Source organism: Pseudomonas sp. S2_F03, from assembly GCF_054668335.1.
Genome location: NZ_CP162759.1, coordinates 3,148,836 through 3,206,506, shown reverse-complemented (window position 1 = coordinate 3,206,506; position 57,671 = coordinate 3,148,836). Strand labels below are relative to the sequence as shown.

At 58.2% G+C, this 57,671-nt stretch carries 49 protein-coding genes, 3 tRNA genes, 3 rRNA genes and 4 pseudogenes (2 of these 59 cut by a window edge); 11 read left to right on the top strand and 48 right to left on the bottom strand.

Translation table 11 applies throughout. From position 1 onward, the window contains the following. Positions 1-767: the 5' portion of an efflux RND transporter periplasmic adaptor subunit gene (locus AB4N76_RS15065; RefSeq protein ID WP_109785284.1), read on the bottom strand. 310 nt of this gene lie to the left of the window's left edge; 767 of the gene's 1,077 nt are visible here — the first part of the coding sequence; it begins with the start codon at positions 765-767; the stop codon falls past the left edge of the window. Then, complete coding sequence (locus AB4N76_RS15060; protein ID WP_077432237.1) at positions 764-1,867, bottom strand: efflux RND transporter periplasmic adaptor subunit; 1,104 nt, start codon at positions 1,865-1,867, stop codon at positions 764-766. Before AB4N76_RS15060 ends, AB4N76_RS15065 begins: the two co-directional genes overlap by 4 nt. Positions 1,868-2,044: 177 nt before the next feature. On the opposite strand from AB4N76_RS15060, the gene AB4N76_RS15055 reads away from it, so the two are divergent. Next, positions 2,045-3,241 (top strand): AAA family ATPase, encoded by a 1,197-nt coding sequence (locus AB4N76_RS15055; protein ID WP_460163201.1) that lies wholly within the window; start codon positions 2,045-2,047, stop codon positions 3,239-3,241. Positions 3,242-3,337: 96 nt separating this feature from the next. On the opposite strand, the gene AB4N76_RS15050 is transcribed toward AB4N76_RS15055, so the two are convergent. The 8 genes from AB4N76_RS15050 to AB4N76_RS15015 form a co-directional block, all read right to left on the bottom strand. Continuing rightward, positions 3,338-4,204: a transporter substrate-binding domain-containing protein gene (locus AB4N76_RS15050; RefSeq protein ID WP_046031341.1), complete on the bottom strand. Its 867-nt coding sequence runs from the start codon at positions 4,202-4,204 to the stop codon at positions 3,338-3,340. Next, positions 4,201-4,983: an amino acid ABC transporter ATP-binding protein gene (locus tag AB4N76_RS15045; RefSeq protein WP_077432235.1), complete on the bottom strand. Its 783-nt coding sequence runs from the start codon at positions 4,981-4,983 to the stop codon at positions 4,201-4,203. Before AB4N76_RS15045 ends, AB4N76_RS15050 begins: the two co-directional genes overlap by 4 nt. Next, positions 4,980-5,639, bottom strand: coding sequence for an amino acid ABC transporter permease (locus AB4N76_RS15040; protein ID WP_046031343.1), 660 nt, complete (start codon positions 5,637-5,639; stop codon positions 4,980-4,982). Before AB4N76_RS15040 ends, AB4N76_RS15045 begins: the two co-directional genes overlap by 4 nt. Then, on the bottom strand, positions 5,620-6,285 hold the full coding sequence (locus AB4N76_RS15035; RefSeq protein WP_046031344.1) for an amino acid ABC transporter permease: 666 nt from the start codon (positions 6,283-6,285) through the stop codon (positions 5,620-5,622). The genes AB4N76_RS15040 and AB4N76_RS15035 overlap by 20 nt, the downstream gene beginning before the upstream one ends. Positions 6,286-6,844: 559 nt before the next feature. Then, complete coding sequence (locus tag AB4N76_RS15030; protein WP_077432234.1) at positions 6,845-7,627, bottom strand: MetQ/NlpA family ABC transporter substrate-binding protein; 783 nt, start codon at positions 7,625-7,627, stop codon at positions 6,845-6,847. A 148-nt stretch (positions 7,628-7,775) separates the two neighbouring features. Continuing rightward, positions 7,776-8,720 carry a sigma 54-interacting transcriptional regulator gene (locus tag AB4N76_RS15025; protein ID WP_077432233.1) on the bottom strand — a complete coding sequence of 315 codons (945 nt, stop codon included), beginning with the start codon at positions 8,718-8,720 and terminating at the stop codon, positions 7,776-7,778. A 58-nt stretch (positions 8,721-8,778) separates the two neighbouring features. Then, on the bottom strand, positions 8,779-9,360 hold the full coding sequence (locus AB4N76_RS15020; protein ID WP_046031347.1) for an alpha/beta hydrolase: 582 nt from the start codon (positions 9,358-9,360) through the stop codon (positions 8,779-8,781). Between the two features lie 394 nt (positions 9,361-9,754). After that, complete coding sequence (locus tag AB4N76_RS15015) at positions 9,755-10,828, bottom strand: fatty acid desaturase (protein ID WP_077432232.1); 1,074 nt, start codon at positions 10,826-10,828, stop codon at positions 9,755-9,757. A gap of 100 nt (positions 10,829-10,928) precedes the next feature. Between AB4N76_RS15015 and AB4N76_RS15010 the strand changes: the two genes are divergently transcribed. After that, positions 10,929-11,933, top strand: a complete 1,005-nt coding sequence (locus tag AB4N76_RS15010; protein ID WP_046031349.1) for an AraC family transcriptional regulator — start codon at positions 10,929-10,931, stop codon at positions 11,931-11,933. Here the strand turns inward: AB4N76_RS15010 and AB4N76_RS15005 are convergent, their stop codons facing one another. The 4 genes from AB4N76_RS15005 to AB4N76_RS14990 all read right to left on the bottom strand — a co-directional run bounded on the left by AB4N76_RS15005 (position 11,934) and on the right by AB4N76_RS14990 (position 14,080). Next, complete coding sequence (locus tag AB4N76_RS15005; RefSeq protein WP_460163200.1) at positions 11,934-12,605, bottom strand: HipA N-terminal domain-containing protein; 672 nt, start codon at positions 12,603-12,605, stop codon at positions 11,934-11,936. Further along, the gene (locus AB4N76_RS15000; RefSeq protein ID WP_046031351.1) at positions 12,598-12,846 is read right to left on the bottom strand and encodes a helix-turn-helix domain-containing protein; all 249 of its coding nucleotides are present in this window, start codon (positions 12,844-12,846) and stop codon (positions 12,598-12,600) included. Before AB4N76_RS15000 ends, AB4N76_RS15005 begins: the two co-directional genes overlap by 8 nt. 111 nt (positions 12,847-12,957) lie before the next feature. Further along, positions 12,958-13,323, bottom strand: a complete 366-nt coding sequence (locus AB4N76_RS14995) for a response regulator (protein ID WP_460163199.1) — start codon at positions 13,321-13,323, stop codon at positions 12,958-12,960. Positions 13,324-13,393: 70 nt separating this feature from the next. Further along, positions 13,394-14,080: a Crp/Fnr family transcriptional regulator gene (locus AB4N76_RS14990; RefSeq protein WP_046031353.1), complete on the bottom strand. Its 687-nt coding sequence runs from the start codon at positions 14,078-14,080 to the stop codon at positions 13,394-13,396. A gap of 81 nt (positions 14,081-14,161) precedes the next feature. Here AB4N76_RS14990 and AB4N76_RS14985 point away from each other — a divergent pair, with 81 nt between their 5' ends. Beyond that, entirely contained in the window at positions 14,162-14,680 is a 519-nt protein-coding gene (locus tag AB4N76_RS14985; protein ID WP_046031354.1) for an Mpo1 family 2-hydroxy fatty acid dioxygenase, read from the top strand. Positions 14,681-14,784: 104 nt separating this feature from the next. Here AB4N76_RS14985 and AB4N76_RS14980 read toward each other — a convergent pair whose 3' ends face one another. The 6 genes from AB4N76_RS14980 to dibA form a co-directional block, all read right to left on the bottom strand. Further along, complete coding sequence (locus tag AB4N76_RS14980) at positions 14,785-15,774, bottom strand: sulfate/molybdate ABC transporter ATP-binding protein (RefSeq protein WP_046031355.1); 990 nt, start codon at positions 15,772-15,774, stop codon at positions 14,785-14,787. A gap of 3 nt (positions 15,775-15,777) precedes the next feature. After that, positions 15,778-16,650, bottom strand: coding sequence for a sulfate ABC transporter permease subunit CysW (gene cysW, locus AB4N76_RS14975; protein WP_046031356.1), 873 nt, complete (start codon positions 16,648-16,650; stop codon positions 15,778-15,780). Between the two features lie 13 nt (positions 16,651-16,663). Next, the gene (cysT, locus tag AB4N76_RS14970; protein ID WP_033058556.1) at positions 16,664-17,482 is read right to left on the bottom strand and encodes a sulfate ABC transporter permease subunit CysT; all 819 of its coding nucleotides are present in this window, start codon (positions 17,480-17,482) and stop codon (positions 16,664-16,666) included. Between the two features lie 69 nt (positions 17,483-17,551). Next, positions 17,552-18,565, bottom strand: coding sequence for a sulfate ABC transporter substrate-binding protein (locus tag AB4N76_RS14965; protein ID WP_077432231.1), 1,014 nt, complete (start codon positions 18,563-18,565; stop codon positions 17,552-17,554). Between the two features lie 69 nt (positions 18,566-18,634). Beyond that, positions 18,635-18,814: a sulfur starvation response protein OscA gene (gene oscA, locus AB4N76_RS14960; RefSeq protein WP_046031358.1), complete on the bottom strand. Its 180-nt coding sequence runs from the start codon at positions 18,812-18,814 to the stop codon at positions 18,635-18,637. Between the two features lie 276 nt (positions 18,815-19,090). After that, a complete protein-coding gene (gene dibA / locus AB4N76_RS14955) occupies positions 19,091-21,010 on the bottom strand; it encodes a phosphodiesterase DibA (protein ID WP_046031359.1) in 1,920 nt (639 codons plus the stop codon). A 147-nt stretch (positions 21,011-21,157) separates the two neighbouring features. On the opposite strand from dibA, the gene desA reads away from it, so the two are divergent. Both desA and AB4N76_RS14945 read left to right on the top strand, forming a co-directional pair. Beyond that, a complete protein-coding gene (gene desA / locus AB4N76_RS14950; protein WP_046031360.1) occupies positions 21,158-22,342 on the top strand; it encodes a delta-9 fatty acid desaturase DesA in 1,185 nt (394 codons plus the stop codon). A gap of 148 nt (positions 22,343-22,490) precedes the next feature. Then, positions 22,491-23,480, top strand: a complete 990-nt coding sequence (locus AB4N76_RS14945; protein ID WP_046031361.1) for a GGDEF domain-containing protein — start codon at positions 22,491-22,493, stop codon at positions 23,478-23,480. A 32-nt stretch (positions 23,481-23,512) separates the two neighbouring features. Here AB4N76_RS14945 and AB4N76_RS14940 read toward each other — a convergent pair whose 3' ends face one another. The 3 genes from AB4N76_RS14940 to gabD all read right to left on the bottom strand — a co-directional run bounded on the left by AB4N76_RS14940 (position 23,513) and on the right by gabD (position 27,769). Beyond that, entirely contained in the window at positions 23,513-24,727 is a 1,215-nt protein-coding gene (locus tag AB4N76_RS14940; protein ID WP_223523106.1) for a response regulator, read from the bottom strand. 138 nt (positions 24,728-24,865) lie between these two features. Beyond that, positions 24,866-26,143, bottom strand: a complete 1,278-nt coding sequence (gene gabT / locus AB4N76_RS14935; protein WP_046031363.1) for a 4-aminobutyrate--2-oxoglutarate transaminase — start codon at positions 26,141-26,143, stop codon at positions 24,866-24,868. A gap of 183 nt (positions 26,144-26,326) precedes the next feature. After that, positions 26,327-27,769, bottom strand: a complete 1,443-nt coding sequence (gabD, locus tag AB4N76_RS14930; RefSeq protein WP_046031364.1) for an NADP-dependent succinate-semialdehyde dehydrogenase — start codon at positions 27,767-27,769, stop codon at positions 26,327-26,329. A 347-nt stretch (positions 27,770-28,116) separates the two neighbouring features. Here gabD and AB4N76_RS14925 point away from each other — a divergent pair. After that, positions 28,117-28,193 (top strand) — tRNA-Arg (locus tag AB4N76_RS14925). Positions 28,194-28,599: 406 nt separating this feature from the next. Here AB4N76_RS14925 and rrf read toward each other — a convergent pair. From rrf to AB4N76_RS14875, 10 genes and pseudogenes are all read right to left on the bottom strand, one after another. Continuing rightward, positions 28,600-28,715 (bottom strand): 5S ribosomal RNA (gene rrf / locus AB4N76_RS14920). A 151-nt stretch (positions 28,716-28,866) separates the two neighbouring features. Next, positions 28,867-31,757, bottom strand: a 23S ribosomal RNA gene (locus tag AB4N76_RS14915). A gap of 249 nt (positions 31,758-32,006) precedes the next feature. Beyond that, positions 32,007-32,082, bottom strand: a tRNA-Ala gene (locus tag AB4N76_RS14910). A 30-nt stretch (positions 32,083-32,112) separates the two neighbouring features. Beyond that, positions 32,113-32,189, bottom strand: a tRNA-Ile gene (locus AB4N76_RS14905). 81 nt (positions 32,190-32,270) lie between these two features. Next, positions 32,271-33,807: ribosomal RNA gene (locus AB4N76_RS14900) — 16S ribosomal RNA — on the bottom strand. Together the 16S, 23S and 5S rRNA genes with 2 tRNA genes alongside form the textbook arrangement of a ribosomal RNA operon. Before the next feature lie 470 nt (positions 33,808-34,277). Continuing rightward, on the bottom strand, positions 34,278-34,526 hold the full coding sequence (locus tag AB4N76_RS14895; protein ID WP_046033231.1) for a hypothetical protein: 249 nt from the start codon (positions 34,524-34,526) through the stop codon (positions 34,278-34,280). Positions 34,527-34,546: 20 nt separating this feature from the next. Next, complete coding sequence (locus AB4N76_RS14890; RefSeq protein ID WP_046033230.1) at positions 34,547-35,134, bottom strand: hypothetical protein; 588 nt, start codon at positions 35,132-35,134, stop codon at positions 34,547-34,549. After that, positions 35,131-35,697 carry an RNA polymerase sigma factor gene (locus AB4N76_RS14885; RefSeq protein ID WP_046033229.1) on the bottom strand — a complete coding sequence of 189 codons (567 nt, stop codon included), beginning with the start codon at positions 35,695-35,697 and terminating at the stop codon, positions 35,131-35,133. Before AB4N76_RS14885 ends, AB4N76_RS14890 begins: the two co-directional genes overlap by 4 nt. Before the next feature lies 1 nt (position 35,698). Further along, a pseudogene (locus AB4N76_RS14880) lies at positions 35,699-37,398 on the bottom strand (vWA domain-containing protein). Between the two features lie 88 nt (positions 37,399-37,486). Then, positions 37,487-38,047 (bottom strand): YbhB/YbcL family Raf kinase inhibitor-like protein, encoded by a 561-nt coding sequence (locus AB4N76_RS14875; RefSeq protein ID WP_046033227.1) that lies wholly within the window; start codon positions 38,045-38,047, stop codon positions 37,487-37,489. A gap of 138 nt (positions 38,048-38,185) precedes the next feature. Between AB4N76_RS14875 and AB4N76_RS14870 the strand changes: the two are divergent. Next, a pseudogene (locus AB4N76_RS14870) lies at positions 38,186-39,714 on the top strand (FAD-dependent oxidoreductase). Between the two features lie 75 nt (positions 39,715-39,789). Here the strand turns inward: AB4N76_RS14870 and AB4N76_RS14865 are convergent. From AB4N76_RS14865 to AB4N76_RS14835, 7 genes and pseudogenes are all read right to left on the bottom strand, one after another. Continuing rightward, positions 39,790-41,298 (bottom strand): YdgA family protein, encoded by a 1,509-nt coding sequence (locus AB4N76_RS14865; RefSeq protein ID WP_046033225.1) that lies wholly within the window; start codon positions 41,296-41,298, stop codon positions 39,790-39,792. Positions 41,299-41,603: 305 nt separating this feature from the next. Further along, positions 41,604-42,238: pseudogene (locus AB4N76_RS14860) on the bottom strand (NADH:ubiquinone oxidoreductase subunit N). Between the two features lie 82 nt (positions 42,239-42,320). Further along, the gene (locus tag AB4N76_RS14855; RefSeq protein WP_046033223.1) at positions 42,321-43,769 is read right to left on the bottom strand and encodes an efflux transporter outer membrane subunit; all 1,449 of its coding nucleotides are present in this window, start codon (positions 43,767-43,769) and stop codon (positions 42,321-42,323) included. Beyond that, entirely contained in the window at positions 43,766-44,653 is an 888-nt protein-coding gene (locus AB4N76_RS14850) for an efflux RND transporter periplasmic adaptor subunit (protein WP_046033222.1), read from the bottom strand. Before AB4N76_RS14850 ends, AB4N76_RS14855 begins: the two co-directional genes overlap by 4 nt. Next, positions 44,650-44,859 (bottom strand): DUF1656 domain-containing protein, encoded by a 210-nt coding sequence (locus AB4N76_RS14845; protein WP_046033221.1) that lies wholly within the window; start codon positions 44,857-44,859, stop codon positions 44,650-44,652. Before AB4N76_RS14845 ends, AB4N76_RS14850 begins: the two co-directional genes overlap by 4 nt. Then, a pseudogene (locus AB4N76_RS14840) lies at positions 44,856-46,927 on the bottom strand (FUSC family protein). The gene AB4N76_RS14845 and the pseudogene AB4N76_RS14840 overlap by 4 nt, the downstream one beginning before the upstream one ends. Continuing rightward, positions 46,924-47,352, bottom strand: coding sequence for a MarR family winged helix-turn-helix transcriptional regulator (locus AB4N76_RS14835; RefSeq protein ID WP_046033219.1), 429 nt, complete (start codon positions 47,350-47,352; stop codon positions 46,924-46,926). Before AB4N76_RS14835 ends, AB4N76_RS14840 begins: the two are co-directional and overlap by 4 nt. A gap of 198 nt (positions 47,353-47,550) precedes the next feature. On the opposite strand from AB4N76_RS14835, the gene AB4N76_RS14830 reads away from it, so the two are divergent. Together AB4N76_RS14830 and AB4N76_RS14825 are read left to right on the top strand one after the other, a co-directional pair. Beyond that, complete coding sequence (locus tag AB4N76_RS14830; RefSeq protein WP_046033218.1) at positions 47,551-47,829, top strand: hypothetical protein; 279 nt, start codon at positions 47,551-47,553, stop codon at positions 47,827-47,829. 54 nt (positions 47,830-47,883) lie between these two features. Further along, positions 47,884-48,108: a type II toxin-antitoxin system RelE/ParE family toxin gene (locus AB4N76_RS14825; protein WP_460164595.1), complete on the top strand. Its 225-nt coding sequence runs from the start codon at positions 47,884-47,886 to the stop codon at positions 48,106-48,108. Between the two features lie 4 nt (positions 48,109-48,112). On the opposite strand, the gene AB4N76_RS14820 is transcribed toward AB4N76_RS14825, so the two are convergent. Further along, a complete protein-coding gene (locus AB4N76_RS14820) occupies positions 48,113-48,358 on the bottom strand; it encodes a DUF2789 domain-containing protein (protein WP_046033216.1) in 246 nt (81 codons plus the stop codon). Positions 48,359-48,460: 102 nt separating this feature from the next. Next, a complete protein-coding gene (locus AB4N76_RS14815) occupies positions 48,461-48,922 on the bottom strand; it encodes an aminoacyl-tRNA deacylase (protein ID WP_046033215.1) in 462 nt (153 codons plus the stop codon). A 198-nt stretch (positions 48,923-49,120) separates the two neighbouring features. Between AB4N76_RS14815 and AB4N76_RS14810 the strand changes: the two genes are divergently transcribed. Continuing rightward, complete coding sequence (locus AB4N76_RS14810; RefSeq protein ID WP_046033214.1) at positions 49,121-49,654, top strand: NfeD family protein; 534 nt, start codon at positions 49,121-49,123, stop codon at positions 49,652-49,654. Between the two features lie 2 nt (positions 49,655-49,656). Further along, a complete protein-coding gene (locus AB4N76_RS14805) occupies positions 49,657-50,415 on the top strand; it encodes a slipin family protein (RefSeq protein ID WP_046033213.1) in 759 nt (252 codons plus the stop codon). A gap of 15 nt (positions 50,416-50,430) precedes the next feature. On the opposite strand, the gene AB4N76_RS14800 is transcribed toward AB4N76_RS14805, so the two are convergent. From AB4N76_RS14800 to AB4N76_RS14775, 6 genes are all read right to left on the bottom strand, one after another. Beyond that, the gene (locus tag AB4N76_RS14800) at positions 50,431-52,002 is read right to left on the bottom strand and encodes a glycosyltransferase family 39 protein (RefSeq protein WP_046033212.1); all 1,572 of its coding nucleotides are present in this window, start codon (positions 52,000-52,002) and stop codon (positions 50,431-50,433) included. 551 nt (positions 52,003-52,553) lie between these two features. After that, on the bottom strand, positions 52,554-53,420 hold the full coding sequence (locus AB4N76_RS14795; protein WP_077430941.1) for an ABC transporter permease: 867 nt from the start codon (positions 53,418-53,420) through the stop codon (positions 52,554-52,556). A 20-nt stretch (positions 53,421-53,440) separates the two neighbouring features. Then, the gene (locus AB4N76_RS14790; protein ID WP_046033210.1) at positions 53,441-54,301 is read right to left on the bottom strand and encodes an ABC transporter ATP-binding protein; all 861 of its coding nucleotides are present in this window, start codon (positions 54,299-54,301) and stop codon (positions 53,441-53,443) included. 5 nt (positions 54,302-54,306) lie between these two features. Then, a complete protein-coding gene (locus tag AB4N76_RS14785; protein WP_460164594.1) occupies positions 54,307-55,332 on the bottom strand; it encodes an ABC transporter substrate-binding protein in 1,026 nt (341 codons plus the stop codon). Between the two features lie 18 nt (positions 55,333-55,350). Beyond that, on the bottom strand, positions 55,351-56,253 hold the full coding sequence (locus tag AB4N76_RS14780; protein WP_460164593.1) for a TauD/TfdA dioxygenase family protein: 903 nt from the start codon (positions 56,251-56,253) through the stop codon (positions 55,351-55,353). 335 nt (positions 56,254-56,588) lie between these two features. Then, positions 56,589-57,671, bottom strand: the 3' portion of a protein-coding gene (locus AB4N76_RS14775) for an HlyD family type I secretion periplasmic adaptor subunit (protein WP_046033207.1). It continues 285 nt past the right edge of the window; only the last 1,083 of its 1,368 coding nucleotides appear in the window; its start codon lies beyond the right edge, outside the window; the stop codon is at positions 56,589-56,591.

Here is a 57,671-nt window from a genome sequence, read left to right as displayed (position 1 = left end):
CGAGCACGACGGGTGCGCGTGGCACTCTGCGCCTGGGGTTCGATTTCGCGGATGATCGCGGTGGTGTTGGTGTTCGGGTCGAGTTGGGCGGCGACCTGAAACACCACATCCTCGGGCAGTTGATCGACCAATGTATCGGGCAGATCAATCACCGCTTCCTTGATGTCAGGTTGCGCCAGGGTCACCACTTGCTGGCCGGCGGAGACTACCTGGCCGGCCTCGGCGTTCCATGCGGTGACCACGGCTTTATGGTCGGAGCGCAACTCGGTGTAGCCGAGTTGATCCTGGCTCTGGCTGACCGTCGCCTGAGCTTGATCGAGGGAGGCCTGGGTGGTTTTCAGATCGGTCAGGGCGGCGTCCAGCTGCGCTTGCGCACCCACTCCGCGATCAAACAGGGCCTGCTGGCGCGACGCACTGGCTTTGGCATTGATCAATTGCGCGAAGATTTTCGCCAGGTCGCCCTGAGCCGAACGCAACTGGTTTTGCTGATCAGAAGGATCAAGGGTCGCGAGCAATGTGCCCTTCTCGACCTCGGCCCCGACATCGACGTTACGACTGGCGATGCGCCCGCCCACCCGAAAACCGGTATTGCTTTCGTAACGCGCCTGGATACTGCCGGCAAACCGGCCCAGATCTTCTTCGTTCAAGGCCTTGACCTTGACGGACAGCACGGGACGTACCGGCTGCGGTGGCGGTTCGTTTTTGGAACAGGCGCTCAGCACCAGCCCAAGGGACAATCCAAGGGGCAGTGCCCAAAAAGGCTTCATGGCTTGGCTCCCCAACTCAGATCCTTGTAGGTATTTTCGGCAATCTCGACTTCCATGCCCGGGTGCAACAACTGCCCTCCGGCGATGATGACTTTATCGCCCTCGTTGAGGCCTTTGCTGATAATGACCCTGCCGGTCAGGTAGCGTAAAACGGTGACCGAGTGCAATTGGGCCTGGCCTTTGTCGTCGACCAACCAGACAGCAGGCTCACTGATGTTTTTGGTCAGGGCCGACCATGGCAACTCAATCGCAGACTTGCCCGAACCTCTGGCCGTGGCGCTCACCACCGAACCCAATTGCATCCCGGCGGGCAGGCTGTCGAGGCCAACCTTGACCTGCACGGTGCCGGACTGGGCGGACACCGCCGGGGTCACTTCGCGCACGGTGCCGGTGGTTTTGATCTCGGGGTTATCGAGCAGACTGAGGACAATGGTTTGATCCGTCGGCTTCTCGGCCAGTAGCGATTCATAGACATTGAACACCGCATCCCGATCGCCATCGCGAGCCAGGCTGAAAACCGGCATTGTCGCCTGCACCACCTGGCCGACTTCAGCCTGACGTGCGGTGATGATGCCGGGCGCTTCGGCGATCAGTGCGGTGTAGCTCAGTTGATCGCGGGCATTGGCCAGCTGCGCCTGGGCCGCGCTCAATGCGCTCTGACTGCTGCGCAACGCTGCCTGCGCCGAGTCATATTCGCTCTGGCTGGTGTAGCCCTTGGGCAGGAGTTTTTGCTGGCGCACGAACGCCGCCGCATTCTGCTTGACCAGCGCCTGTTGGGCGGCCACTTGGGCCTGGGCCGAATCGACATTGGTCTGCAAGTCCTTGGGATCGAGGCGCGCCAGCACTTGCTTGGCGGTCACCCGATCACCGACATCCACCGTACGCTGGATGATTTTGCCGCCGACGCGGAAGGACAGCTCAGTCTGGACACGGGCCTGAATGTCACCCGTCAGCGTCACCGAGGCCGCGTAATCCGACGGTTTGACCACTTGTACGAATACCCTTGGCAGGTATTCCTGAATCGGTTTTTTCTCGTCGCATGCCGTCAGCAGCATTGTGACACTCAAGGCCATGATGACTTTCAATCCGGGAACCGCCATGCAAACTCCTTGGCCTTTTTTATGAACAACACGACAGAGAGCTTAGAACAATGTCGTGACCTTGCACGCCCGACTTATGAAGAAAAAGTTGTCATGATTGACCCTAAAACACTTGCCATAGACGCCTGCGCGCACCCGACAATGCCCGCCTATTGAACCCGCCCAAGGAACCGGCACATGCTCAACACCCTCGCGGTGGCCAATTACCGCTCGATCAATAAATTGGTCATCCCACTGGGCCGCTTGAACCTGATTACCGGTCCGAATGGCAGCGGTAAATCCAATCTATACCGCGCACTGCGCCTGCTGGCGGAAACCGCTCAGGGTGGCGTGGTCAATGCGCTGGCCCGTGAGGGTGGGCTGGACTCGACCTTCTGGGCCGGGCCGGAAAACATCACCCGACGCATGCGCAATGGTGAAGTCCCGGTCGAGGCAACGGTGAGACACGGCGTCAAACGACTGCGGCTGGGGTTTGCCGGTGAGGATTTCAGCTATTCGATCAGCCTCGGGCTGCCCGATTCCAACGGCCACTTCATGCTGCCCGAACACCCTCTGCCTATTCCGTCGCGATTCAGCCTGGACCCGCAAATCAAGCGTGAATGCGTCTGGGCCGGGCCAATCTATCGTCCGGCCAGCCTGCTGGTGGATCGCAACGGCCCGATGATCCGCGCCAGAGCCAATCGCAGCTGGGACGTGCTGGCCCAACACACGCCGAATTTCGACAGCCTGTTCGATCAGGTCGGCAGCTTGCGTGCTTCGCCGGAGGTCCTGGAGTTACGCGAGTTCATCCGTCGCTGGCGCTTCTACGATCACTTTCGCAGTGACGCCGACGCGCCCGTGCGCCAGCCGCAACTCGGCACCCGCACGCCCGTGTTGCACCACGACGGGCGCGACCTGGCGGCCGCCTTGCAGACCATCATTGAAATCGGCGACCCCGAGGCGTTGCGAACCGCGATCAGCGACGCCTTTCCCGGTGCGAGACTGCACATCGCGCCGTTGCAAGGCGGACGGTTTTCCATCGAGTTTTATCAGGAAGGGTTGTTGCGGCCGTTATCGGCCGCCGAATTGTCGGACGGGACGCTGCGTTATTTGCTGCTCGTCGCCGCGCTGCTGACGCCACGCCCACCCACGTTGATGGTGCTGAACGAGCCAGAAACCAGTCTGCATCCGGATCTGTTGCCGGCCTTGGCACGTTTGATTATCCGGGCCTCGGAGCAGTGCCAGGTGTGGGTGGTGTCTCATGCGCGGCGGTTGATTTCAGCGTTGCAGGAAGACCCGGAATGCAATTGCATCGTGCTGGAGAAAAACCTCGGCCAGACCGGCATTGTCGGCCAGCGAATGCTCGATGAGCCGGCGTGGAACTGGCCGGATTGAGGCTGCCCCCCGCCCTGCGGCGTGGGAGCTCGCTCCCGCTTGATCGTTCCCATGCTCTGCGTGGGAACGATCAGTGCTCCTGCGTAGAAACGATCATCAGCCCTGCCACTTCCCGCCCTCGACAATCACACTCTCAGGCTTGGTGTCATCGCTCAGTTCCTTGCGCACGTACTGGTCGTACAGCTTGAGCAAATACTTCTCCTCACCCAGTTTCGCCAACTCGGTATTCACCCAGTCTCGCAGCTCGATATTGCCCTTCTTCACCGCTGGCGCGATCGGTGCCTCAGCGCCCAGTGTCTGGGTCAATACGCGGTAGCCAGGGTTTTGCTTGGCCCAGCTGAACAGCACCAGATTGTCCTGCGCATAGGCATCACCGCGACCATTGGCCAGGGCTTGCAGGGATTCGGAGTTCTTCTCGAACTTCAGCAGTTTCCAGTCCGGGTGATTCTTGGTCAGCCAGATGTCCGCCGTCGTACCGGTGGTGACGATGGTGGTGCGCGTCGCCAGGTCATCGAGGTTTTTCACCGTGCTGGCTTGTGGCACCAAAGCCTGTACCGCGACTTTCAGGTTCGGGTTGGTGAATTCCACTGCTTCCTTGCGCTCCGGGGTGACGGTCATGTTGGCCAGGATCAGATCGACCTTGTCACTTTGCAGAAACGGAATCCGGCTGGCCGGCTCCACCGCGACGAACTCGACTTTGTTTTCATCGCCCAACAAATCCTTGGCGAATTGACGACCGATGTCCGTATCGAAACCCACGTAGCGCCCGGCCTCATTGACGAAACCGAACGGCGGCTTATCGGTGAAGACGCCAACGATCAGTTTGTCCCGGGCTTTGATTTTTTCCAGGTAACTGCCACTGGTGGCGACCGGTTTAGCGGGCTCCTCGGATTTGTTGCAACCGGCCAGTAAAGCGAGGCCGAGCAATGACAGTAGCAAGCGTGAAGTCTTGGCAGTTTTCATAGCAGTTCCAGTTCCTTTGTTTGAGTCGTTTTGGGTAGTGCGGCGACGTAGGAGAACTTCTCCAGGAACTGCTGCGCTCGTGCGGTTTGCGGGTTCGTAAAGAAAATCTCGGGAGGGTTTTGCTCAAGGATTCGCCCGGCATCCATGAACACGATGCGGTCCGCCACAGCGCGGGCGAAGGCCATTTCGTGGGTGACGATCAACAGCGTCATGCCTTCGCGGGCCAGGCCTTGAATGACGTCCAGAACCTCCTTGACCATTTCCGGGTCTAGGGCGGCGGTGACTTCGTCGAAGAGCATGACCTGAGGGTTCATGCACAGCGAACGGAGGATGGCGATGCGTTGCTGCTGGCCACCGGAGAGCTGACGCGGGAATGCGTCGCGCTTGTCCGCCAGGCCCACGCGCGCCAGCAAGGCTTCGGCTTGGTCACGGGCTTCACGGCGGTCGCGCTTCTGCACTTTCAGCGGGCCGAGCAACAGGTTGTCGAGCACGCTCATGTGCGGGAACAAGTGATAGCTCTGGAACACCATGCCGATCTGTTGGCGTACTTCGCGCCAGTCGGTGCCCTTGCCCAGCAGTTCGCGGCCGGCCAGTTGCAGGCTGCCACTGTGCGCGACCTCCAGTCCGTTGAGACAGCGCAGCAGGGTGCTTTTGCCACAACCGCTGGGGCCCAGGATGACGATGACTTCGCCCGGTTTCACCTGCAAGTCGATGCCATTGAGCACCTGCTGTGCGCCGAAGAACTTGTTGAAACCCTTGAACTCGATCAGTGCGTTCATGCTTGCGTCCAGCGCCGCTCCAGCACGCGCGAGGCGGCCGAGAGCGGGTAGCAGATGAAAAAGAAAAACAGGAAAAGTGCGCCGTAGATCAGCACCGATTCGTAAGTGCGTTCGATGATCTGCTGGCCGACCTTGATCACATCCACCACACCGATCAGCACCGCCAGGGAGCTGGTTTTGATGATGCGCGTGTAGACGTTGATGGTCGGCGGTGTCATGCGTTTCAACGCTTGCGGCAGCAGCACGTAGCCGTAGAGTTGCACGCCGTTCAAGCCAATCGACAACCCGGCTTCACGCTGCCCGCGTGGCAATGAATGCAACGCGCCGCGCACCACTTCGCCGACTTCACTGGCGCCCCACAACGACAACACCAGCACCGCGCACCAGAAGCTCGGAATGCTCAAGCCGAAGAAAATCGGCAAGCCAAAGAACAGCAAATACAGCCAGACCAGCACCGGGATCGCCCGGAACAATTCCAGGTACACCCGCAGGATCGCGTTCAGCCATGTCGAATTCAGCGTACGCAACACGCCATAGAGCACGCCGCCGACGGTGCTGATGGCGATGCTCAGGAAGGAAATCGACAAGGTTTGCGCCGCGCCCTTGCCCAGTTGCGGCAACGACACCCAGAGCAACTCAAGACCCGAACTGGCCATGCTGGAGCCTCCTTTCCAGACGGCTGAGCAACAGCGACAGCGGCAGAAACAGCAACACGCAAATCAGCGTCAGCACGGTGAGCATTTCGTAGGTTTTGTAATACAGCGCGATGTAGCTTTTGGTGGTGTAGAGAATCTCTGGCACGGCCACCGCCGAGACCACGGTGGTTTCCTTGAGCAGGAAAATGAAATTGGCGAACAGCGACGGCAGGCTGAGGATTCCGGCTTGCGGCAGGATCACATAGCGCAGCAGTTGCCCTTGGGACAGGCCGATGGATCGGCCGGATTCGAGTTGCGCCTGGGGCACGGCATCCACGCCGGCGCGCAGCACTTCGGTGAGGTACGCACCGCCAAGGAAGGTCATGGTGATGATCGCCGCGGCAAAGCCCGACACCTTGATGCCCAGCGCCGGCAAGGCAAAGTAGACGAAGAACAGTTGGATCAGCAGCGGCGTGTTGCGGGCAAGCTCGACATACAGGCCGACGAGGCGCTGCAAGTAAGGCGTGCGGAACACCAGAATGGTCGCGTTGACCAACGCCACCAACAGCGAAGTACCGATGGCAATAAAGCCGACCTGCAGCGTCACGCCCACGGCCTTGAGAAACGCCGGCAGGGTGCTGAGGATAAACGCGTAATCGAAAGTCATTGAACGTCCTGTACGCCGCTCGGTAAGCGACGGTGATGCACTCCATGGGCAGGGGATAACTGCCCGGCGGATATCGACTTTAAAGGTATAAAAACCATAATTTAAATACCGATAAAGCATATTGATATCACGCAAAAAACTATCTGCGGATTTGCTGTGGCAACGGAAGACGACTATTTTCCTTTGCACTGTAGGAGGGATCTTTTTTCACATTGCCCCTCCAAGGACGTACAGCTTTTGGCCAGACTCCCCCGGCCGAACCATCACAAGGAAGAGAAAATGGCTGACGTAAAAGTGCCGCAGCGACTGGATCCGCAGGACATCGTGAAGTTGTTGGTAGCGTTGCGCAGGGCGTTGAAGGCCGGGGTGGCCTGAACGATCGAGAGGTGGGCAGTTGTTGATCGTTCCCACGCTCTGCGTGGGAATGTAGCCCGTGACGCTCCGCGTCACTGGACGCAGAGCGTCCCTAGAGGCATTCCCACGCGGAGCGTGGGAACGATCACGCCGACGCTGCATCAGCCGTCGGCGTTTGAAACCTTGAAGGGGTTTACGTCGCGAATCAGAACGCTGGCAGAACGGCGCCGCTGTACTTCTTCTCGATGAAGGCTTTCACTTCAGGGCTGGTCAAGGCCTTGGCCAGCTTCTGGATGGCAACGCTGTCCTTGTTGTCCGGACGAGCCACCAGGAAGTTCACGTAAGGCGAATCCGAGCCTTCGATCACCAGCGCATCTTTAGCCGGATTCAGACCGGCTTCCAGCGCGTAGTTGGTATTGATCATGTCCAGGTCGACTTGATCCAGCACACGCGGGAGCATGGCCGATTCCAGTTCCTTGAACTTGAAGTTGTGCGGGTTCTTGGCGATATCTTTCGGAGTGGCCAAGGCGTTTTTCGGGTCTTTCAACTCGATCAGGCCAGCCTTCTGCAGCAGGATCAGCGCACGGCCGCTGTTGCTGCCTTCGTTCGGGATGGCAATGGTTGCGCCGTCTTTCAGTTCAGCCAGGGTTTTGACTTTCTTCGAGTAGCCGCCGAACGGTTCCACGTGAACACCGATCACGGTCACAAGGTTCGTGCCTTTGCCTTCGTTGAAGCTTTTCAGGTACGGCAGTGTCTGGAAGTAGTTGGCGTCCAGACGCTTCTGGTCAACCTGTACGTTCGGCTGAACGTAGTCGGTGAAGACTTTGATTTCCAGGTCCACGCCTTCTTTGGCGAGGGTTGGCTTGATCAGCTCCAGAATCTCGGCGTGTGGAACCGGGGTAGCCGCAACTACCAGTTTCTCGCCAGCCTGGGCCAGGCCCGCAGTCAGGGCAGCCGCCAGAGCGGTGAACAACAGAACCTTTTTCATGCAGTGTCCTTATCGAAAATCACGGTCGTCATCGACGACGGCTAAATACAAGTGCCAGTGAAGTGCTATCGCTGGCGTGACGCGGACAATACCGGGATTTTTTTATTCCCGAATAATATCTTTTATTCACTTTCATATTCCATTTTGCTCATACAGATCCGTGCAGCGTCTGCGTCAGGCTTTCCAGCAAACGCTTAAGCCCGGAACGCTCGGCTGCGCTGCCGTTTTCAATCAGTTGAGCCGCTTGCTGTTCGATCTGCGCCAGCGATTCTGGCGCTTCCGGCAAATTCAAATGCTCCGGCAAAATCTCGTCGCCGGTGCTCACCAACAATGCAAAGTGAATGATGTTTTCCAGCTCTCGGGTATTTCCCGGCCAACTGTGCCGCTCCAGCACACGCTGCGCGGTTTCACTGATCAACGGCACCGGCAGATCGAGGCGCTGGCTGTAGATGCCTAGGAAATACTCGGCCAGCGGCAGAATATCGCCCACGCGGTCACGCAATGCCGGTAGCTCCAGATGACCTTCGCTGAGGTAGTGATAAAGCCGCTCGTGGAATTTCCCGGCGGCTACGGCCTGGGCCAGATCTATGCTGGTCGCGGCGACCAGGCGCACGTCCACCGGGCTCGGTTGATGTGCGCCGACGCGGATGACTTCGTGGTTCTCAAGCGCGGACAACAATTTGATCTGAATCGGCAGCGGCAAATCGCCGATTTCATCCAGATAGAGCGTGCCGCCATTGGCCGAGCCGAACCACCCGGCGCGACTGCTGGCCGAACCGCTGAAGCTGCCGGCGGCATAGCCGAACAATTCGGCATCGGCGTAAGTCGGGCTGATCGCCCCGCAATTGACCGACACGAACAAGCCGCCGCGATCACTGGCGCGATGGATATGACGCGCCAGCAATTCCTTGCCGGTGCCGGTTTCACCGCGGATCAATACCGAGATCGAACGCGGGGCCAGCGCTTCCAGTTCCTGGCGCAATTGCCGCGAACGCGGATCAACGAACACCAGCGCTTTGGCGCGGATGCTCAGGGGACTTTTTTCTGCATCGGGGAAGGTCAGCAGCGGCTGACCGAAGGCTTCAATACTCATGGCAGACTCCCGCCCAAGACCGCCGGGAGACGGGTAGGCGTTTAAAGAAATAAAAGGTTCAAGCGCGGCGCAAGGCGTGGTGTTCCATTCGGTTTTGCAGGCGATAGAGGTACGCAAACCCCTGCTCCCAGCGCTGGTGACCCGACTTCACATTGATATGTCCGGCACCCGATAAAATCCCCGCCTCGGCACCCCAGTTGCGCGCCAGCTCAAGGGCTCGCGACGCACTGACGGCGTTGTCGTTGTCGGAGCTGACGACCTGGCTTGGAAACGGCAACAGGTCAGTGGGAATCGGCGCGAAGTTGCGCAAGGCCGGCGCGCACGCCGGGCGTTCGACATCGGCCGGCGCGACCAGCAAGGCCCCGCGCACCTGACGTAGAAATTGCACGGGTGCAGCCGCTGCCCAGTGGGCGACGGTGATGCAACCCAGGCTATGAGCGATCAGGATCACCGGCGTGCTGTCGGCGACTATCGCCTCGGCCAGCGCCGCGACCCAGTCTTCACGACGCGGCGTCAGCCAGTCGGCCTGCTCCACCCGCGCGCTGTTCGGCAGGCTGTTCTGCCAGTGGCTTTGCCAATGATCTTCCGGCGATCCTTGCCAGCCCGGCACAATCAGGTAGCGAATTGATTCGTTGCGCATGGGGAACTCTCCTGCAGCGTGTCTGTTCGTGGTCGAGTATAGGGAGGAGAGTTATATTCGTTAAGGAATAAGAAGCTATTTATTAATGCGTTTATAGAATATGCAGGTTACCAAGAATGGGTCGGCATTTTTCCTGGGCAAAAAAAAGGGCCGCACCCTGCCAAGGAGACGGCCCCGGAAACTCAAAAACCTGTGAAGCGATGATTGTTCGAAACGGTTATCTAACAAAGGAATATTTAATTACTTTATTAGACCCATAAAGAATATGCGCTCAGCGATTCGTGGAACACCCAGCCTCCCTGCTGGTGTCTTAACGTATCGCTCGTTTGGGTCAGATTGATGACGAACGCCAATGCCATCGCTTGTTGCGTGTTTGAATTTCCGATCACAGCCATCACACCTGAGCGGCACGCACCTCCTGCGGCTGTACAGCTTCTTTGCGTGTAAACCGGTTGGCCCGGGCGAATGTGCCGAAATCATTGAACCGCACGCCCATCTCGCGCATCACCTTATGCGCCACTGGCACGGTCATCTGGCGGATGTAAAACGGTTCTTTCACGACAAAGTGATGGATGCCGTGGCTGCTGCCGAAGTTGAAGCAGAACGCCTGCAAGGGCCACAGCCATGCAGCGTTCAGCACTTGAGTTTGCTGAATGACGTTCCCCGGTTCCACGTCACCGTAGTAGTGCATGTTCGAGCTGATGAAGTGCAGGCAGAACGTGCGCAACACGTTCGGACCGATGATCACCACGGCTGCGATGTCGATCACCTGCATCACCGACAACGTGGTCGCTGACCACTCGATAGGCGCGCCCATCAAAGACGCGATTCCGTTGGCCGCATGGAAGCCGAGAAACACGTACCACGCGCCCCAATGCAGCAGCGCCAGCGGTGCGTAGACCTTGAGAGTACGCTGGACGATGCTGAATTTTTGCGCCCAGGTCTTGGCCCGTAGCATGCGGATAAACGACGACATGATGTTGTCGCCGATCATCAACAGTCGCGCAACACCCCAAGGCTCGCCGTTGGTGATGGCACGTTCTTCCATGTCGGTTTCAGTGCCGGACACCTTGTGGTGATTGAGGTGCAGATGACGACGGATCCATGGATTGATGGTGCTCGGCCGCGCCAGCCACACGAGCCCCATCATCAGGTTGTGCGGCACCCGCTGTTTGCGAAAGTACATGCTGTGAATCAGGTCGTGTTCCAGCTCGTGGGTCAACGAAGCGAAAAAAGCGTTGAGCAACAGGCAGGCCCACCAGGCCATGTGCCCGGTCATGTAGAGGGCCGCCGACCCGATCATCCCGGCCAGGGCGAATGCCAGAATGCCTGCGCCGAGGGCGTCCTGGTGATTGAGTATCGGGTAGCGCTGGCGCAATTCGACGCCCTTGGTCAGCACCACTTCACGAATATGTGCTGATCGCTGCGCTGCATTCAGTCGTTGGGGACTTGCAGAAGTACCGTGCATGCTTCCATCCTCTGGTTATTGATGTTCGCATCCTGCCTTGTGACTGTTTACAAGGTGGTAGCCGTGAACGCCAACCTGTTGACCGGAAGCGCCAATCAGCATGACTGAACCGACCTCCCTTGCCAGCTGGACCCGCGCCCTGCGCAAGCAGCTCGATGCCCTGGGCCTCGACAGCACCGCCCTGTGCCACCAGGCGGGGCTCGACCCGCAATTGATGGACGACCCGAACGCTCGTTACCCGTTGTCCAGCACCACACGCCTGTGGGAAATCGCGGTGCAGGTCAGTGGCGATCCGGCGATTGGCCTGCGCGTGTCGCGCTTCGTCAGCCCCACCACGTTTCATGCGCTCGGTTATGCGCTGGTGGCCAGCGGCAGTTTGCGCGAGGTGTTCGAACGCATCGTGCGCTATCACCAAGTGGTCAGCGATGCCCTGGAACTGGAGCTGACCCGTGCCGAAGATTGCTACCGTTTTCGCCTGAAAATTCCGCCCGGCAACCCCGCACCCGCATTCGAAGCCATCGACGCTTTCGCGGCGATTTATGTGCGCACCTGCCGCAATCGTCTGGGCCGCGATTACGCCCCACTGGCGGTGTACCTGCGCCGCCCGGAACCGGCAGATTCACATCAATGGCACAAGGTGTTCCGTTCGCCGGTGTACTTCGGCGCCGATGAAGACCGACTGGAATTTGCCCTCGTCGACTTCGACAGTCACCTGGACGACGCCAACCCGGAGCTGGCCGAGCACAACGAAACCGTGCTCAAGCGAACGCTGGCGCAGCTAAAGCCGCTGACCTGGGAGCGCAAGGTGCGCGATGCCATTGAAGAACAACTACCGGAAGGCGAACCCAGCGCCGAACACATCGCCAAGGCCCTGCACCTGAGCTTGCGCAGCCTGCAACGGCACCTGGCGGACGAAGGTTGCCGGTTCGATACGCTGCTCAATGAAAGTCGCGAAAACCTGGCGCTGTTGCACCTGCGCGACCCGCAGTGTTCGTTGAGTGAAGTCAGTTACCTGTTGGGCTTTGCCGATACCAGCAGTTTCAGCCGCGCGTTCAAGCGTTGGACTGGAATGACGCCGGGGCAGTTTCGGGATGGGTTGCGCTGATCAGCCTTTGACCAGACTGCGCGCAACGCCTGCTTCCCACTGGTCCAACATCCCGGCGCCAACCTCGGCAAATGCGCTGTTTGCCTTGGTGTGGTTGCGCATCTCGATCATCGCCAAATCCATCCCATGGACGACTAGTTGCAGCAGTTCGTTGCAGCGCCCTTCGGTCAAGTTGCAGGCCGAGCGGCCAAAGCGCATCAGCATTTTGGGCTGCACGCCGGAAACACCGGAATATTGGCCATAGGTATCCATGAGGTCGTCGAACAAACCTTGCGTGCCATCGTGAATCAACAGGTCTGCAAGACTGGTTTCGGGAGGCCGGTCGGGCGCATTCTGCTCCGGTGTAATGCCTACTCGCCCAAGCGGGTGGGGACCGACAATTGACAGCAGAGAAAAATCGTCAAATCCTCGAACTGCCTTACTGAAACGACGAGTCAACTCGTCGCGCAAAGCGCCTTCAGGCAAATTCATTTCAAAAAGCGGCGGCACGCCTCGCTCCCACGAGTAACTTTCGAGGCGAACCGGCATCGTCAACGAGACGGCGTTTTCTTCCTGCGTCTCTATCGCATAAGCAAACACAGTGTCGCTGCGAACCTGGCCTCGGCCGAGGTTTCCGACTGCGGTATCGCTGACATTGATTTGCAGCCTGTCCCTTTCCTGCGGTTCATCCATGGAAGTTCACCTTCTTGAGACTGTCGAGCGTGGGGCGCTTCGACTGCAGCGGCACGGCGGTCAGTTCATAACCTAAGCCGTTGAGGATCGCTTCGACCTTGCGCAAACCAATTTCAGAGACGGTATTGTTCTCTATGCCCGAGATCGTAGAACGGCTCATGCCGTACTGCTCTGCCAGCGCCTGCTGGGAGAGCTTTCGCTCTTTGCGTAGCGAACGGATTAGATCACCAAGATTTTTCATACGCCAACCTGCATTCCATACAGTGCAAAAACTACTAACTTGTGTTTATGCATTGTATTTAGTGCAGTTCAGGCACAAAGCTCAGCTCAAATTTTAACCAACCGACAACCATCAGCGCCCGCGATCGCGCCGCAACAACTTGCGCACGCGCGCTACCAGCTCACTCATGGCGAACGGCTTGAGCAAGTAATCATCCTCATGCAACTCCAGGCCGCGCAGACGATCCTCGATGCCGTCCTTTGTGGTGAGGAGCAACACGGGCGTCTCGCCGAGCTTGCGGATCTGTTGCAGCAACTGCCAACCGTTGAGTCCCGGCAGCATCACGTCGAGGATGATCAGTTCGTACTCACCAGACTCGATAAAGCGCCGGCCGTCCATTCCTTTGAGCGCCACATCAACCGAATAACTCGCCTCACTCAGGCCTTTGGCCAGAAGTGCGGCGGTTTCGGGTTCGTCTTCCACTAACAGTACACGCATGGCACACCTCGATAATCGTCATCACAGGCTAGGCGCCTTCGCAGACAAAGCCCACCGATAACGTCGGGTTTCAAACAATCGCCAGCGCCCGCAGCCGCTCAGCGTCCAGAATCTCGATTTCGCCGTACCTCAGATCCAGAATCCCCTGCCCCTGCAACTCCTTGAGAATCTGATTGGTCGTTTGGCGCGACAGCGACAACATCGACGCCAATTGCTCCTGTGGCAGTTGCAGCACTCGGCGAGGCGGGGTGATTTCGCCGTAACCGGCAGCGATCATCAGCAAGCGATGCGCCAGCCGTGCCGGTGCCGGCATCAGGCTCAATTGTTCGAGGTTGATGAAGGTCATGCGCAGTTTTTGGCTCATCAGCAACGCCAGTTGCCGCCAATACTGCGGTTGCTCATCGAGCAACTTCAACAGTACCGCTTGCGGGATGTGCAGCAACACGCACTGGCCCACGCCGAACGCATCGTGAGTGCGCGGCTGGCCGTCGAACAGGCAAATTTCGCCGAACCAATGCGGTGGTTCCACCAGGCTCAGCAAGGCCTCCTTGCCCTGCTCGCTCACCGCGCCAATGCGCACCGATCCTTCGAGGACCGCGTACAGCCCGCACGGCGGATCGCCACGCTTGAACAGCAGTTGCCCCGCTCCCAGCCGTCGCGCCCGGGCAACCGCCAGCAGACTATGCTGGAAAGAAACGGGTAGATGACTGAACCACTGCCCCGTCATGAGGGTTGAACGCCAGTCCTGCATATCCATGAAAACTCCTAGACTGTCGCCTGGCTGACAGAGCGAAAAATGGCCCCGGGGCATGATCGATCACCTTACAGGAGAACAATAATGAAAAGCCTCGTCGACCACCTCAGTCAATACGCCGCCTACCACCGAGACCCGCGCAACATTGCCAGCCACTTTATCGGTATTCCGCTGATCGTGGTGGCAGTCGCAGTGCTGCTGTCGCGGCCGCAATGGGCCGGTGGCTGGCTTTCACCCGCGGTGCTGGTATCGCTGGCGTCGGCGTGGTTTTACCTGCGCCTGGAGTTGCGCCTCGGGGTGTTGATGACTGTGTTGCTGGCACTGTCCGTTTGGGCGGGGCAAACGCTGGCGCAGCAAAGCACGCTGGTCTGGCTGGTGAGCGGCATCGGCATGTTTGTGATCGGCTGGGCGATTCAGTTTGTCGGCCATCACTATGAAGGGCGTAAACCGGCGTTTGTCGACGACGTGACCGGGTTGATTGTCGGGCCGTTGTTTGTGGTGGCGGAACTGGCGTTTTTACTGGGGCTGCGGCATGACCTCAAAGAGCAGATCGAGGCGCGGGCCGGGGGTGTACGAATCAATCCGAATCGCGCTGCGGCCTAAGGCGCCATCGCGAGCAAGCTCGCTCCCACATTGGATCTATGGCGTACATAGAACTCCTGTGGGAGCGAGCTTGCTCCGGGCGGCGCTCCGACGATGCTTTTGCTTTAGAGGTTGGCGAGTTTTTGCCAGACCTTGGGCTTGAAGAACAGCGTCTCGCCCTTCGCCAACCCGGTCAGGCTGTCATGGTCTTTCACCACTTCAGCTTCAATCAGTTCGACCTGGCCTTCGACCTTCAACGTCACCCGAGTCGTCGCGCCCAACGGACGAATGTCGCGCACTTCAGCCGCGTGGTGATCTTCCAGCTCATGACGTGACAGCGACACCTCGTGAGGACGGAACAGCACGTGATGGTCCTCCCCCAGATGCAGCCGGTTCGAGTCGCCGAGGAAGTGATAGACGAAATCGCTGGCCGGGTTTTCGTAGACGTCGCCCGGTGAGCCGATCTGCTCGATCACCCCTTTGTTCATCACTACGATGCGGTCGGCCACTTCCATCGCTTCTTCCTGGTCGTGGGTCACGAAAACGGAGGTCAGGTTGATGTCTTCGTGCAGACGCGCGAGCCAGCGGCGCAGCTCTTTGCGGACCTTGGCGTCGAGAGCACCGAACGGTTCGTCGAGCAGCAGGACTTTCGGTTCCACCGCCAGGGCGCGGGCCAGGGCGATGCGTTGGCGCTGGCCACCGGAGAGCTGTTCCGGATAACGATCCGACAGCCAATCCAGTTGCACCATGTTCAGCAATTCGTGGACTTTCACCGCGATCTGGCTTTCGCTCGGGCGCTGGTTTTTCGGCTTCATGCGCAAGCCGAATGCGACGTTGTCGAACACCGTCATGTGGCGGAACAAGGCGTAGTGCTGGAACACAAAACCGACGTTGCGATCACGCACGTCATGGCCGGACACGTCTTCACCGTGGAACACGATGTTGCCCTGATCCGGGGTTTCCAGCCCGGCGATGATCCGCAGCAACGTGGTCTTGCCGCAGCCGGACGGGCCGAGCAGCGCTACGAGTTCGCCGCTCTGAATGTCCAGGCTGATGTTGTCCAGCGCCTTGAACGCGTTGAAATTCTTGCTGACGTTACGCACTTCGATCGACATGAATTATTCCTCCGCGGCGCTGGCGCGCAGGCGGTTAATACGGTTTTCGCTCCACTGCTTGAGCAGCAGGATGAAGAGCGCCAGGATCAGCAACAGGCTCGCCACGGCGAACGCGGCCACGTGGTTGTATTCGTTGTAGAGGATCTCGACGTGCAACGGCAAGGTGTTGGTCACCCCGCGAATGTGCCCGGAAACCACCGACACCGCACCGAACTCACCCATCGCCCGCGCGGTACACAGCACCACGCCGTAGATCAGGCCCCATTTGATATTGGGAACGGTGACGTGCCAGAACATCTGCCAGCCATTGGCGCCCAGCAGGCGCGCGGCCTCTTCCTCTTGCGTGCCCTGTTCCTGCATCAGCGGGATCAGCTCACGCGCCACGAACGGCACGGTGACGAAAATCGTCGCCAGCACGATGCCCGGCAAGGCGAAGACGATCTGGATATCGTGATCCTGCAGCCACGGCCCGAACAGGCCCTGGGCGCCGAACATCAGCACGTAGACCAGGCCGGCAATCACCGGCGATACCGAGAACGGCAGGTCGATAAGCGTCACCAGCATGCTCTTGCCGCGGAACGAGTACTTGCTCACGCACCATGCGGCGCTGACACCGAACACCAGGTTCAGCGGCACGGAAATCAACACGGCGATCACCGTGAGTTTCAGCGCCGACAGCGCGTCCGGTTCAAAAATCGCGGTGAAGAACGCACCGAGGCCAAGCTTCAGGCCCTGGGACACCACGATGAACAGCGGTAACAGCAGAAACAGCGCAAAAATCAGCCAGCCAAGACCGATCAGGATTCTTCGCGAGGTGGCACTGCCACGGCGCGCAGCGTTGGCCGAAGAGGCGGCAGCAATGGATGATTGGGACATGGTTCGCGCCTCCTTATGGGGTTTCGATGCGACGTTGCAGCAGGTTGATCAGCAGCAACAGGACGAAAGAAACCACCAGCATCAGTACACCAATGGACGTGGCGCCGGTGTAATCGTACTGGTCGAGTTTGACCATGATCAGCAGCGGCAGGATCTCGGTCTTCATCGGCATGTTGCCGGCGATGAAAATCACCGAGCCGTACTCGCCGACCCCGCGGGCAAAGGCCAAAGCGAAGCCGGTCAGCCACGCAGGCAACAACGCGGGCACCAGGATATGGCGGAAAACCTGCAACGGTTTTGCACCGAGACACGCCGCCGCTTCCTCCACTTCACGGGGAATATCGGCCAATACTGGCTGTACGGTACGTACTACGAATGGAAGTGTCACAAAAGTAAGGGCAAGGGTGATGCCGAGGGGGGTGTACGCGATCTTGAAACCCAGATCCGCCGCAAACTGACCCACCAAACCGGTGGGGGTGTACAACGCAGTCAGTGCGATACCGGCCACCGCAGTCGGCAAAGCGAAGGGCAAGTCGATCATTGCGTCGATGACTTTGCGACCGGGAAAGGTATAGCGCACCAGTACCCAGGCGAGCAGCGTGCCGATGATGCCGTTGATGATCGCCGCATAGAGCGCGGTGCCGAAGCTCAGCTTCAACGCCGCCAGCACCCGTGGTGCAGAGATAATTGCCCAGAACTGATCCCAGGTGAGTTGAGCGGCGTGGACGAACATCGCCGCCAGTGGAATGAGCACAATCAGGCTGAGGTACACCAAGGTGTAACCCAGCGTCAGCCCGAAGCCGGGTATGACGGGGGAGATACGACGCGACATAAAAGTCCTTGGTTGAGAACGCGCAAAGCCCCAACGGTTAAATCGGGGCTCGTTGATGGCTATTTAAGACTACTGCGCCTGGTAAATCTGGTCGAACACGCCACCATCGTTGAAGAACTTCGGTTGTGCGGTTTTCCAGCCGCCGAAGTCTTTGTCGATGGATACCAGCTCCAGGGTCGGGAACTGCTTGGCGTATTTGGCGGCCACGTCTTTGTCACGAGGACGATAGAAGTTTTTCGCCGCGATTTCCTGGCCTGCCGGGCTGTACAGATGCTTGAGGTACGCCTCGGCGATCTGCTCGTTACCCTTTTTCTCGGCGTTCTTGTCGACCACGGCCACTGGCGGCTCGGCGAGGATCGACAGCGAAGGCACGACGATCTCGAACTTGTCGGCACCACCGTCTTCCTTCAGGGCCAGGAACGCTTCATTTTCCCAGGCCAGCAACACGTCGCCCTGACCGTTGTTGACGAAGGTGATGGTCGAGCCACGAGCACCGGTATCCAGCACCGGAACGTGCTTGAACAGGGTCTGGATGTAATCTTTGGCTTTACCTTCGTCACCGCCATTGGCTTTCAGGCCATAAGCCCACGCCGCGAGGAAGTTCCAGCGTGCACCGCCGGAGGTTTTCGGGTTCGGGGTGATGACCGATACGTCATTCTTGACCAGGTCGCCCCAGTCCTTGATGCCCTTCGGGTTGCCCTTGCGCACCAGGAACACAATGGTCGAGGTGTACGGCGTGCTCGCTTCCGGCAGACGCTTCTGCCAGTCGGCCGGCAGGGTCTTGCCGAGTTTGGCAATTTCGTCGATGTCACCGGCCAGGGCCAGGGTCACGACGTCAGCGCGCAGACCGTCAATGACAGCGCGCCCCTGTTTGCCCGAACCACCGTGGGATTGCTGGATCTTCACATTGTCGCCGGCGTGATCCTGCTGCCAGAACTTGATGAACTCGGCGTTGTAGTCCTGGTACAGCTCACGCGTCGGGTCGTACGACACGTTCAGCAGTTCGTAATCCTTGGCGACCGCGGAACCCGCAAAAAGGGCACTGGCCAGGGCGGCCAAAGCAAAATGACGAATCGACGACATGGTGAAAGCTCCTGGAATTCTGATTGTGTTGGCTTTTTTATGGAGTGCTGGAAGCGGGTCGCCGATTTCTCAGCTCGGCTTGCTCGGGTTCTGCAAACGGAATTTCTCTTTGCGTTCGATCTGGACGACTTGGGCGTTGTGCACGGTGATCTCCACCGCCCCAAAGCGCAGATCGCGCAACGCGCTCTGGATCTCACGCAAAATGGTTGCTTCGTCTTGGCCATCAACACTACGTAGGGATGCGCTCATGGTGCTGCTCCTTCAACTGAGAGGTTGCCTGGCAGTGGCGGCACTGCTTGCGGCGTGAGACCAATAGTAGAGAGGCGCGGTTATTCTTAAAAAGACTATTTAAGAATGTTTATATAACCAGAAAATATTATTTGGCGGGACGGGGGGTTACGGCGTGTTGATCGTTTCCATGCTCTGCGCAGGAATGCATTCGATGACGCTCTGCGTCATGGTTTTGCGGCAACGCGGAGCGTCCCGGGCGGCATTCCCACGCAGAGCGTAGGAACGATCGCGGGCTTATCGAATAACCGGCGCACACATCCAATCCAGTTGCTCAGCCGGCACCGGGCGCCCAAACCAGTAGCCTTGCCCCAGATCGCAGTCATGCTCCAGCAGGAAACCGGCCTGCTCAAGCTGCTCGATCCCCTCGGCATGCACCTGCATTCCCATGCTCTGCGCCAAGGCAATGATCACCCGCACAATGGCCACGTCATCCTCATCCCAGGGCAAACCTGCAACAAATCCCTGGTCGATCTTGAGCTTCTGCACTGGCAATCGCTTGAGGCGCAGCAGCGACGAATAGCCAGTGCCGAAATCGTCGATGGCCAACCGCACACCCAACTCACGCAGGCGATGCATCTGCTCCAGCGCCTCCTCCGGATCATCCATCACTGCGCTTTCAGTGACTTCCAGTTCCAGATACTTCGGGTCAAGGCCCGTCGCATCAAGCACCCGAGCCACCTGCTGATACAGCTCACGCCGGGCAAACAGTCGCGATGAAACATTCACCGCGACAAACGACAACGCCACACCCGCCGCTTGCCACTGGCACATTTGCTCACAGGCTTGCCTCAAGACCCAGGCATCGATCTCGGCAATCAGCCCGATACGCTCGGCGACGGGGATAAATTCTGCCGGCGACACCAGCCCGCGCTGCGGATGTTCCCAACGCACCAACGCTTCCACCCCTATCAGACGGCTGGTCTTGAGGTCATGCACGGGTTGGTAATGGACGCGCAACTCCTGCTGCTGCAGGGCGCGCCGCAATTCAAACGCTATTTCCACGCGCTGCTGGGCATGGGCCGTCAATTCTTCGGTGTAAAGCGCGTAGCCATCGCGCCCGGCACTCTTGGCCTTGAACAACGCGGAGTCGGCGTTGCGCAACATTTGCTCGGCACCCAAGGCATCACTGGGAAATTGACTGATACCGACACTGGCGTTGATAAAAAGTCGATGCCCGTCGATATAGAAGGGCTCGCGCAGACCATCGATAACCCGCTGAGCCAGCGTCGCCGCCTGCGCCACTTGCGGACAGTTTTCGGCGAGCACCGCGAACTCGTCACCGCCCAGGCGCGCCAGCGTGATTCCCGGGCCGAACAGGGCTTTCAAGTGCTCGGCCACGGCTTTCAGCAACTGATCACCCACGGTGTGCCCGAGACTGTCGTTGATCATCTTGAAGTGATCGAGGTCGATCATCAGCAACGCGCAACTCCGTTTGTGGATTTGCGCCGACGCCAGTGCCTGTTCGACACGGTCGGTGAACAACAGCCGATTGGGCAAATCGGTCAGCGGATCGTGGTGAGCCAGGTGCTTGAGCTCATGCTCGGAGTTTTTGATCGCACTGATATCGGAAAACACCGCCACGTAATGGCTGTGCCGCCCCTGATCGTCATGAATGATGCGGATGGTTTGCCATTGCGGGTAGATTTCACCGCTTTTGCGGCGGTTCCAAATTTCCCCGCTCCACTCGCCAGTGCAGTGGAGGGCTGCAAACATCGACTGATAAAACGACGGTGGATGATGGCCGGATTTGAACAGACTGGGTTGTTGGCCCAGCACTTCATCCTGCTGATAACCGGTGATTGCCATGAAGGCCCGGTTCACATGGACAATCCGCCCGTTTCTATCGGTGACCAGAACACCCTCACGCGTGCAGTCGAACACGGCGGTCGCCTGGCGCAAGCGCTCCCGGTCGGCATGCCGCTCGCGCAGTTTGGCGCCGACCCCCAGACACTGGAACAGCCGGGCCCGGGCAACGAAGATCAAACCCGCGCTGAGCACCACCCAGACATAGCCGTTGATCAGTTGCCACCGCAATAACTCGGCAGAGCTATCGAAGAAACTGTTCAATAAATAGCCGCTGAACGCCATCCAGGCGACTGAAATCAACAGATAAAGCAGCGCTGTACGCAGGGCATCGCGATAGGTGGCAGACATTGGGCCGTCCATGTCCCTACAGTAGGGTTGGAATTATAGGTTGAAGACACATCCAGCCACTCTTATCTGAAAGGGCGACTGGTTTTATCCGTGGGCTTAGTGATAATGCAACGGCTGTTTTTTTCTTTATCGAGGGCCCTATAGCCTATGTGGTACGAAGGTTTTCTCGGCTTGTCGCCTTGGTCTCTGGTCGCAGTCACTCTGTTGATGACCCACGTCACGATTGTTGGCGTTACGGTCTATTTGCATCGTTATTCAGCCCATCGCTCGCTTGAGCTCAATGCCGGCCTGAAACATTTCTTCCGCTTCTGGTTGTGGCTGACCACTGCACAGAACACCCGCGAGTGGACGGCCATCCACCGCAAGCACCACGCCAAATGCGAAACCGTCGATGACCCGCACAGCCCGGTCATCAAGGGGCTTTCCACCGTTCTGCGCAAAGGTGCCGAGCTGTACCGCGCCGAAGCGGAAAACCCCGAGACCCTGCGCATCTACGGCAAGAACTGCCCCGAGGACTGGATCGAACGCAACCTCTACAGCCGTTATCCGCTGTTGGGTGTGGCGATCATGGGCGTCATCGACTTGCTGCTGTTCGGCACCATCGGCATCACCATCTGGGCCATCCAGATGATGTGGATCCCGGTGTGGGCCGCCGGTGTGGTCAACGGCCTTGGTCATGCCATCGGCTACCGCAACTTCGAATGCCGCGATGCGGCGACCAACCTGGTGCCTTGGGGCATCCTGATCGGCGGCGAAGAACTGCATAACAATCATCACACCTACCCTAACTCGGCAAAATTGTCAGTGAAGAAGTGGGAGTTCGACCTTGGTTGGGCCTGGATCCAGGTCTTCAGTTTCTTTCGTCTGGCCAAAGTCCAGCGTGTTGCACCGATCGCCCACCGGGTTGAAGGTAAAGGCAACCTGGACATGGACACCGCCATGGCGATCCTCAATAACCGCTTCCAGATCATGGCCCAGTACCGCAAATTGGTTATCGCGCCACTGGTCAAGCAAGAGCTGGAAAAGGTTGATCACTCGGTCCGCCATCAATTCCACCGCGCCAAGCGCCTGCTTTCGCGGGAAACCAGCTTGCTGGACGAAAAACACCACGTTCGCATCCAGACCATGCTCGAGCACAGCCAGGCGCTGAAGGTAATTTACGAGAAACGCCTGGCCTTGCAGCAGATCTGGGTCAAGACCAGCTCAAATGGTCATGACATGCTCGCTGCCATCAAGGACTGGGTGCATGAAGCCGAGGCCAGCGGCATTCAATCGCTGCGCGACTTTGCCGACCAGTTGAAAACCTATTCCCTGCGCCCTTCCGCTGCCTGATGCCGTTGATCGGTGCGCCCCCGCTCGCGGGCGCACCCTTCGGAACTTAGCTCTAAATCCCCTATCTCAAAGACACTTCGCCCCCCGGCGAGCTTCGCTGTAGCCGCTTTCGAACCTGGAGCGGCGCAGTACTTTGAGATTTGTCTCGATGGTCCATAAAAACCCGCACGACTCATCCTTTGCGCAATCGCCAGACACGGCTCAAACCCTGATGGCGCTGATGCATGCCCAAAGCGAAGTGGCGCGACTGAGCGAGCGCGAACAGCTGTTCAGCTCGCTGCTGGTGAGCGTCAATGCGGTGCTCTGGGCATTCAATTGGGAAACCCGTCAGGTGCTCTATGTCAGCCCGGCCTATGAGCGGATTTTCGGCCGCAGCGCCGGGAAATTGTTGTCCGACTGTAACGAATGGCGCGACAGCATTTACCCCGACGATCTGGATTATGCGCAGCAAAGCCTGGCCGAAGTACTGGTCAAAGGCGCCGTTGAAGATCGCGAATACCGCATCATCGATGCTGACGGACAGGTTCGCTGGCTCAGCGACAAATGCTTTATCAACCGCCAGGCCGAACCCGGGCAACCGGTCATCATCGTGGGCATTGCCGAAGACATCACCGAAAAAAAGCGGATGGACGCCGAGCTGCAACGTTTGGCCACCACCGACGTGCTGACGCAAAGCAGTAACCGCCGGCACTTCTTCGAATGCGCGCAACGAGAGTTTGCACTCGCACGCAAGCAAGGGACGCCGCTGGCGTTCCTGTTGCTGGACATCGATGATTTCAAAGTGGTCAACGACACATACGGTCATCCGAAAGGTGACACGGTGCTGCAACAGATCGCCGAAAGCGGGCGCGGGGCATTGCGCCGTGGGGATGTGTTCGGGCGAATTGGTGGCGAAGAATTCGCGGCGGTGTTCCCCGGCTGCGCGCCCGACACGGCCATGCAAGTGGCCGAACGTCTGCAACGGCAGATTCAACAATTGAGCTTCAGTCATGACGACCAGACGTTCGGCATCACCGTCAGCCAGGGCTTGACCAGCCTCACCGAAGCCGACGAAAGCCTCGACAGCCTGTTCTCACGGGCGGATGCGGCGATGTATGAGGCCAAGCGACAAGGCAAAAACCGGATTGTTTCCAGCTAGCAGGCCAATCACCAACCCCCTTAGTGTATGACTTACTTTTTGCGCAAACGCATCAGCTCCGGCAAGCCAATCTTGAGCAACCGCGCCGTGCGGCTCCTGGCTAGCGCCTCAATGCCCTCGTGCTCCGTCAGACGCGCCAATTGCGCCGCCATGTTCATCACTAGCGCTTCGCGAGAGTAAACCCCGCCACCGAGCTGATAGACCGCCGCAATCAGTTCTCGCAACTCCAGCGGCAGCCGCCAGCGAGTGCGCAGTGCCGAACCGTAGGCTGCACCGAACTCGGCGAGCGCATCACCCACCTCTTCCCACTCATCCAACTCACCCCCGGCCTGCTTCCATTCCTGCAAACACTTGAGCAATGCCAGGTCGCCAAGTCGATGCAACAAACCTGCGCAATAACAACGCTCTTGATCCAGATCCAGCAAGCGCGCCAGCGTCCGGGCGTATTCGGCGGTATGCAGCGACAGCTCCCAATAGCGCTCGGCATAATCCGCCAGGAACGGATCGCTCAGTCGGGCACTGCGCTTGAGGGTCAGCCCCAGAATGAGGTTCATGCTTTGCCCCGTCCCCAATCGGTGCAACGCTTGAGACAGGGTTTGAACCGCTGCCCCCAGATGATGGCCTGCGCTATTGGCGGCGGCGATCAATACCGCGGTGATCTGAGGGTCGGTACGGATTTCAGCTTCGAGTCGGGTCAGGTCCAGTCGCTGGGGGGTGAGGCTGCGCTTGACCGCCACTTGTACGTCAGTCATCAACGGTGCGCCATCCGCCAGCTCCCGACGACGCTCCAGGTACACCGACAACGTCATGCCTTGTGCCAGCACCGGTATCGCGCAGGACACTTCCTCACCGACATTCAGCAGCAACTCCTCCAGGCGGTGGGTCAGGTTTTCCATGTCCAGGGGTTTGGTCAAGTAAGCGGTGGGCGCCAGGGGCAAGGCTTCATGCACACTCGCGCTGTCATTGCGGCTGCTCATCAGAATGAAGGGCAGCAATGGATTGCGCTTGCGCTGGCGCACATTGCGCAACACATTCAGGCCATCGACGCCGGGTAACTCCCAGTCGACGATGACCAGGTCATACGGCACGTCCGCCAGCAGTTCCAACGCCTGCTGACCATCGGCGCACAGGTCCAGCCGCGCGTCGCAGCGCACATTCAGCAACACCTGTTTGAGCAAATCGCGAGACCAAGGGTCAGCCTCGGCAATCAACACTCTCGGTACGGCGGGCAAATCAACGGCACTCATGCAATACGCTCCCTCGCAATGCATGAACCTTAGTCAACACTGACGGCCCGATACATAACAAATGCACTCAATGTGTTTCAAGAGGCGTAAAAAAACCCGCCTAAGCGGGTTTTTTGTCGATCAGGTCACACAAGGTGATTACAGCTCGGAGAAGCACTCTTCGATGATCGCCAGACCTTTGTCCAGTTGCTCGTCCGGCGAAGTCAGCGGTACCAGGACGCGCAGAACGTTGCCGTAGGTGCCGCAGGACAGCAGGATCAGGCCCTTGTCGCGAGCCTTGGCCACAACCGACGCTACCGCAGCAGCATTTGGCTTGTGGCTGTCGCCGTTTTCAAACAGCTCAACAGCGATCATTGCACCCAGGGCGCGGACTTCACCGATAACCGGGTACTTGGCCTGGATGGCTTTCAAGCCAGTGACCAGACGCTCGCCGACAGCCTTGCAGCGGTCCAGCAGGTGTTCTTCTTCGAACACTTCCATCACGGCCAGGGCCGCAGCGCAAGCGATCGGGCTACCGGCGTAGGTGCCACCCAGGCCGCCTGGAGCGATGGCGTCCATGTATTCGGCCTTGCCGCATACACCCGCCAGCGGGAAGCCGCCTGCGATGGATTTGGCGAACGTGGTCAGGTCGGCAGCAACGCCCATCTGTTCCATGGCGAAGAAGGTGCCGGTACGGCCAGCGCCAGTCTGTACTTCGTCAGCGATCAGCAGGATGCCGTGCTGGTCGCACAGGGCACGCAGACGCTTCATGAATTCTTTAGGCGCAACGTAGAAACCACCTTCGCCCTGCACTGGCTCGATGATGATTGCAGCGATGTCACGCGGTTCAGCATCGTTCTTGAAAATGCGTTCGATGCTGGCGATCGAATCGTCGATGCTCACACCGTGCAGTTCGTTCGGGTACAGGGCGCGGAACACGCCGCCTGGCATCAGGCCCATGCCGGCGGAGTAAGGCACGACTTTACCGGTCAGGCCCAGGGTCATCATGGTGCGACCGTGGTAAGCGCCGGTGAAGGCGATCACGCCGGCACGGCCAGTGGCGGCACGGGCGATTTTCACGGCGTTTTCTACGGCTTCGGAACCCGTGGTCACCAGCAGGGTTTTCTTGTCGAAATCACCTGGAACCTTGGCGTTGATTTTTTCGCACACTTCTACGTACGGCTCGTAGGCCAGAACCTGGAAGCAAGTGTGGGTCAGCTTGTTCAGCTGCTCGGTTACGGCGGCGATGATTTTCGGGTGCACGTGACCGGTGTTCAACACAGCGATACCGCCGGCGAAGTCGATGAACTCACGACCTTCGACGTCGGTCACGGTAGCGTTCTTCGCGGACTCGGCGAAGATCGGGTGAATCTGGCCTACACCACGTGGAACAGCAGCGGTACGGCGGGCCATCAAAGAAGCGTTAGTCTTGCTCATACAGTCCTCATTCACCGCTCATCGGGCGGCGTGGTTCAAGGATTAAGTGGCGGGGAGCAACGGCAACAGCATGCGATGATCGACTGTCACTACGTTCCCGGCCACCGAGAATAATGCGATTTGAAACGCACAAAGGGTCAGCGCTCTCGTGCCCTTTGTGCTTGAAGCAATGCCTTGCCGGGCTTAGATGCCCAGGCAGAGGTATTTGATTTCCAGGTAATCTTCGATGCCGTACTTGGAGCCTTCACGGCCCAGGCCCGAGGCCTTGATGCCACCGAACGGCGCGACTTCGTTGGAGATCAACCCGGTGTTGACGCCGACCATGCCGTATTCCAGGGCTTCAGCCACACGGAACACACGGCCCAGGTCGCGAGCATAGAAGTACGAAGCCAGACCGAACTCGGTGTCGTTGGACATCGCGATCACTTCGGCTTCGTCTTTGAAGCGGAACAGCGGTGCCAATGGACCGAAGGTTTCTTCTTTGGCCACTGCAGCGTTTTTCGGCACGTTGGTCAGGATGGTCGGCTCGAAGAAGTTGCCTTCCATGACCTTGCCACCCGCCAAAACGGTTGCGCCTTTGCTGATTGCGTCAGCAATGTGCTCTTGTACCTTGGCCACGGCTTTTTCATCGATCAGCGGGCCAGTGGTGGTGCCGTCTTCCAGACCGTTGCCGATCTTGAGTTTGGCCACGGCCACTTTCAGCTTCTCGGCGAATGCGTCGTAGACCGAGTCCTGGATGTACAGACGGTTGGCGCAGACGCAGGTCTGGCCGTTGTTGCGGTATTTGGAAATGATCGCGCCTTCGACGGCCTTATCCAGGTCCGCGTCGTCAAACACGATGAACGGCGCGTTGCCGCCCAGTTCCAGGGACACTTTCTTGATGTCCTTGGCGCATTCAGCCATCAGCTGACGACCGATTTCGGTCGAGCCGGTGAAGGACAGTTTGCGTACGATCGGGTTGCTGGTCAGCTCGCTACCGATGTCGCCGGCGCTGCCGGAAACAACGCTGAACACACCGGCTGGAATGCCGGCACGCTGAGCCAGTTCAGCCAGAGCGAATGCGGAGAACGGGGTTTGCGAAGCAGGCTTGAGCACCATGGTGCAACCGGCAGCCAGTGCTGGGCCGGCTTTACGGGTGATCATCGCGGCCGGGAAGTTCCACGGGGTGATGGCAGCGGTCACGCCGATTGGCTGCTTGATCACGATCAGGCGCTTGTCTGGCTGGTGGCCAGGAATCACGTCACCGTAGATGCGCTTGGCTTCTTCAGCGAACCACTCGATAAAGGAAGCAGCGTAAACGATTTCGCCCTTGGCTTCGGCCAATGGCTTGCCCTGCTCGAGGGTCATCAGGCGAGCCAGGTCGTCCTGGTTTTCGATAATCAGCTCGAACCAGCGGCGCAGCTTGTTCGCGCGGTCCTTGGCGGTCAGAGCACGCCAGGCCGGCAGCGCTTTATCAGCGGCTTCGATTGCACGACGGGTCTCGGCAGCACCCATTTTCGGCACAGTGCCCAGAATTTCGCCCGTTGCCGGGTTGTTCACTTTGATCGTCTGACCACTGTCTGCGTCGACCCAAGCGCCATCGATAAAGGCTTGCTGGCGGAACAACTGGGTGTCTTTAAGCTGCATGTCGGCTTTCCTTAACAGCACCGCGGCAGGCGCGGAGCAAATTATGATTGTAGAAAGGCGCCCTTAGGCTGCCGTCAGGGAAATCATTCACTGGGCTGAAGCACATAAATAGCGCACCGATGGATATCGTGCGGTTCAGCACCCAGACAAGAGCGTTTGAAATCTCAAACGAATCCTAGGATCAAAGGGGGTAAAGGACAATAGCCTGTTCGAAAAAAAGAACGAAAACGCCGCATTTGCGTTATTTTTCGGATCAACGTAGCAAACGCACGTTACGCTTTCAAAAACCGCAAGCGATTCAGCAGCATGGACGCCCGCTACACATATGAGTATCATGGCGCCCGCTTGCACCAGTAGCTCAGCTGGATAGAGTACTGCCCTCCGAAGGCAGGGGTCGTGGGTTCGAATCCCGCCTGGTGCACCATACGTTGAAACGAGAAAGCCTCAGTCCTTAGGGTCTGGGGCTTTTTTGTGGGTGATGGTCTGCTATTCCTAATCCCTGGGCATCTTGGGCGGCGCATGCCTGAGGCATGTGATCATGCCCTGAAGCACAGGCAAATCAGCCTGCCAGGCCTACCGGGCGGCCTGTAAGCTCCCCAGAAGCGTTATGGCCAGGTCTTCGGCGAATCAGGCTCTTCGTTCGTCGCCCAATAACACGGCACGCTAAGGCGCGCTCAAGCGGCGTTTTGGACTAGCGCAAGCTATTCGTAAAGCCTTGATCGAGCATGAGGCCTGAGTCTTCATGCTTGAAGCAGATCACCTGGGTACGAACTTTTCTGCAGACAAAACAAAACCCCAACTGCTTTCGCAATTGGGGTTTCGGAATTTAATCTTGACGATGACCTACTCTCACATGGGGAAACCCCACACTACCATCGGCGATGCATCGTTTCACTGCTGAGTTCGGGATGGGATCAGGTGGTTCCAATGCTCTATGGTCGTCAAGAAATTCGGGTACCGAATCGTGGCCAGTCGGCCGCGCTTCAGCAAATTGGGTATGCGATAGTTTGGTGTTTTGTGAGTATCTCGAACTTTCGGTTCGTTGCGTCTTCACACACCGCAATCTGGCCTTTCGACGCAAATTGCTTGGGTGTTATATGGTCAAGCCTCACGGGCAATTAGTATTGGTTAGCTCAACGCCTCACAGCGCTTACACACCCAACCTATCAACGTCGTAGTCTTCGACGGCCCTTCAGGGGACTCAAGGTCCCAGTGAGATCTCATCTTGAGGCTAGTTTCCCGCTTAGATGCTTTCAGCGGTTATCTATTCCGAACATAGCTACCCGGCAATGCCACTGGCGTGACAACCGGAACACCAGAGGTTCGTCCACTCCGGTCCTCTCGTACTAGGAGCAGCCCCTCTCAAATCTCAAACGTCCACGGCAGATAGGGACCGAACTGTCTCACGACGTTCTAAACCCAGCTCGCGTACCACTTTAAATGGCGAACAGCCATACCCTTGGGACCGGCTTCAGCCCCAGGATGTGATGAGCCGACATCGAGGTGCCAAACACCGCCGTCGATATGAACTCTTGGGCGGTATCAGCCTGTTATCCCCGGAGTACCTTTTATCCGTTGAGCGATGGCCCTTCCATACAGAACCACCGGATCACTAAGACCTACTTTCGTACCTGCTCGACGTGTCTGTCTCGCAGTCAAGCGCGCTTTTGCCTTTATACTCTACGACCGATTTCCGACCGGTCTGAGCGCACCTTCGTACTCCTCCGTTACTCTTTAGGAGGAGACCGCCCCAGTCAAACTACCCACCATACACTGTCCTCGATCCGGATAACGGACCTGAGTTAGAACCTCAAAGTTGCCAGGGTGGTATTTCAAGGTTGGCTCCACGCGAACTGGCGTCCACGCTTCAAAGCCTCCCACCTATCCTACACAAGCAAATTCAAAGTCCAGTGCAAAGCTATAGTAAAGGTTCACGGGGTCTTTCCGTCTAGCCGCGGATACACTGCATCTTCACAGCGATTTCAATTTCACTGAGTCTCGGGTGGAGACAGCGCCGCCATCGTTACGCCATTCGTGCAGGTCGGAACTTACCCGACAAGGAATTTCGCTACCTTAGGACCGTTATAGTTACGGCCGCCGTTTACCGGGGCTTCGATCAAGAGCTTCGCGTTAGCTAACCCCATCAATTAACCTTCCGGCACCGGGCAGGCGTCACACCCTATACGTCCACTTTCGTGTTTGCAGAGTGCTGTGTTTTTAATAAACAGTCGCAGCGGCCTGGTATCTTCGACCGGCATGGGCTTACGCAGTAAATGCTTCACCCTCACCGGCGCACCTTCTCCCGAAGTTACGGTGCCATTTTGCCTAGTTCCTTCACCCGAGTTCTCTCAAGCGCCTTGGTATTCTCTACCCAACCACCTGTGTCGGTTTGGGGTACGGTTCCTGGTTACCTGAAGCTTAGAAGCTTTTCTTGGAAGCATGGCATCAACCACTTCGTGTACTAAAAGTACACTCGTCATCAGCTCTCGGCCTTAGAATCCCGGATTTACCTAAGATTCCAGCCTACCACCTTAAACTTGGACAACCAACGCCAAGCTGGCCTAGCCTTCTCCGTCCCTCCATCGCAATAACCAGAAGTACAGGAATATTAACCTGTTTTCCATCGACTACGCTTTTCAGCCTCGCCTTAGGGACCGACTAACCCTGCGTCGATTAACGTTGCGCAGGAAACCTTGGTCTTTCGGCGTGGGTGTTTTTCACACCCATTGTCGTTACTCATGTCAGCATTCGCACTTCTGATACCTCCAGCAAGCTTCTCAACTCACCTTCACAGGCTTACAGAACGCTCCTCTACCGCATCACCTAAGTGATACCCGTAGCTTCGGTGTATGGTTTGAGCCCCGTTACATCTTCCGCGCAGGCCGACTCGACTAGTGAGCTATTACGCTTTCTTTAAAGGGTGGCTGCTTCTAAGCCAACCTCCTAGCTGTCTAAGCCTTCCCACATCGTTTCCCACTTAACCATAACTTTGGGACCTTAGCTGACGGTCTGGGTTGTTTCCCTTTTCACGACGGACGTTAGCACCCGCCGTGTGTCTCCCATGCTCGGCACTTGTAGGTATTCGGAGTTTGCATCGGTTTGGTAAGTCGGGATGACCCCCTAGCCGAAACAGTGCTCTACCCCCTACAGTGATACATGAGGCGCTACCTAAATAGCTTTCGAGGAGAACCAGCTATCTCCGAGCTTGATTAGCCTTTCACTCCGATCCACAGGTCATCCGCTAACTTTTCAACGGTAGTCGGTTCGGTCCTCCAGTTAGTGTTACCCAACCTTCAACCTGCCCATGGATAGATCGCCCGGTTTCGGGTCTATTCCCAGCGACTAGACGCCCTATTAAGACTCGCTTTCGCTACGCCTCCCCTATTCGGTTAAGCTCGCCACTGAAAATAAGTCGCTGACCCATTATACAAAAGGTACGCAGTCACCTAACAAGTAGGCTCCCACTGCTTGTACGCATACGGTTTCAGGATCTATTTCACTCCCCTCTCCGGGGTTCTTTTCGCCTTTCCCTCACGGTACTAGTTCACTATCGGTCAGTCAGTAGTATTTAGCCTTGGAGGATGGTCCCCCCATATTCAGACAAAGTTTCTCGTGCTCCGTCCTACTCGATTTCATGACCAAGAGATTTTCGCGTACAGGGCTATCACCCACTATGGCCGCACTTTCCAGAGCGTTCCGCTAATCTCAAAGCCACTTAAGGGCTAGTCCCCGTTCGCTCGCCACTACTAAGGGAATCTCGGTTGATTTCTTTTCCTCAGGGTACTTAGATGTTTCAGTTCCCCTGGTTCGCCTCTTGCACCTATGTATTCAGTACAAGATAACCATCTTATGATGGCTGGGTTCCCCCATTCAGACATCTCCGGATCAAAGTCTGTTTGCCGACTCCCCGAAGCTTTTCGCAGGCTACCACGTCTTTCATCGCCTCTGACTGCCAAGGCATCCACCGTATGCGCTTCTTCACTTGACCATATAACCCCAAGCAATCTGGTTATACTGTGAAGACGACATTCGCCGAAAATTCGATAATACTCAATTAAGAGCAACTCACAAATTTTACCTTAGCCTGATCCGTTACCAGTGAAAGTAACGTTCAGTCTATCTTTCTATCACATACCCAAATTTTTAAAGAACGAACTAGTCAAAGACTAGAAATCAACATTCACCATCTCAACGATGGAATGCTCATTTCTAAGCTTTCAAACTTCAGAAGCAGTAGTGGTGGAGCCAAACGGGATCGAACCGTTGACCTCCTGCGTGCAAGGCAGGCGCTCTCCCAGCTGAGCTATGGCCCCGTATTTCTACAGGCGTTTCCCACACAAAATTGGTGGGTCTGGGCAGATTCGAACTGCCGACCTCACCCTTATCAGGGGTGCGCTCTAACCAACTGAGCTACAGACCCAATTTCGGGCTGCTTCTTTCGTCTTCTTCAATGAATCAAGCAATTCGTGTGGGAACTTATGGAGCAGCTGATGTCGTCGATTAAGGAGGTGATCCAGCCGCAGGTTCCCCTACGGCTACCTTGTTACGACTTCACCCCAGTCATGAATCACACCGTGGTAACCGTCCTCCCGAAGGTTAGACTAGCTACTTCTGGTGCAACCCACTCCCATGGTGTGACGGGCGGTGTGTACAAGGCCCGGGAACGTATTCACCGCGACATTCTGATTCGCGATTACTAGCGATTCCGACTTCACGCAGTCGAGTTGCAGACTGCGATCCGGACTACGATCGGTTTTCTGGGATTAGCTCCACCTCGCGGCTTGGCAACCCTCTGTACCGACCATTGTAGCACGTGTGTAGCCCAGGCCGTAAGGGCCATGATGACTTGACGTCATCCCCACCTTCCTCCGGTTTGTCACCGGCAGTCTCCTTAGAGTGCCCACCATAACGTGCTGGTAACTAAGGACAAGGGTTGCGCTCGTTACGGGACTTAACCCAACATCTCACGACACGAGCTGACGACAGCCATGCAGCACCTGTCTCAATGTTCCCGAAGGCACCGATCCATCTCTGGAAAGTTCATTGGATGTCAAGGCCTGGTAAGGTTCTTCGCGTTGCTTCGAATTAAACCACATGCTCCACCGCTTGTGCGGGCCCCCGTCAATTCATTTGAGTTTTAACCTTGCGGCCGTACTCCCCAGGCGGTCAACTTAATGCGTTAGCTGCGCCACTAAGAGCTCAAGGCTCCCAACGGCTAGTTGACATCGTTTACGGCGTGGACTACCAGGGTATCTAATCCTGTTTGCTCCCCACGCTTTCGCACCTCAGTGTCAGTATCAGTCCAGGTGGTCGCCTTCGCCACTGGTGTTCCTTCCTATATCTACGCATTTCACCGCTACACAGGAAATTCCACCACCCTCTACCATACTCTAGCTCGACAGTTTTGAATGCAGTTCCCAGGTTGAGCCCGGGGATTTCACATCCAACTTAACGAACCACCTACGCGCGCTTTACGCCCAGTAATTCCGATTAACGCTTGCACCCTCTGTATTACCGCGGCTGCTGGCACAGAGTTAGCCGGTGCTTATTCTGTCGGTAACGTCAAAATTGCAACGTATTAGGTTACAACCCTTCCTCCCAACTTAAAGTGCTTTACAATCCGAAGACCTTCTTCACACACGCGGCATGGCTGGATCAGGCTTTCGCCCATTGTCCAATATTCCCCACTGCTGCCTCCCGTAGGAGTCTGGACCGTGTCTCAGTTCCAGTGTGACTGATCATCCTCTCAGACCAGTTACGGATCGTCGCCTTGGTGAGCCATTACCTCACCAACTAGCTAATCCGACCTAGGCTCATCTGATAGCGCAAGGCCCGAAGGTCCCCTGCTTTCTCCCGTAGGACGTATGCGGTATTAGCGTCCGTTTCCGAACGTTATCCCCCACTACCAGGCAGATTCCTAGGCATTACTCACCCGTCCGCCGCTCTCAAGAGAAGCAAGCTTCTCTCTACCGCTCGACTTGCATGTGTTAGGCCTGCCGCCAGCGTTCAATCTGAGCCATGATCAAACTCTTCAGTTCAAACATCTTTGGGTTTTTAAGAAACCCTAAACTTGGCTCAGCAATCGTTGGTTACATCTTTGATTTCTCGCGGAGTAACTTGTGATGCTGATAATCTTGTTGACTATCAGTCTGACTCCACAAGCACCCACACGAATTGCTTGATTCAGTTGTTAAAGAGCGGTTGGTTAAGATCTTTCGTCTCAACCGAGGCGCGCATTCTACAGCAGCCTCTGTTGCTGTCAAGCGGTTATTTTCAGAAGTTTTCAAAGTTTCGCTTGGAAATCTTTAACAACTTCAACCACTTGCGCTTCCGATCACTCGGTAGCGGGAGGCGAATTCTACAGTGATTCAATATTGCGTCAAGCCTCTTTTGAAACTTTCTTCACTACTTCAAACGTTTGTACATTAAGGACCTTTCCAGCCCTGCTTCAGCAAGGCTGCATCACTTGAAACGGCAGCCCTCCCAACCCGCTTTCGACTGGCGATCCCTACTCGGTCGTCCAGTCAAGATCGTCGTCCCACTCCTCATCATCCTCAAAGTCTTCCTCATCAACCTCCTCTTCTTCTGGATGGTTAAGGAGAAAGTCCTTACGGCTCTCAGTAATTGCCCGCCTTAGTTCCTCCCCCTTTACGGGGCAGTTGAGCATTTGGGCGATGCGATCGATTTTTTTCGCCACGGCTTCCTCCAACGCATCGGCTATGGCCCGATATTGCGCGCTTTCGGGCCTTGATGCCAAATGGCTGACCACCTGGCAACTCAGTTTTTGCGTAAATCTCCGAGTCGCCCGACGAGGTTTTCGGTTGGGAAGCGAAGATGCAATGCCTTTAACAAAGCATCTGCCGCCTGGGGCTGGCCGGCATCCTGCAGGCGAATCACCTCGCGCAATTGTTCATCCAGCTGATTCGGTGGCACCGCAGTACGTTTGCTGACTTTTGATTCCTCAGCCATTCCGGCGTTGATCGATTCGCTCTGCGCGGGCACAGCAATATCCGCCATCGGCGCAGGGGCCGCCAACGCGCGAGCAGCGGGCGCCGCCTCTTTTTTGGCAACCGGCGCGGACATTTTGGGCGCAGGGGCGAAGTCATAGTTCGGCGCTTGCTCCGGCGTACGTTGCACCAATGCCACCATCAAGGCGACACCCACCAGGCTGGCAAACGCCACCTGCCAGCGAGGCTTCTGGCAAACCTGAACCCAACGTTGCCAGACGCTTGGCTTCGGCATCGGGGTTTCCCTGTGGGCCACGCCAAGGATCAATGAATCCAGATGAGCCGACGGTTCACCCGCCGCATGTTCACGGTAGTGCTTCACCACTTCGTCTTCCGGTGTAGTACGGGCGTCAGTCATGTCAGTACCTCCTCGGCCAGCAGCCGACGCAGTTTTTGCTGGGCGTAGCGCAAACGGCTTTTGACCGTTTCCAGCGGTGTTGCGGTGAGTGTGGCGATCTGCGGCAGGTCGAGATCGCCATGTGTACGCAGCAGGAAGACCTCACGCTGGTCAGCAGGCAGATTTTGCAGGGCCGTTTCAAGACGCTGGCTGTCGCGGCTCAGGCTCAACAGAAGCTCCGGATCGGTCGCCTCATCAATTAAGGCGTGTGCCTGTTCGTCATAGCTGTCGTGCAACGGATGGTGGATACCGTGTTTGCGCCAGTGATCGATCAGTCGGTTGCGGGCGATCTGATAAAGCCACGTACGAAAATTCGCCCGACCTTGTGGCTGACTGGTGCTGCGTATCAGGCTCAGCCAGGTTTCCTGATAAACCTCTTCGGCCAATTCGGTTTTACCGCTGAGGCCGAGCAGGAACCGGTAAAGTCCCTGCCGATGACGGGCGTATAAAATCTCGAACGCCGGCCCTTCGCCTCTGCGATATCGGGCCAGCAGCGCTTCATCGCTCGGTTCCGGCGCTGACATGTCAGTTGTAGCCTCCTTTAAGTGGCTCGCTGTTCAATGCCGTAGTGGTACGCAGGCTTTGCGCCAGCTCCACCAATTGCACGAACTCTGCACGCAGTCCGAATGGGTCCTCACCCCGCGCACCGCGAGCCAGCGCTTGCGTGTCCTTCAAACTGAAATCACCGGTGTACCGTCCATCCTTGAGTTGCTGGGAAAATGCCGCCACGGCCGCCGCAAATCTCAGGTCATCGCTGGCTTTGGCCGTTTGACTGTTAATGATAGGCCGCTCGATCAAACGACTATTCCCACCCTCCGGTAGCTGATACCGCACTCGTAACATCGCCAGTTCTACGGTATTCGCCGAAACAACTGACTCAGGCTGGCCATAACGCAGCGGCTCCAGCCAGCCTTTCTCGCCTTTGGGTACGATTTCATACAGCGCCGTTACCGTGTGTCCTGCACCGATTTCGCCTGCATCGACTTTGTCGTTGCTGAAGTCCTCACGCTTCAACGCCCGATTTTCATACCCCAACAACCGATATTCGCTCACCTGCGCCGGATTGAATTCCACTTGCAGCTTGACGTTCTTCGCCACGACCGCAAGGGTCGAGCCCAGCTGATCGACCAACACCTTGCGCGCTTCACGCAAGTTGTCGATGTAGGCGTAGTTACCATCGCCGGCGTCGGCCAGTTGTTCCATCAGGTGTTCATTGTAGTTATCCACCCAAAACCCAAGGTCGTCAGAGAGACGCCGGACTTGCGTTTATCCACCGCCATTTGTTTGAGGCTGTCGAAGTCGCTGATGCCGACATTGAAGTCACCGTCGGTGGCCAGCAGGATGCGGTTGATTCCTTTGGGGATAAACGCTTGTTGTGCCATTTGATAGGCCAACTCGATGCCCGACGCTCCAGCGGTCGAGCCGCCGGCGGTCAATTGATCGATAGCTGTACGAATTTTCGCCTTTTCGCGTCCGGAAGTCGGCTCCAGCACCACGCGCGAATCACCGGCATAGACCACCAATGAAACCCGGTCCTGCTCGCGTAATTGATCGACCAGCAATTTCAGGGTGCTTTTGACCAGCGGCAATCCTTCACGACGGTCCATTGAACCGGAGACGTCCACCAGAAACACCAGGTTCGCCGGGGCCAGTTCCGCCACCGCGCGGTCCGACGCCTTGATACCGATTCGCAGCAGTCGGGTATGCGGGTTCCATGGCGACGGCGCCAGCTCAGTGGTCACCCCAAACGGTGAGCCATCAGTGGGTTGGGCGTAGTCATAGGGAAAATAATTGACCATTTCCTCCAGCCGTACCGCGCCTTCGGGGGGCAATCGCCCCTGATTCAACAAACGCCGGACGTTGGCGTAAGCGCCGGTATCCACATCAGCACTGAAAGTCGAGACCGGTGCCTCGGTCACGCTGTGGATGGGGTTGTCCGCCAGCGCCTGGTATTGCTCTCGCTGTTCATCCCGATACCCGGGCGGGAACGACTCAGGTGCAAAACTCGCAACCGGCGCCGGGCGAACGCTGCGCTTGGCCATTGACGCATCCGCCATGCCCACCTCGCTGCGCACCAACTCTTCAAGCTTTACCTCGCTTTGAGCCGGTGGCGACACGTGCGCGGAATCAGGTGTGGAGGAAACGCCGCAACCGGCAACAGCCAATAGCAATCCGCTGGCGAATCCCAGGGCTGCCGGGCGAAGGTAAAGCAGAGGGAGGGACATGGGGGCTGACCTCAGGAAGAATTTGATCCATTCATCCTCTGAGACGAGCCCCCTTTCAGGTTCGGGTTAAACCGGCTGAAAATTAAACTCAGCGGTGATAACGACGTACCACGCTGCTGTTTTTCAGCACATGACCTTTGATCTTTTCCAGCAGTTGCGCGCGCGTAAGCCCGGCGGGCAGGGCCTCTGGAGCAAGGTCCAGTGCGTACAGCTGAATTATGTAGTGATGTGCACTGTCGCCAACCGGCGGGCAAGGCCCGACATAACCGGTGGTGCCTTTGCTGTTGGTGCCACCGACGCCTTCGAGTGCCGACTTTGCCCCGACACCGGCGGGGATCTGGTGAGTGGTGGCCTTGATGCCGTAATGCACCCAATGATCAGCACCCTGCCCCTTCTGCCCATCGGGGTCGTGCATGACCACGGCATAACTCAAGGTACCCTTCGGCCCGTCGTTCCAGTTCAATGCCGGTGACGCGTTGTGTCCGCCACAACCCGGAGCATCGCTGGCCGCGGCCGAGGTAAACAGCCGGTCATCCGTGACACCTGGAATGTTCAGGGTGAAACGTTCTTGGGCTTGCGCCGGAAATTGCACACAAATGGCGACTGCAATGGCCGCCAGCCAAGGGTTCAGAGAGGTCAATCGGGTCATTCCGGAGCACCTTGTGGGGTAGGGCCGTCGTCGGCTTGCGAACTATAGCTGTACCGTTCGTGCGGTGGCAGTGGGAATTGGCTGAACCTCGCATTACGCACCAAACTCTTAAGTGAAACGTCTGTCTGGAGAGCCGTCATGGCACTGCATCGTGTCGCCCGTTTCGCCGATGTGTCTGAAAACCGGGGCCTCGAAGTCCAGATTGAAGACACCAAAATTGTTTTGCTGCGGGTGGGCGATCAATTACGCGCCTATCAGGGTGAGTGCCCGCATGCCGGGGCACCGCTGGCGGAAGGTGCGCTGTGCCACGGACGTTTGATCTGCCCGTGGCACAAAGCGGCGTATCGAATCGAGGACGGGGCGTTGTGCGAGCCGCCGGCTCTGGACAGCCTCAAGCGTTATCCGTTGGAAATACGCGATGGCGACATCTGGGTCGATGACCAGCCGTTTGCCGATGCACACACTCCACCGGCAGACGACGAGCGCACGTTTGTGATCATCGGTGCCGGGGCGGCCGGTACGGCGTGTGCGGCGGCGTTACGCGAAAAGGGCTTCGGTGGCCTAGTGCTGCTGATCGACCGTGAAGCCGACGCCGGCTACGACCGCACCGTCCTGAGCAAATTTGTCATTGCCGGGCAGATGCCACTCGAAGAAGTCCCGCCGCTGCGCGATGACGCGTTTTATCGCGAACAGCGGATCGAACGCATGACCGGTGAAGTCGCCAGCCTGGATTCGTCGAATAAAACCGTGCGGCTAACCAATGGTCGATCGCTCAACTATGACGCGGCACTGCTTGCCACCGGCGGCAAGCCCAATCAACTCACGCTGCCTGGCGCCGATTTGCCGCAGGTGTTCGTACTGCGTTCAAAGATCAGGCAAGCCAGATTCTGCAAGTGGCGAAACCTGGCCAGCGAGTGGTGATCATCGGTGACAGTTTTATTGCACTGGAGTCCGCCTCAGCCCTGCGGGAGCTCGGGTTGGACGTCACGATCCTGGCCCGGCATGCCATTCCCTTTGCCGCACAATTGGGCGAAGCCGTCGGCAACGCCATTCGCGCCCTGCATGAAAGCAACGGCGTGGTGTTTCACACCGATGGCGAAGCCTTCTATATAGAAGGCACGGACCACGTAGAGGCGGTGTGCCTGGACAACGGTCAACGCTTGCCGGCGGATCTGGTACTGGCCGGCATCGGCGTCAGCCCCGCAACCGAGCCGTTTACCGATTTACCCAAGGAAAAAGACCGGTCGTTGAAGGTCGACGGCGGCATGCGCGTCACCGACGGGTTGTGGGCGGTAGGTGATATCGCGACGTTCCCGCTCAACGGCCAGCCTCAGCGCATCGAGCATTGGCGTCTGGCCCAGCAACAGGCGCGGATCGCCGCCGCGAATATGCTGGGCGCTGACGAGCATTACCTCGACGTGCCGTATTTCTGGACCTGGCACTTCGGTAAAAACTACGACTACCTCGGCCACGCCGAAGCCTGGGACGAGGTCGAGTTCAAGGGGGATCCGAACCATCCACCCTTTATCGGCTTGTTCGGCAAAAACGGCGTGGTGGCTGCCGCAGTTGCCTGCGATGAAGAACGGGCGATGGCGCTGCTGGCCGAACGCATGAAACAGCCACTGTCGGTGGACGAGGCGTGGCAGTTGATTCGGGACATTGGGTAGCGGGCACACACCCGACAGCAAAACGCCCGACCTGCGGGAGTCGCAGAGGCCGGGCGTTTTATTCAGCCGTGCGATTTATTCCTGGATTTCGGCACCGCCACCGAGCTTGCTCATCACGAAACCGACAAACTCTTCAACGGTCATTTTCTGGCCATTGAATTCCACCTGATTGTTGGCGTAATGCAATTTGCTGACGACGTTGTTGCCGTCCAGTTTGGCGAGCTGCGTGCCGACCGCCATGCTGCTGAACATGTCGGCAGTGGCTGTGGCCTGGTCGGCGATGAGCTTGGCATCGGTCTGACCGTCCAGTTGGCTTTGCACGGTGAGTAAATCGACGAGCATCGGCTTGGACACCTGCACGTTGATATCCAGCAGTGCGATCAACTGTTGGGTCAGTTGATCAGGCGGCAAGTCCATGGACTGCGGTTTGGTCAGGTCAAGCACCAGGTTGGCGCGGCTTTCACCATTGGTCGTGTTGAACGACAGGTTTTCCAGCGCCACTTGCGGGCCAGCAGCCAATAGCTTTTCGAGACCGGTTTTGACTTGCGCCTCCTCGGCCGGAGTCAGGACCAGTTCAGGAGAGGGCAGACCCGCAGCAGCAGCCTCTGCGGCCGCTTTCTCGTAAGGCTGCAGTTTGGTCTGATAGATCTGCATCAGCGACATGGTGGCCGGGATATCGAGGTTCTTCAGGCTCATGGCCATTTGCGCAGAGCCGACGGTCTTGCCGTTCAACGACACTTCACCCACCTTGTAGTCGGCACGTCCCGAAGCGCTGGTGCCCGACTCCTCGGTCTGGTTCTTCATTTCAAATTTCTTGATGCCCAGTACCGATTGCTTGGGGCCGAAAGTAGTTTTGCTGTCCGTCAGCTCAAGGGTGTTCTCGCCGGTGTAGTAGCCGTAGGTGCTTTTAACCAGGTTGCTGGCCAGGGTCAGGCCAGTGAGCTCGACCTTCACCGGGGTTTGATCTTCAGCCAAGGTGCTCAGTGTCAGGCTGTCCATGTAGCCGTTGGCCTTGAGCTTTTGGACCTGGGGGCTGGCGTCGACGTCGAGGTTCAAACCGGTGAATTTCAGGTTGGACTTGTCATCCAGCGCAACGTCCAGCGGCTGCAACTGGAGGGTGCCGCTGGTGGAGTTGTCGTAACCGATGTTGACCACGCCGGTGAGCGGCGATTTGTCTTTGGCGGCGGCAAACCACTTTTCGGTGAGCGACGTGCGTTCAAGTTCGTAGTGACTGGTAGCCATGACCGGCAACCACTTCAACGCGACCAGGCGCGAGAACGGCAGCGGACCGTGTTCGATGTGGTCGACAAACTGCAATTCAACCGGGGTTTCACCAAACATCTCGCCTTCGCCTTTAAGGCGGTAGTGCGCGGTACTGCTGAACACGTGGCGCTCAAGCGACACCAGCTCCAGCGATGCCGTGCCATTGGAACCTACCAGCGCGGCCTTCAGCTCTTTGTTAGCGTCGGCGATCGAGGTGTTCAACACGCCTTCGATTTTGCTCCCGGTGAACCAGGCCCCCCCCGCGCTGATTGCGCCGATGGCTACGACAATTCCAAGAAGCACGCCTGCTGATTTATTCATGAATGACCCAGTCAATATCCGTTGTTTGAAGGTGTGGTCGTCTTCCCTGAACCCATGACGGGTTGCGGCTCGACTCCGCTAAATAGCTAAATAAAAGTGGAGTGGAGATTAGCACTCGGCGCGACGGGCGGCCCAATGATTAAAGGTTAAAGAGTGTCTATGGACTACTCAGGACGGTTGAGCGTTTCGACGGATATGAAATCGCCATCGCGAGCAGGCTCACGCCTACAAAGGTTATGTGTCGTTCACAGAACCCTTGTAGGCGTGAGCCTGCTCGCGATGGCGTCACTCCCGCCAACAAAAACTCAGGAATACTGCACTTCCATCTCATCCAGCTGATGATCAAAGCTCTTGAGCCGTGCCGTCCACGTATACACCAGCACTTCAAAATCCCGATTGATCACCGCCCCGCCCGTCACTTCGGCGCGCGGGTCGCAAACGTCCAGTTGATAGCGTTCTCGCGCCATGGCAGTGGCGACATCCGAGAGTTCACGGGCATTGTTGAGCCAGTGCCAGCCCTCCTCGGACACCTGTTTATCCAGTGCCAGGCATTGTTTTTTCAAGGTCTCGAGGCTTTTTTCCAGCGGTGTGCCGGTGAGCTCGCCCATGACTTCCTGGAACGTGCGCCCCGGCTGCCAGTAGCTGCCCCAGAAATATTGGTCAAACACCGTTTCGACACGACGCAACGCCACCTTGGTGTCCCAGATCAGCACCAGGGTTTTGCCTTGTTCGAGTTGTCTTTTTTGATGCGCTGGCCTTGGACTGAAGCCCAGGCCACCACCACGATTGCCATCACGGCAATCAGCGCACTGGCGCTGTCGAGAAACACCAGAGCCTTGTCGATCTGGTGGGCCAGCATGATGCCGTAGAAATAGGTGGCCGACAGCAAAACCAATGCCGCAATAGCGCACCAAAAGCCAGGAGCATAAGGGTTTTTCATTATTAGAGTCCCCATGACCAACGCGAGCCTTGATTGATGAAATCAGAACGTGACTTCATCAAATCAAAGCATAGCAACGGCCTCAGGGTTTGCTGGTGTTCGAACCTTGCGTTCGTCCGCTTTCCCAGCCACCGCCCAGCGCGAGGAACAAATCGATCTGGCTGGCGGCAACCTGGGTGTTGGCCGCGGCCAGTTGCGCCGTGACATCCGTGTAGGTGCGGGTCGCTTGCAAGTCCGCCAGGAACGATTCGCGGCCGGCCTGGAAGAAACGGTGCGTCTGGTCCGCTGCCAGTCTTGCCGATTGCTCGGCGTCTGCCAGGGCGTCACGACGCTGCAACAATGCGGTGTACTGGACCAGGCTGGTCTGGGTTTCGCGAATGGCGTTGAGCACCACCCCATCGAAATGCGCCAGTGTCGCCTGGGTCACCGCTTCGGCTTCGCGGATGCGTGCCCGGGCGCCGTTGGTCGGCACGTTCCAGGTCAGCGACGGACCGAAGCCCCAACGGTTGGTGGACGGGTCACCGAGATCGTCGAGGATACCGACGGTGCCGATGGTCGCGCCGATGCTGATGTTCGGGTACAGCTCACCCGTGGCGACACCAATCCCGGCCGTCGCGGTCGCCAGCCGGCGCTCGGCCTGCCGCACATCGGGACGACGCTTGAGCAACGCGGCGCCATCGCCCACCGGAATCAATTGCGCGATTTTCGGCAGCTCGTCGCAGGTGGCGGTGCCGGCCGGCAGTTGATCCACCGGCTTGGCCAGCAACATTGACAGGCGATACAGCCCGGCCTGACGCGAGGCCTCATAGCGCGGCATGTCGGCGCGCAAGGATTTGAACTGGGTTTGCGAACGGGTGACCTGTGTTTCATCACCACGTCCGGCATCGCGCAGACGCTGGATCAGCGTGGTGCTCTGGGCCTGCAGGTCGAGGGAGTGCTGGGCAATCTCGCGCTCTTCATTGGCGGCGCACACCTGGGTGTAGGCCCGGACCACGTCGGCCACCACGGTGATGCGAGCCGTATCGGCCGCTGCCTGCGTCGCATCGGCGTTGGCCTTGGCCGCTTCGATGCCGCGCTGCAACGTGCCGAACAGATCGAACTGGTACGACGCGCTGATGCCGATATCTCCGACGTTGGCCACCGGCACTTTTTCCGGAATCAGGAACGCCTGGCCGGACTCCTGCAATCTCTGGGCGCCCATCTTCACGCCGCCGCTCCAGCCACCCGCCGCTTCTGCCTCATCGACCTGAGCGCGAGACCGCAACAGACTGGCCGCCGCCACGCGCAAATCGGTGTTGGACGCCATGGCCTGCTGCACCAACTGGTCGAGTCGCGGGTCCTTGTACAGGCGCCACCAATCGGCCGGCACCGGTGCGGACACCACCGTTTTACCGTCGACCGCCAAATCACCCTGCAAATCGGGTCGATGGACCGCCGCCTCTTCGGGCAAATGATAATCCGGCCCGACCATCTGACACGCCGACAGCAGCAAGCCTAATCCGGCGACCGCCAAACCCGAGGCCTTGCTCATTGCGCCGGCTCCCGCTTCTGATCGTCGATGATCGATACCGTGGCGGTGCGCCCGGCGATCATGCGGAAATCTTCAGGCACATCATCAAAGACAATCCGCACCGGAATCCGCTGTGCCAGGCGCACCCAACTGAACGCAGGGTTGACGTTGGGCAGCAGGTTATTGCCGATGGTGCGGTCGCGGTCTTCGATGCCGGCGACGATGCTTTCCACATGGCCGCGCAGGCGCGCGCTGTCACCGATTACGCGGATGTCGACACTCTGGCCGACGTGAATGCCGTTCAGCTTGGTTTCTTCGAAATAGCCGTCGATGTGGAAAGAATTGCTGTCCACCACCGACAACACCGGCCGCCCGGCCGTGACGAACTCTTGCGCACGCGGCGCACGGTCGTTGATGTAGCCGTCGACCGGGCTGCGGATGGTCGAGCGGTCCAGGTTCAATTGAGCACTGTCCACCGCCACTTGAGCTTCCATCAACGCAACTTCAGCGCGCGCCACCCGGGACTGGCTTTCTTCCAGCTGTTCGCCAGGCACCAGATTGCCCAAGCCACGGTTACGCTTGGCTTCGCGTTGCGCCTGCGCCAGGGTTTCCTGACGGTCGGCGACTGCCGCTTTGGCTTGGCGCAAGGCCAGTTTGAAGCGGTCCTGATCAATGCTGAACAGCACCTGGCCACGTTTTACCCACTGGTTGTCGCGCACATCCACTTGCTGGATCAGCCCGGAGACGTCCGGCGCGATTTGCACGATGTCGGCACGGATATGCCCGTCGCGGGTCCACGGCGCAAACATGTAGTACATCACCATGCGCCAGACCACGACGACGGCGAAGGTCACGATCAACAGGGTCAGCACCACGCGACCCAAGGTCAAAAAAGGTTTTTTCATGTCATCAGGTATCGACTGAGTGAGTCCACGGCGCCGAGCAGCAAAGCGTAGAGAGCCACGTTGAACAATGCCCGGTGCCAGACCAGACGGTAAAAGTGCAAGCGCATCAGCAACCCGTGCACCAGCAGGAACAACACATACGTAATGCCCATCAATACCAGCAGCGTGGGCAAAAACACCCCGCTGATGTCCACATCACCGATCATAAAGGCGCTCCATCGATGCCATGGGGCAGCGGTTCTTCGAGTTCACCCACGCTTACGAATTCCACGCCGGGCAACAACGCCAGACGCAGGCCACTCAGGGCATGCAGTAAATTCAGACGGGTGTCCTCATCACAATCCACATCCAGCGAACGGCGGGCGCGGTCGAGGGTCATCAGCAACGGGCCCGGTGCCGGCAGACGCTCCCCCGCCTTCAGGCAGGCCTTGAAATACTCGCCGACTTCCGTCACTACCTGATGCAGCAGCGCTCGCGGCACTCCGTCCACTCGCGGTGTGTAAGCCAGCAGATCGAGCACGTTCAGCGCCACACGCACCTCACGCAACGCGATGCCGGTGTCCTGGCCGGTCATGGCCAGACGCGGCAAGTGCTGCATCAAACGATCGAGCACCTGTACGCCCAATTGCCGGTGCTCGGCCAAGTTGGCCGGTTCTGTGAGGCTGACGATGTCGCGCCAACTGAACCGGGTCAGCCGCTTGGCCGCCAGCTCCGCACCGAACGGCCGGGCGATCAGGGTCCAGATAAAGGCAAACAACAGCCCGATGGGGCCGGCCAGGTTGGAGTTGGCGAAGCTGAGGAAGTCCGCATCGTAGGCGCCCTGAATACTGATAAAGGACGAGGTGTTGACGAGGGTGAGCAGCATGCCCAGGTAAAACTGCGGCTTGACCGTCAGGGTGCCGATGCAGATAAACGGCACGGCAAACGCCAGCACCAGCATCGGGAAGTCGTGCAGGTTGGGCAGCACCAGAAACAGGTAAAGGCTGGCCAGTACCACCGACATCGCAGTCCAGAAAAAGAACCGGTAAATCTGCGGCGCCGGGTCATCCATCGAGGCGAAAAAGCTGCACGCCACGGCGGCGAGAATCACTGCCGAGCCGCCGTCGGTCCAGCCGAGCAGAATCCACAACACTGAAGCAACGATGATGGCCAGGACCGTGGATGCCGCCGAGTAGAGCATCAGGCCACGGTCGAGAAACGGCGACAGGCGACCGAGGCGCCAGTGGCGATACACCGCGCGCCAGCTGTCCTGGCTTTCGCACTCGATGGCGTATTGCAGGCTGCGGCAGTCCTGCCACACATCGATCCACTCGCCGAGTCGATACAGCGCGTTGGAGAACAGCAACTGCTTGCGATCATTCAGGGCTTCGGCGGAAGGTTGCAGGGCTTCAAGTTGGTCTTTCAGCGCCTGCCAGCGCGCCAGATCGGCGTCTTTGTGATTGAGCCATTCGGTGGTGGCGGCCAACAGCGGTGCGAATTTTTCGACCAGCTCCGGCGTGCGCCGCTCAAGGGCATACAGGGCATCGTCGAGGGCGTCGATCACCGGTAACAGGTGAATCATCCGCCCGCGCAGCTCTTTGGTATTACGTACGGTCTGCGCTCGCGCGCCCTCGTGCGGCAGCTGGCCGATCATCAATTCCAGCGTGTTGAAGGTCGTCACCATGGCGGAACGCAGCGCGCTGACTTCGTCTGGCTGCACCGTGCGGCTAAGGAACCGCAAACTGTACGTCGAGGCATCGGCAAACCATTTGCTCACCGCATCGTTGAACACCGGCGCCAGCCGCCGAGGCCAGAACATGGCACCGACCACCGCCGCCACGGCGATGCCAAGAAAGATCTCTTCAGTACGCGCTTCCGCCACGTCCCAAACCCCCAGCGGGTTGTTCACCACCGGCAGGGCGATCAGCGGCAAGGTGTAACCGGCGAGCATCAAGGCGTAGTTGTTGGCGGTACGCAGGTGCAAGGACAGGAACAGCAGGATCCCGGTCCACAGCGCGATGACCACCACCAATACGTAAGGGCTCTGGACGAACATCGGCACAAAAAAACCGCCGCCGCCGCCCCGGAAAAAGTACCGATCGCGCGGTACAGGGCCTTGGAACTGGTCGGGCCGACAAAGGGGCTGGAAACGATGTATACCGTGGCCATCGCCCAATAGGGACGCGGCATTTGCATGAGCAGGGCGATGTACAACGCGATCATCGAGGCGGCAAAGGTGCGCACACCGTAGAACCAGTCCCGCGCCGAAGGCATACCGGTGAAAAATCCGCTCAAGGGTTGACCACCGACGGCGCATTGGCCGCTTCAAAGGCTCTCAATACCCGTAGCGTAGCTTCCAGATCGCTTTGGTCGATGCCTTCAAGCACTTCATGGCGCAATCGCACCAGCTCGATTTCGACGGCCTGCACCAATTCACGTCCGGTGTCGGTCAGGCTCAGGCACTTGGCGCGCCGGTCATGGGCATCTTCGGTGCGGCAGACATAACCGCTATGACACAACTGATCGAGCAACCGCACCAGGGACGGGCTCTCCATCCCCGCGGCATGGGCCACCGTCACCTGCCGCACACCCTCGCCCAGACGCCCGATCATCAATAGCGGGACGGCGCAGGCTTCGGAGATTCCATAGTTGACCAGCGTGGTCTGGCAGATTTTCCGCCAATGCCTGGCGGCCACCACCATGGAGCTGCTGATGTTCATCTGGAGAGCGTCGAGGTTCTTCGGCACGAGGGAAAACACACACTGTTAGTTTGCTAACTATCAATATGGCATTTGGAGGGAAAGGCGGTCAAGTTTTGAAACAAATTGATGGTCATCCGTCGCAGGATGTTGAGCATGAAATCAATTTAGTACTGACGATGTATATACTTCGTCAGTATGCGATTTGAGGACATAGTCATGTCAAAGCAAGCCGTTTTTACAATGAAACTTGAACCTGAGCTGCGCGAACAATTTATGGCCGAGGCAGAAGCCTCTCATCGGCCCGCTTCGCAAATCGTCAGGGATATGATGCGCCAGTACGTTCAAACACAACGAGAGTCGCGAGAGTACGAGGCGTTCCTGCAAAGGAAAGTCGACAGCGCGCGTATTTCCATGCAGGCCGGAGAGGGCTTGAGCAACGATGAAGTCGAAGCGCAGTTCGCGGCCAGGCGTGCACAGGCGGCCAAAAAAGGATGAGGATAATCTGGACGCCCGCAGCAGCACAGGGATCGTGCAGAGATTTGGGATTACTTGTATGAACTCAATCCGATTGCCGCCATTGACATGGACAACCGCTTGCGCGATGCCATTGCTCGCCTTGCGCAACACCCCGAAAGCGGGCCAGCCGGAATCATTGCAGGTACTCGTGAGTTGATTCCCCACCAGAGCTATCGTGTGGTTTACCAACCAGAATCGGACGCTATCTGGATACTGGCACTGGTCCACACCTCCAGACTGTGGCCACCCAACAGTTAGATCTTCACACCCCCCGCCCCTTCCTCAACAACACATCCAGTTGATCCACCACTTCCGCCCAATCCGCGTCATCCAGAATATCGTCCCGCAAAAACTGCGCCTGACTCTTGCTCCAGAAAAACGCGTCCGCCAGGTGCAATTCGGGCTTGAGCGGTGAGTGGGTGGCGATGAATTTATCGATGCTCTCGGCGTCATCCGCCAGGCCGAGTTGTTTGAACAGATTGGGCAGTGTGTGGATGGGGGATTCCATGTCGGGCTCCTTTAGAAATGAATAGCTCGCTCCCACAGCAATTGCGTGAACCCTGTGGGAGCGAGCTTGCTCGCGATGACGGCAGCATTGACGACACAACACTCAGTCACTCAACTCCCGCACCTCGGCATGCGGCACCATTCTCAGGAATTCCGGCATGTCCATGCGCAGCAGGTTGATGTGGTTGCCGGCTTCCACATAGACGTCTTTCTGCCGGGTCAGCAGCGGGTCGATCACCACGTCCAGCCCATAGGCCTCGCCCAGGGCAGGTATGGCACCGCGTTCACAATCATCAAACAGGTGCGGCAAGTTGCTTTCCCGCGAGACCTGCCATTCGCCGCTGTTGCGGACTTTGCTCAGGTCCAGGTGACGGCTGGCGGGCAGCACCGCCATCAGGTAATGACCGTGGTGGTCGTCGAGGATGACCGACTTGGCCACCCGTTCTGCTGGAATGCCCGCAAGCCGTGCTGTTTCCAGGCTGCTGGCCGAATGGGGGTGGGCGACGATGTCATATTCGCATTGAGCCGTTTCCAGGCTTTTCTGCACGGTTCTTGCCATTCGCATGATGCACCTCGGTGTCCGCACCCGTGACGGGCGGACGATGGTTAATGCTTTTCTCCGTAGTGAAAGTCTAGGCCCGCCGGCACAAACCGGGGTGAAATCCGCCCATCGGACGCCGTCCAAAACCGTGCAGAATCCAGATAAGCCGCAGCTCTACTAAACTGTATACAGAGCCACTTCAAGACTCTCGCGGAGGGTCAAGTGAATACGCGTTGCTTCGCCGTTGCGCTGCTGTTGGCGTTGAGCGGATCGGTGTTCGCCGCCGATACCGTCGTGCTGCTGATGCCAAACCCCATCGGGATCTGGCTGATCACATTCGGCATCGCGTTTCTGATCGCCGAGGCGGCGTTGCCCAATTACGGCGTGATCGGTTTGGGCGGCATCGTCATGTTCGTGATCGGTGCGGTGATTCTGACCAATACCGAGGTGCCTGTACCTTTGATGATCGGCCTGGGACTGGTGAGTGCCCTGTTGCTGATTTTCCTGCTGATCCACGCCCTGAAAACCCGACCGCGCCGCACGGTCAGCGGCGATGCGGGGTTACTGGGCAGTGTGACGCCGGTCCTGTCGTTATTGCCCGGCAATGCGTGTAGTGGCTGGGTGCATCTGCAAGGGGAGCGCTGGCAGGTTTCAAGCTCGACTCCGCTACAGCCGGGACAACACGTGCGGGTGGTGGCGCGAAAAGGACTACTGTTGCAAGTGGCCGCGACTGACGCGGCGCCAGTTGGAGAATAGTCATGGGCCTGCAAGTAGGTTTCGCCGCACTACTGCTTCTGGTGATTGCACTGGCGGGGTCAACCTTCCGCATCCTGCGCGAATACGAGCGCGGCGTGGTGTTCCAGCTCGGGCGCTTCTGGCAGGTCAAGGGCCCGGGGTTGATCCTGCTGATCCCGGTGGTCCAGCAAATGGTCCGCGTCGACTTGCGGACTATCGTCCTCGATGTACCGCCGCAAGATGTCATCACCCGCGACAACGTTTCGGTCAAGGTCAACGCGGTGCTGTATTTCCGCGTGCTCGACCCGCAGAAGGCGATCATTCAGGTCGAGGACTTCCTTACGGCCACCAGTCAATTGGCCCAGACCACGTTGCGGGCGGTGCTGGGCAAGCATGAGCTCGACGAGCTGCTGGCCGAGCGCGAACGGTTGAACATCGACATCCAGCAAGTACTCGACGCCCAGACCGACGCCTGGGGCATCAAGGTCGCCAATGTCGAGATCAAACATGTGGACCTTAATGAATCGATGGTCCGCGCCATCGCTAAACAGGCCGAAGCCGAACGGGAGCGCCGGGCCAAGGTGATCCACGCCGAAGGCGAATTGCAGGCCTCGGAAAAACTCATGCAGGCCGCCGAAATGCTTGGCCGACAGCCGGGGGCCATGCAGCTGCGTTACATGCAAACGTTGAGTTCGATTGCCGGGGACAAGAGCTCGACCATCGTCTTCCCGCTGCCGATCGAATTGCTCAAGGGGATGGCGGATTTGTCCTCGAAGCCATAAATACTTGCCATCGCTTCAATGCAATACGAACAACTGCGCGTCAGCCCCGCCCGCCCGCGTTTTGTCAACGCTCTGCCAGCCACCGGGCAACGGCGAGAATTCGCCCGGCACATCGACGGTACTGATCAACCACACGCGATGAGTGCCTTTGGGCAAACTGTCGAGGCGGTCCAGATAAATGTCCTGGGTTACCAGCGTGCCAAAACCATAGGCATTCGGCCGACCCGACTTGCCATTGGCGTGCGGTGGGGTATACAGCAGTGGTTGAGTGGGCGCGCGGTTGTAATAGACGTAGCTGAGGTACCAGAGCATGTCGCTGGTCACGATTCGGTCACCCGCCACAAAGTGCCGGTTTACGTAATCGACCATAACGTTGACCTGATCGTTGGTGTCGACCCTGGTGTTGTTGTTCAAACCCACCAGTTCGATGCCGACAAACAGCATCAGCACGGTCAACGCCAGCACCCGCAAACCTGAATAGAGGCGATCAATGGCTAACGCGACAATCATCGGCAACCCCAGCATATAAGCCGTCAGGTAGCGTTCGACGAAGACGGGGGTGATGAACGAAACGCCAAACACCAACAGTAACGGCAGCGCCGCGTAGCTCACCAGCAGAACACTGCCGCGAATGACGCTACGGTCCCGCGCCAGCGCCACGCCGGTGATGGCCAGCAGCGCCAGCGGCATCGCGATAAAAATCGGCGTCGGCAGGGTTTCACCGTCGTCCTGGGTCAACATCGACCAGATTATCGACGGCAACGAGCCCAGCGTGACCGGCAACTCCCACCCCACATCGCCATTGGCCTTGAGCTGATCCAGGTGCTGGATCAGATCGATCAGGTTCGGCACCCAAGGCAGGTAAAGCAGCACAATCGCGCCATTGGCCAGCCACCAGCCGGGGCGTTGAATCACACGCAATCGGTACATTGGCAGGACACGAATCAGCCCAAGGTACAGCCAGTGGCACAACACGCACAGGGCGGTGAAATAGTGGGTGTAGAACGCGGCACTCATCAACAGCACGTACGCCACCAGATAGCGCGTGCGCCGGGGATACCTGATCCAGTAGACCAGCGCGATCGTGGCACCGATCAGCCACAGGCCCAGCAGCGAATACATCCGCACTTCCTGGCTGTATCGCACCGCCGTCGGCAGCAGCGCCAGCAGAAAACCGGCCAACAACGCGGCACGCCGGGTGGCGATCAAGTCCATCAACCAGATGCCAAGCCACACCGTAGCGATGCCGGGCAGAGCACTGAGGCAGCGGATCGAGAAGATGCCGTCGCCGAACACTTCGATCCAGCCATGCAGCAAAAGGAAATACAGCGGAGGGTGCACATCATGGGCGGCATGCCCCCATATATCAGCCAGTGAATACTGGCTCAGCAGCAGGCTCGACCCTTCGTCACCCCAAATCGCTGCCGCCGTCAGGTCGTAAAAACGCACCAACGCTGCCAACGCCAGGATCGGCAATAGCCAGTGCTCCTGCGCCCAGCGCAACCAGCGCTTTACAACCGCCCACCCACCGGGCACCGCGTGCGGTTCCTGGGTGCCGCCAAGCGAAGTTTCTCTGTGCGCTAGCATTGGCTCCCCCTGCAACTGGCTCGAAGTCACCAAGCCTGGTAATTACTTTAAGGCCGCGCAGGTTCGTCGTCGATGCTGGCTTTACGACCAACGCCATCGCTGAACGTATCTCCCAGAGGGATGAGTGGAGGTTTGGACCGCACGGGTGACGTCAGTGGAGGTTGGTTAGTGGATGGAATGTGTTGTTTAAAAAAGACAAACTTTTCAAAGTTATTGATTGTTCCCCTATCGAATCAGGTAATCGGTAAGGAATCCCACACAACAGTAGGAGCCCTCATTCAAATGACGTGCATGACGCACTCAATTTAGGGTCAGCCCACTACTCAACCCCGCACGCAGAGATTCAGTTCTCTGGCAGTTGGGGTGAAAAAACCGGCTTCGGCCGGTTTTTTCGTTTCTGAGGATTGGAATTGTGCGTACTGCGTTATTCGTCGACGGTAACAACGTCCAGCGATTCCCCGGTCGAGTTCTCGACAAACTGCTCCTGAGTCGCCAGCAATGCGCCCTGCACGGTCATCTGAATGAAAAAGGAAAACCAGACACCGAAAAACTTAACGCTGCATCCCCCACCGCTTCACCGTCACCCGCTCCAACGTGTCGAACACCAGGTTCTCCACCAGCAACCCGATCAGGATCACCACCGCCAACCCGGCAAAGACCTTGTCGGTGTACAGCTCATTGCGGTTCTGAAAGATGTACCAGCCCAACCCACCCTTGCCGCTGGTGGCGCCAAACACCAGTTCTGCGGCGATCAACGTGCGCCATGCAAACGCCCAGCCGATTTTCAACCCGGCGAGAATTGACGGCAGCGCGGCCGGAATCAGGATGAACAGCACGAAGCGCATGCCCTTGAGGCCGTAATTGCGCCCGGCCATGCGCAAGGTTTCCGAGACGCCGAGAAACCCGGCATAGGTGTTCAGGGCCAAGGCCCAAAGCACCGAATGCACCAGCACGAAAATCAGACTGTTCTGCCCCAGACCGAACCACAGCAATGCCAACGGCAGCAACGCAATCGCCGGCAGCGGGTTGAACATCGAGGTCAATGTACTGAGCAGGTCGCGACCGAACTGGGTCGATACCGCGAGGGTGGTCAGCGCGAACGCCAGGACGATGCCGATCAGGTACCCCTTGAGCAACACCACCAACGAAATCCAGACTTTGCCCAGCAGTTCACCACTGAGCAAGCCGTCGTACAGCGCACTAGCGGTTTGCACAAAACTCGGCAGCAACAGGTCGTTGCCTTGAACCCGGGCGACCACTTCCCACAGCACCGCCAACAACACAAGAATCAGGCTTTTACGAATCCAGCCCTGCTGCCACAGGCGTTGACCGAGCGGTAATTCACGCTCCAGCGGTACGCTTGTCAGCGGCTGTAAAACGGTTTCAAACTCTTCACGCGCAGATGATAAATGGCTCATCGGGCAGTCCTCTCAATGGCTCAATAAGCGATGCGAATGTCGGCGAAATCCAGCTCGCGTGCGGTTTCCGGCGACTGGCCTTCATCGAACAACAACCGATGAATGCGCCGCGCCGATTCCTGGAAAGCCACGCCGCCAAGGCTGTGCAAATCGTATTGATGGCTGTGGACTTCCGCCCGCACGCGCCCAGGGTGTGGCGACAGCAGCAGAATGCGATTGCCCACCACCAGCGCTTCTTCGATGGAGTGGGTGACGAACAGCAACGTGAAGCGCACCTCCTCCCAGAGCAGCAGCAATTCTTCCTGCATCTTGCGGCGAGTCAGTGCATCGAGGGCAGCGAAGGGTTCGTCCATCAGCAGGATTTTCGGTTGCATCGCCAGCGCCCGGGCAATCGCCACGCGTGCTTTCATGCCGCCGGACAACGTGTGCGGATAGGCATCGGCAAACGCCGCCAGACCGACCTTATCGAGGTAGTGCAGCGCCCGTTCTTCAGCCTCTTTGCGCTTCAGGGTTTTCGACGCGAGCAGCGGAAACATCACGTTCTGTTTGACGGTTTTCCACGGTGGCAGTTGATCGAATTCCTGGAACACCACGATCCGGTCCGGCCCCGGTGCGCTGACGGTCTGGCCTTGCAGGCGAATCTCGCCTTCACAGGGCTCGATGAACCCGGCGACCGCTTTGAGCAACGTCGATTTGCCGCAGCCGGAAGGGCCAAGCAATACGAAGCGGTCCGCCGGGTCGATTTCAAAACTGACTTGATGGGTCGCCCGAACCACACGCTGCGGCGTACGGTATTCGAGGCTGACGTTGTCGACCGACAGCAGCGCCTGGGCTGCCGTGGCCGGATTGCTGACCGTGTGGCCTTGCAAAGGGGCGTTCATTTCGATCAGCTCCCTTGCAGTGGCTTGGCGTCCTGGAAGAAGTAATCCTTCCACGAATCCGGTTTGTTTTTGATCGCGCCGACGCGGTAAAGGAACTCGGCCAGTGGATACGTATTCTTCGGCGTGACGCTGAATTCGAACTGCGGGTTGTCGATGATTTTCAGCAACGCGGCGCGATCGATTTTTGCCTTGGTGACGCGGATGTAAGTGTCGGCAGCCGCGCCTTTATCGTTCTGGGCAATCTCCGCCGCTTCGGTCAGCGCCGCGATGAAGGCCTTATAGGTTTTCGGGTTCTCTTCGCGGAATTTCTCGGTGGCGAACAGCACCGTCGGCGAGTTCGGGCCGAGCACGTCGTAGGAGTTCAACACCACGTGGACGTTGGGGTTGGCCAGTTCCTGATCCTGGAATGGCGGGTTGGAAAAGTGCCCGGACAACTCGGTGCCCCCGGCCACCAACGCGGCCGTGGCGTCTGGGTGCGGCACCGCGATGGTGTACTTGTCGAGGCGATTGAATTCCTTGTCACCCCACTGCTTGGCAGCCGCGTATTGCAGGAAGCGTGATTGCACCGACACACCCACCGCAGGCACCGCGATGCGGTCCTTCTCGGTGAAATCGGCGATGGTTTTTACCTTGGGGTTGTTGCTCACCAGGTAGTAAGGGAAGTTGCCGAGGGAGGCCACGGCTTTGACGTTCTGCTTGCCGTGGGTGCGATCCCAAATGGTCAGCAACGGGCCGACGCCCGCGCCAGCGATATCAATCGAACCGGAGAGCAGCGCATCGTTGACCGCCGCGCCTCCCGACAGCTGAGTCCAGTCGACCTTGATGTCGATGCCTTCCTGCTTGCCGTACTTCTCGATCAGGTTCTGATCGCGCACCACGTTGAGCAACAGGTAGACGATGCCGAACTGCTCGGCAATGCGAATTTCACCTTCGGCGTGGGCCGCGGTCGGCGCCACCAGGCTGCCGGCGATCAGGCTGAAACCCAGGCCGATGGCAGCTGCCAGCGGTGCAAATGGAAGACGTTTGGACATGATCAAATCTCCGACAAATCAGAAAGGCGCGTCGCCCTGGATGGTGGTGCGATACAGCTTGCGGCGCAGATGGCTTGGGCATCCGGCGGCAAGGTGAATCAGCGAGCGGTTGTCCCAGAACACCAGGTCGTGGGGCTGCCACTGATGGCGGTAGATGTTTTGCGGCAACACGCTGTGGGCGTAGAGTTCGTCGAGCAGTTGCTGGCTCTCGTCTTCCGGCAAACCGACGATGCGGGTGGTGAACCCTTCGCTGACAAACAACGCCTTGCGGCCGTTTTCCGGATGGGTGCGCACAATCGGATGAACCACTTCGGCGACCTGAGCCAGTTGCTCGGGCGTCAATGTCGGGCGCCAGTTGCCTTCGAATTTGGTTTCGCTGTAGCGCGCCGTGTAGGAGTGCGCCGCCGAGCGGCCTTCAACCGCATTGCGCAAGGCTTGCGGCAGATTGTCCCAGGCGTTGTGCATATCGGCGAACAAGGTGTCGCCGCCCTCGGACGGCAGCTCCTGGGCGTGCAGCATCGAACCCAGGCTGGGCAGTTCTTTGTAGGAAAGGTCGGAGTGCCAGAACTTGCCAGCGTCGCCGAGACCGATGGATTGGCCGTTTTCGATGATGTTGGAAACGATGAGGATTTCCGGATGCCCGGCCAGCAGGAATTGTTTGAGCACGTGAATCTGCAACACACCAAAACGACGACTGAAGGCGATTTGCTGCTCGGGGGTAATGCGCTGTTCGCGGAACACCACGACGTGATGATCCAGGTGCGCGCGGTGGATGCGGGCAAAGTCCTGGTCATTGATCGGGCGAGACAGGTCGAGACCGATAATTTCGGCACCGACAGCGCCACTGAACGGGCGGATATCGAAGGTCTGTGGCGCGATGCCTTGAGCGGCATGCCCTGAAGAGAAAGAGACGGCTGACATAAAAATCACTCCCACGCACGGCACGCTCAAGGGCGCGCACGTCGATCAAGAAACTCACGGAGGTCCCGTGTTGGTTCGTGTCGTGCGGCGCGCCGATTGGTCGGCAGGTACGCAGGAGATTGACTTTATAGATATAAGAATTGAAATTTAAATACCGTTAGCGAATAACGATATGGCTTTTGAGGTGTGTTGTCCTTGGCGCCGCCATCGCGAGCAAGCTCGGCTCCTACAGGAATTACCGGCGGCATTCCCACGCAGAGCGTGGGAACGATCATAACGCGATCCCTGTAGGAGCCGAGCTTGCTCGCAATGAGGCCGGCAGCCACAACCGGGAACTACCGCTCGTGCAGCGCCTCAGCCCGCGCCCGAATGATCGGCTTGAGCAAATAGCTGAGCACCGACTTCTTGCCGGTGATGATATCCACCGACGCCACCATCCCTGGAATGATCAGCAGCGGCTTTTCATCTGTCCCCAAGTGGCTGCGATCGGTGCGCAGCTTGATGATGTAGTACGTGGTTTTCTTGTCTTCATCGGTGATGGTGTCAGCACCGATCTGTTCGAGCTTGGCTTTGAGCCCACCATAAATGGTGTAGTCGTACGCCGTGAACTTCACCGTCGCCTCTTGCCCCGGGTGCAGGAAGGCGATGTCTTGCGGGCGGATTTTTGCCTCGACCAGCAAGGTGTCGTCCAGCGGCACGATTTCCACCAGGTCGCTGCCCGGCTGGATCACGCCGCCAATGGTATTCACCAGCAACTTGTTGACGATGCCGCGCACCGGCGATGTCACCAGCGTCCGGCTGACCCGGTCTTCCAGCGCTTTGCCGGTGGCCTGGGCCTTGTTCAGATCGGTGCGCGCTTCGTTGAGTTGGGTCAGGGCTTCACTGCGGAATTTGCCGCGCGTCTCGTCGATCTTGCGCTGCACTTCCTTGATCGCCGATTCGGCGCGAGGAATGGCCAGCGTCGTGGCGTCCAGTTGCCCGCGGGTTTCGACTTCGGCGCGCTTGAGTCGCAACACCTCGACCGGCGACACCGCACCCTGGGCCACCAGCGGCTCGGACATGCTGATTTCCTGACGTTGCAACGCCAGACCATTTCGGTACTGCGACTGCTTGGAGGTGAACTCGCGCAGCTCTTGCTGACGCTGGATCAACTGCTCCTGCAAACCACCGATTTCATCGTGCAGTTGCTGGCGACGGCTGGTGTACAGCGACTCTTCACTGGCGGCCTGACCGGGTACGGCTTTGAGCACATCGGCCGGAAAATTCAGCGGTCGGTCGTCGACTTCCGCGCTCAATCGCTCCACCCGCAGCAACATCGACAAGCGATCCGCTTCGGTTTCACCGACGTTGGAGGCAAAGCGCGTGTCGTCCAGGCGAAGAAGCGGCGCACCCGCCTCAACGATCTGCCCTTCCTTGAC

Coding starts and splice junctions, on each gene's coding strand:
- AB4N76_RS15060 (WP_077432237.1), bottom strand. CDS start 1,867: ATGGCGGTTCCCGGATTGAAAGTCATCATGGCCTTGAGTGTCACAATG.
- AB4N76_RS15055 (WP_460163201.1), top strand. CDS start 2,045: ATGCTCAACACCCTCGCGGTGGCCAATTACCGCTCGATCAATAAATTG.
- AB4N76_RS15050 (WP_046031341.1), bottom strand. CDS start 4,204: ATGAAAACTGCCAAGACTTCACGCTTGCTACTGTCATTGCTCGGCCTC.
- AB4N76_RS15045 (WP_077432235.1), bottom strand. CDS start 4,983: ATGAACGCACTGATCGAGTTCAAGGGTTTCAACAAGTTCTTCGGCGCA.
- AB4N76_RS15040 (WP_046031343.1), bottom strand. CDS start 5,639: ATGGCCAGTTCGGGTCTTGAGTTGCTCTGGGTGTCGTTGCCGCAACTG.
- AB4N76_RS15035 (WP_046031344.1), bottom strand. CDS start 6,285: ATGACTTTCGATTACGCGTTTATCCTCAGCACCCTGCCGGCGTTTCTC.
- AB4N76_RS15030 (WP_077432234.1), bottom strand. CDS start 7,627: ATGAAAAAGGTTCTGTTGTTCACCGCTCTGGCGGCTGCCCTGACTGCG.
- AB4N76_RS15025 (WP_077432233.1), bottom strand. CDS start 8,720: ATGAGTATTGAAGCCTTCGGTCAGCCGCTGCTGACCTTCCCCGATGCA.
- AB4N76_RS15020 (WP_046031347.1), bottom strand. CDS start 9,360: ATGCGCAACGAATCAATTCGCTACCTGATTGTGCCGGGCTGGCAAGGA.
- AB4N76_RS15015 (WP_077432232.1), bottom strand. CDS start 10,828: ATGCACGGTACTTCTGCAAGTCCCCAACGACTGAATGCAGCGCAGCGA.
- AB4N76_RS15010 (WP_046031349.1), top strand. CDS start 10,929: ATGACTGAACCGACCTCCCTTGCCAGCTGGACCCGCGCCCTGCGCAAG.
- AB4N76_RS15005 (WP_460163200.1), bottom strand. CDS start 12,605: ATGGATGAACCGCAGGAAAGGGACAGGCTGCAAATCAATGTCAGCGAT.
- AB4N76_RS15000 (WP_046031351.1), bottom strand. CDS start 12,846: ATGAAAAATCTTGGTGATCTAATCCGTTCGCTACGCAAAGAGCGAAAG.
- AB4N76_RS14995 (WP_460163199.1), bottom strand. CDS start 13,323: ATGCGTGTACTGTTAGTGGAAGACGAACCCGAAACCGCCGCACTTCTG.
- AB4N76_RS14990 (WP_046031353.1), bottom strand. CDS start 14,080: ATGGATATGCAGGACTGGCGTTCAACCCTCATGACGGGGCAGTGGTTC.
- AB4N76_RS14985 (WP_046031354.1), top strand. CDS start 14,162: ATGAAAAGCCTCGTCGACCACCTCAGTCAATACGCCGCCTACCACCGA.
- AB4N76_RS14980 (WP_046031355.1), bottom strand. CDS start 15,774: ATGTCGATCGAAGTGCGTAACGTCAGCAAGAATTTCAACGCGTTCAAG.
- cysW (WP_046031356.1), bottom strand. CDS start 16,650: ATGTCCCAATCATCCATTGCTGCCGCCTCTTCGGCCAACGCTGCGCGC.
- cysT (WP_033058556.1), bottom strand. CDS start 17,482: ATGTCGCGTCGTATCTCCCCCGTCATACCCGGCTTCGGGCTGACGCTG.
- AB4N76_RS14965 (WP_077432231.1), bottom strand. CDS start 18,565: ATGTCGTCGATTCGTCATTTTGCTTTGGCCGCCCTGGCCAGTGCCCTT.
- oscA (WP_046031358.1), bottom strand. CDS start 18,814: ATGAGCGCATCCCTACGTAGTGTTGATGGCCAAGACGAAGCAACCATT.
- dibA (WP_046031359.1), bottom strand. CDS start 21,010: ATGTCTGCCACCTATCGCGATGCCCTGCGTACAGCGCTGCTTTATCTG.
- desA (WP_046031360.1), top strand. CDS start 21,158: ATGTGGTACGAAGGTTTTCTCGGCTTGTCGCCTTGGTCTCTGGTCGCA.
- AB4N76_RS14945 (WP_046031361.1), top strand. CDS start 22,491: ATGGTCCATAAAAACCCGCACGACTCATCCTTTGCGCAATCGCCAGAC.
- AB4N76_RS14940 (WP_223523106.1), bottom strand. CDS start 24,727: ATGAGTGCCGTTGATTTGCCCGCCGTACCGAGAGTGTTGATTGCCGAG.
- gabT (WP_046031363.1), bottom strand. CDS start 26,143: ATGAGCAAGACTAACGCTTCTTTGATGGCCCGCCGTACCGCTGCTGTT.
- gabD (WP_046031364.1), bottom strand. CDS start 27,769: ATGCAGCTTAAAGACACCCAGTTGTTCCGCCAGCAAGCCTTTATCGAT.
- AB4N76_RS14890 (WP_046033230.1), bottom strand. CDS start 35,134: ATGACTGACGCCCGTACTACACCGGAAGACGAAGTGGTGAAGCACTAC.
- AB4N76_RS14885 (WP_046033229.1), bottom strand. CDS start 35,697: ATGTCAGCGCCGGAACCGAGCGATGAAGCGCTGCTGGCCCGATATCGC.
- AB4N76_RS14875 (WP_046033227.1), bottom strand. CDS start 38,047: ATGACCCGATTGACCTCTCTGAACCCTTGGCTGGCGGCCATTGCAGTC.
- AB4N76_RS14865 (WP_046033225.1), bottom strand. CDS start 41,298: ATGAATAAATCAGCAGGCGTGCTTCTTGGAATTGTCGTAGCCATCGGC.
- AB4N76_RS14855 (WP_046033223.1), bottom strand. CDS start 43,769: ATGAGCAAGGCCTCGGGTTTGGCGGTCGCCGGATTAGGCTTGCTGCTG.
- AB4N76_RS14850 (WP_046033222.1), bottom strand. CDS start 44,653: ATGAAAAAACCTTTTTTGACCTTGGGTCGCGTGGTGCTGACCCTGTTG.
- AB4N76_RS14845 (WP_046033221.1), bottom strand. CDS start 44,859: ATGATCGGTGATGTGGACATCAGCGGGGTGTTTTTGCCCACGCTGCTG.
- AB4N76_RS14835 (WP_046033219.1), bottom strand. CDS start 47,352: ATGAACATCAGCAGCTCCATGGTGGTGGCCGCCAGGCATTGGCGGAAA.
- AB4N76_RS14830 (WP_046033218.1), top strand. CDS start 47,551: ATGTCAAAGCAAGCCGTTTTTACAATGAAACTTGAACCTGAGCTGCGC.
- AB4N76_RS14820 (WP_046033216.1), bottom strand. CDS start 48,358: ATGGAATCCCCCATCCACACACTGCCCAATCTGTTCAAACAACTCGGC.
- AB4N76_RS14815 (WP_046033215.1), bottom strand. CDS start 48,922: ATGCGAATGGCAAGAACCGTGCAGAAAAGCCTGGAAACGGCTCAATGC.
- AB4N76_RS14805 (WP_046033213.1), top strand. CDS start 49,657: ATGGGCCTGCAAGTAGGTTTCGCCGCACTACTGCTTCTGGTGATTGCA.
- AB4N76_RS14800 (WP_046033212.1), bottom strand. CDS start 52,002: ATGCTAGCGCACAGAGAAACTTCGCTTGGCGGCACCCAGGAACCGCAC.
- AB4N76_RS14795 (WP_077430941.1), bottom strand. CDS start 53,420: ATGAGCCATTTATCATCTGCGCGTGAAGAGTTTGAAACCGTTTTACAG.
- AB4N76_RS14790 (WP_046033210.1), bottom strand. CDS start 54,301: ATGAACGCCCCTTTGCAAGGCCACACGGTCAGCAATCCGGCCACGGCA.
- AB4N76_RS14785 (WP_460164594.1), bottom strand. CDS start 55,332: ATGTCCAAACGTCTTCCATTTGCACCGCTGGCAGCTGCCATCGGCCTG.
- AB4N76_RS14780 (WP_460164593.1), bottom strand. CDS start 56,253: ATGTCAGCCGTCTCTTTCTCTTCAGGGCATGCCGCTCAAGGCATCGCG.